The sequence below is a fragment of the Streptomyces sp. GL_140 genome (assembly GCF_057834465.1).
In genome coordinates this window covers 392,079-448,025 of record NZ_CM174404.1, presented here as the reverse complement: position 1 = coordinate 448,025, position 55,947 = coordinate 392,079, and the positions used below count along the sequence as shown (strand labels likewise).

Here is a 55,947-nt window from a genome sequence, read left to right as displayed (position 1 = left end):
AGATGGCACCCGCCGAGGCGCCGCAGCCGGCCCTGCTCCAGATCGGCACTCGCCCGCAGACCCCGGTCCGGGTGCCGTGAGCGGCGCCCCGGAGTGGTCCCCGCCCGCCGTCCGTACGGACGGCGGGCCGGGCCCCGGCCGCCTCGGCCGCGCGGGCCTGTCCCACCGGGCGGACCTCCCGGGTGGGCCGCGCGGCCTGCGCCGGTTCACCGGAGCCCGCCCGCCCCGCCCGGAGACCTGCGAGCTGTGCGGGGTGGCGGTCGCCGAAGGCGCGCACCGGCACGTCGTGGAGACCGAGAAGCGGTCACTGGTCTGCGCCTGCACCGCGTGCGCCCTCCTGTTCGACCGGCCCGGCGTGGCCACGGGCCGGTTCCGCGCCGTCCCCGACCGGTACCTCGCCGACCCCGCCCACCCGCTCGACGCAGGCGCCTGGGAGCTGCTCCAGATCCCGGTGGGCGTCGCCTTCTTCTTCCGCAACGCCGCCCTCGACCGCCTCGTCGCGCTCTACCCGAGCCCGGCCGGCGCCACCGAGAGCGAACTCGACCCCGAGACCTGGCAGGCCGTACTGGGCGCCGGACGCCTCGCCGCGCTCCTCGAACCCGACGTGGAGGCCCTGCTGCTGCGCCGGGAGCGGGACCGGACCGACTGCTACCTGGTACCGATCGACATCTGCTACGAACTCGTCGGCCGGATGCGCATGCTGTGGACCGGCTTCGACGGCGGCGCCGAGGCGAGAGCCGCGCTCGACGCCTTCTTCGCCGAAGTAGGGCGCCGCGCCAGGATCCCGGCGGAGGCACCCGCGTGACCGACTTCGAGTTCACCTGCACAGGGGTCCGCGCCGACCCGTACGCCGCCGGACCCACCCTGGTGTTCCGGCTGCGCGTCACGGCAGGCGGGACCCCGGCACCCACCCGGGTCCACGCCATGGCCCTGCGCTGCCAGCTGCGCATCGAACCGGCCCGGCGCGGCTACGGACCGGCCGAGGCGGCCGGCCTGGCCGACCTGTTCGGCGAACGCTCCCGCTGGGGCACCACCCTGCAACCCGTGCAGTTCGCACAAGTCGCCCTGATGGTGCCCAGTTTCACCGGGGAGACCGAAGTCGACGTGGTCGTGCCGTGCACCTACGACATGGACATCGCGGCGAGCCGCTACTTCAGCGCCCTGGAGGACGGGGAGGCGCCGCTGCTGATGCTGTTCTCCGGCACGGCCTTCACCGGGGCCGGCGGCTTCCGCGTCGAACCCGTTCCCTGGGACCGCGAGGCCCCGTACCGGATGCCAGTGGCGGTCTGGCGCGAGATGGTCGAGCAGCACTTCCCGGGCTGCGGCTGGCTGCGGCTGCCCCGCGATCTCATGGACGAGCTGCTCGCCTTCCGGTCGCGGCACGCCCTCGCCTCCTGGGAGACGACCGTACGGACCCTCCTGGACGCGGCGGCCGAACCCCGGCCGGAAGCCGCGCCCTCCTTCCGGCTGGACGCCGTCCTGCCGCGTGTCACGGAGAGGACGGCGCCGTGACCACGGCCACCGCACAGGAATCCCGGTTCGCCCACGCCCGGCAGGTGGCCGACGCGGTCCTCTTCGAGGGGTACGTGCTGTACCCCTATCGGGCCTCGGCGGCCAAGAACCGGCTGCGCTGGCAGTTCGGGGTGCTCGTACCGCCCGCATGGGGCCGAGTGCAGGCCGAGCACGCCTTCCAGCAGACCGAGATCCTGATGGAACCCAAGGGCGACGCCACCCTCTCCGTGGAGCTGCGCTTCCTGCACGCGCGGCGGCGCAGCGTCCAACGAGCCCTTTGTGACGGCTCCTTCGAAGAGGTCGCCGAACTCCATCTCGACGACCGGGTGCTGGTGCCCTGGGACGAAGGGGTCGAGGAGCGGGTCGAACTGACCTCGAGGCTCGCGGAGTTGACCGGAGAGGGGGCGGTGATCCCCTTCGGGCGCCCTGCCCGGGAGGACGTCGAGCCGGTCACCGACGCCGACGGTCGGCTGGTCGGCCGGCTCGTGCTGCGCACCGAATCCCTCGAGGGATGCGTACGGCTGCGCGCCGTCGAACTCGACGGACCCTACCGGGTCTTGAAGCTGACCGCCGTGGTGGAGAACACGAACCCGTGGACCCCCGGGGACGGCGTCGGTGACCGGGAGGCGGCGCTGCCGCGCTCGCTCGTCGCCGCCCATCTCCTGCTGGGTCTGAGCGGTGGCTCCTTCCTGTCGATGACCGACCCGCCCGAGTGGGCCAAGGGCGCCGTGGCTTCCTGTGTCAACCGGCACACCTGGCCCGTGCTCGCGGGCGGGCCGGGCCGGGCGGACGTCGTGCTGTCCTCGCCGATCATCCTGGAGGACCATCCCGCCATCGCCCCCGAGAGCATCGGCGCGATGTACGACTCCACCGAGATCGACGAGATCCTCGCCCTGCGCACCGCGGCCCTGACCGACCAGGAGAAGCGCGAAGCGCGCGGCACGGACCCGCGGGCCGCCGCCGTGATCGACCTGGCGGAGTCGATGCCCCCCGAGGTGCTGGAACGGCTGCACGGCGCCGTACGCGCCCTGCGCGAGATCACCGGACCGGACGGGACGGACGAGCCCCGGAGCCCGCTGGGCCCGTTCGACGAACAGGCCGAACGGGCCGAACAGGCCGTGTTCAGACCCGAGACCCCCTGGTGGGATCCGGCGCACACGGACACCGCGGATCCCGCGCGTGACCGGGTCCTCGTCGACGGCGTGCCGGTGGGAGTCGGCAGCCGGGTCCTCCTGCGCCCCGGTCTGCGGCGCACCGATGCCCAGGACCTGTTCCTCCAGGGCCGCGCGGCCCTGGTGGAGGCCGTGCTGCACGACGTGGACGGGGGCGTGCACATGGCCGTCACCGTGGACGGCGATCCCGGGGCGGACATCCGTAGGGAACAGGGCCGGTTCCTGTACTTCCAGCCCGACGAACTCAGCCCCCTGGAGGACGCGTGAGCGGCTCCCGCATCCTCGTCGCGGGCATCGGCAACGTCTTCCTCGGCGACGACGGCTTCGGGGTGGAGGCGCTGCGGCAGCTGTCGGCGCACGAACTCCCGGGCCATGTCGAAGCCGTGGACTTCGGCGTCCGAGGGGTGCACCTCGCCTACCAGCTCCTCGACGGGTACGACACCCTCGTCCTGGTGGACGCCACCGCCCGCGGTGGCGCCCCCGGCACGCTCCACCTCATCGAGCCCGCGGGGCCCGGCGGGCCGGACGGCGCCGGCCGCATCGTGCCGGGAGCGCCCGTGCTCGACGGCCACCAGATGTCCCCGGACGCGGTCCTGGCCCTGCTGGGGTCCCTGTGCGAGGGAACGGGCTCCACCCCGCCGCGGCGGATCGTCGTGGTGGGGTGCGAGCCGGCCTCCCTCGACGAGGGCATCGGGCTGAGCGAGCCCGTGGCCGCCGCGGTGCCGCAGGCCGTGGGGATGATCCTGGACCTACTGCGGAACGAGCATGCCGCGCAGGCGGAGCATGCCGAGCATCCCGATGACACCGGCCACGACGTCGTGGCGGCGCCGGTCGCCGAGTTGAGGAGGACCCCGTGAAGAAGGCCGTCATCGGCGGTGCGGCGGCAGCCGCGCTCATCGCCGTACTGAAGCAGATCATCCCCGACGTCAAGCGCTACCTGCGCATGCGCCGCATGTGACGCCCGTGATGCCCATGACGCCCGTCATGTGCTGACGCCCGAACGGCGTACGCGCGGGACCGCGCCTCGGCGTGCCCGACCGCAGCGCCCGATTCCTACCGGTGTAATGGCCCCGGCAGGACGGAGTCCGATGCACGAGATGTCGATCGCCATGGCCGTCGTGGGCCAGGTGGAGGAAGCGGCCGGGGTCGCCGGCGAGAGCGGCGTGAGCCTGGTTCGCCTGCAGGTCGGCGAGTTGGCCGGGGTGGTTCCCGACGCCCTGGCCTTCTGCTTCGAACTGGCCTGCGCCGGCACGGTCCTCGAAGGGGCCGAACTCGCCACCGAGCCCGTCGCGGCCCGCGCGCACTGCGCCTCCTGCACGCAGGAGTGGGCGGTCGGCATGCCGCCCTCACTGTGCTGCCCCGGATGCGGCAGCGCGGCACACGTAGAGCTGCTCTCGGGCCGGGAGTTGCAGATCCTCAGCGTGACCTGGGAGGACGGCGACGGCGAGGCCCAGGCCCCGGCCGAGGCCCGCAACCGGCCCGCGAACCCAACCCCGAGGAGCACCGAACCATGTGCCGAGTGGTCGACCTGAAGCAGGCGGTACTCGCCAAGAACGACGCCGCCGCGCACGCGCTGCGCACCGAACTCACCGCCCGCGGCACGGTGACGGTCAACCTGCTCTCCAGCCCGGGCAGCGGGAAGACGGCCCTGCTGGAGCGCGAGTTGCTCATCGCCCGGGAGCGCGGCCTGTCCGTCGCCGCCCTCACGGCGGACCTGGCCACCGAGAACGACGCGGTGCGGCTGGCGCGTTCGGGCGTACCCGTCAAGCAGGTGCTCACCGACGGCCTCTGCCATCTGGAGGCCGGAATGCTCGGCCGGCACCTGGACGGCTGGCTGCCCGAGTCCACGCGGCTGCTCTTCGTGGAGAACGTGGGCAACCTCGTCTGTCCGGCCTCCTACGACCTGGGGGAGTCCCTGCGGGTCGTCCTGGCCTCGGTGACCGAGGGCGAGGACAAGCCGCTGAAGTATCCGACCGCCTTCGGGCTGGCCCAGCTCGTACTGGTCACCAAGACGGACATCGCCGAGGCCGTCGAATTCGACGAGGACACCTTCCGCGCGCACGTCCAGCGGGTGAACCCCGGTGTGGAGGTGGTCCTGACCTCCGCGCGCACCGGCGAGGGCGTGGGGATCCTGCTCGACCGGGCGAACGCGGTCGCGGACGGCGCGGCCACGCACGTGCCGGTCATGGCCGGGCAGGGGCCGGGCCGGAACGCGCACACACACGACGGCGTGCACACACACGACCACGACCATGCCGAGGGCCACGGCCACCCGCACACCCCTCCGGACCCAGACCCCCAGGCGCAGACGCGCCCCATCGCGGTGCAGACGCGCTGATGGAGGCGGTCCAGCGCCGCCGGGTCACCGTCCGCGGCGTGGTGCAGGGCGTCGGCTTCCGGCCGTACGTGTACACCCGTGCGACCGGGCTCGGACTGGCCGGCCACGTCACCAACACCGCCGAGGGAGTCGTGGCCGAGGTGGAGGGGGATCCGGCGGCGGTCGCGGAGTTCTGCGACCGGCTGGCGGCCGAAGCGCCCCCGCTCGCCGTCGTCGACGCCGTCCACCACCACCAGGTCCCGGCCGCGGGCGGCGCCGGATTCCGCATCATCGCCTCCCGGTCCGGCGGAGCCGTCCGTACGCTGGTCTCCCCGGACACGGCCACCTGCGCCGACTGTCTCGTCGAGCTCGGGGATCCGGCCGACCGGCGCCACCGGCACCCCTTCATCACCTGCACCCACTGCGGGCCGCGCTTCACCATCGTCACCGGGCTGCCCTACGACCGTCCCTGCACCACGATGGCCGGCTTCCCGATGTGCCCCGACTGCGCCCGTGAGTACGCCGATCCGGCTGACCGCCGGTTCCACGCGCAGCCCATCGCCTGCGCGGCCTGCGGACCCCGGCTGCGACTGCTCACCGGCACGCCGCCGCGCGAGACGGACGACCCCGACCCGGTGGCCGGGGCCCGGCGGCTGCTGGGCTCCGGTGCGATCCTCGCCGTCAAGGGGATCGGCGGATACCACCTTGCCTGCGATGCCTCCCATGCGGGCGCCGTCCGGGAACTGCGCCGCCGCAAGGCCCGCGGTGACAAGCCGTTCGCCCTGATGGCCCGGGACGAGGCCGCCGTCGAGGAGCTCGTCCACCTCGGGCCCGAGGAGCGGAGCCTGCTCACGGGGCGGGAGCGACCGATCGTCCTGCTGCGCCGCCGCGCCGGTCGCGCCGGTCGCGCCGGTCCGGCCGAGGGGGTCGCCCCGGGCAGTCCCGACCTCGGGCTGATGCTCCCGTACAGCCCCGTGCACCACCTGCTGCTCGGCCTGCCCGGCGACCCGCCCGGACCCGGGCTGCTGGTCATGACCAGCGGAAACCTCGCGGGGGAGCCCATCGTCACCGACGACTCCCAGGCCCTGGAGCGGCTGGCCGGGCTCGCCGACGCCTGGCTGACGCACGACCGGCCGATCCACGTGCCGTGCGACGACTCGGTGGTGCGGGTCTGCGACGGGATGCCGCTGACCATCCGCCGCTCCCGCGGCTACGCCCCGCTGCCGCTCGCGCTTCCCGTCCCCGTCCCCGCGACCCTCGCGGTCGGAGGGGACCTGAAGAACGCCTTCTGCCTGGGTGAGGGGCGCCGGGCCTGGCTCTCCGCGCACATCGGGGACATGGACGACCTGGCCACACAGGACGCCTTCGAGCGCGCCGAGCGGCAGTTGGAGTCCATCACAGGAGTCACCCCCGGGCTGATCGCCGCCGACCGGCACCCCGGCTACCGCTCGGCGCGGTGGGCCGGGCGGCATGCGGGCGACCGGCCGCTGGTGCACGTACAGCACCATCACGCGCACATCGCGTCCGCGATGGCCGAACACGGTCTGGACGGGGGCCGCCGTGTCATCGGCGTCGCCTTCGACGGCACCGGCTACGGGGACGACGGAGCCGTGTGGGGAGGCGAGTTCCTGCTCGCCGACTACGCCGGATACACCCGCTTCGCGCACCTCGCGTACGTCCCGCTGCCCGGCGGCGACGCGGCCGTACGGCGGCCGTACCGGATGGCCCTGTCGCATCTGCGGGCCGCGGGCCTCGACTGGGCGCCGGACCTGCCGTGCACGGCAGCCTGCCCGCCCGATGAACTACGGGTCCTGCGCACCCAGTTGGACCGTGACCTGAACTGCGCTCCCACTTCGAGCATGGGGAGGCTCTTCGATGCGGTGTCCTCGCTGGCCGGCATCCGCCACCACGCGGGATACGAGGCCGAGGCCGCGATCGAGCTGGAGTCCGCGGCCCGCGCGGCCGCAGCGGCGGACGAGGGCGGCGACGGCCCCGGGTATCGCTTCGCACTGCGGATCCCCGCCCCCGGCAGCGGGGGCCCGGTCCTCGCCGACCCCTCGCCCGTCCTGGCCGCAGTCGTGACCGATGTGCGTACGGGTACCCCGCCGCCGCTGATCGCGGCCCGCTTCCACCACGGTGTCGCCGCTCTCGTCGCAGACCTGTGCCTCCTGGCGCGGGAGCGGTACGGCCTGGAGACCGCCGCGCTGACCGGTGGGGTCTTCGCCAACACCCTGCTGTCCTCGGCCTGCGCCCGGATCCTGCGCGGGCACGGTTTCACCGTACTGCGACACCAGCGCGTGCCCCCGAACGACGGAGGCCTGGCGCTGGGCCAGCTCATGGTCGCGGCAGCCGGTACGACCCGTACGAAGGAACACCCACAGCAAGGAGAAGCCCATGTGCCTGGCAGTACCCGGCAGGGTGATTGACATCGGGGAGCGGGAAGGGACGCGCATGGCCACCGTCGACTTCGGCGGGGTGGTCAAGGAGGTCTGCCTGGAGTACCTGCCCGACCTCCAGGTCGGCGAGTACGCCATCGTCCACGTCGGCTTCGCGCTCCAGCGACTGGACGAGGAATCCGCCAAGCAGACCCTGGAACTCTTCGCGGAACTCGGCATGCTCCAGGAGGAGTTCGGCGACCCCTGGGAGCAGGCGGCGCAGGCCGGCGGAGCGCCCTGGCCGTTCGCCGACGACCCGCAGGAGGCCCCCGCCCCGGCCCCCTTGGCAGAGGCGGTTCCCGGGACCACGGCGCAGGAGGCGGCTCAGCAGTGAAGTACATCGACGAGTTCCAGGACCCCGGCCTCGCGCGCCGACTGCTCGACGACATCCACGCGACGGTGACCCGGCCCTGGGCGCTCATGGAGGTGTGCGGCGGTCAAACCCACACCATCATCCGGCACGGCATCGACCAACTCCTCCCGGACATGGTGGAATTGATCCACGGGCCGGGCTGCCCGGTCTGCGTGACCCCGCTGGAGGTCATCGACAAGGCCTTGGAGATCGCCTCCCGCCCCGAGGTCATCTTCTGCTCCTTCGGGGACATGCTGCGCGTCCCCGGCACCGGCCGGGACCTCTTCCAGGTGCGCAGCGAGGGCGGCGACGTACGGGTGGTCTACTCCCCGCTCGACGCCCTGAAGATCGCGCAGCAGAATCCGCAGCGCCAGGTGGTGTTCTTCGGCATCGGCTTCGAAACCACGGCCCCACCCAACGCCATGACGGTCTATCAGGCGAAGAGGCTGGGCATCCGCAACTTCAGCCTGCTGGTCTCCCACGTCCGCGTTCCTCCGGCCATCGAGGCGATCATGCAGTCGCCGAGCTGCCGGGTCCAGGCCTTCCTGGCCGCCGGGCACGTGTGCAGCGTGATGGGAACGGGGGAGTACCCGGAGCTCGCCGCGCGCCACCGCGTCCCGATCGTGGTGACCGGCTTCGAGCCCCTGGACATCCTGGAGGGCGTACGCAGGGCGGTGAGCCAGCTGGAACGCGGCGAGCACACCGTGGACAACGCCTACGCCCGCGCGGTGCGCCCCGAGGGGAACCCGGCCGCGCTCGCCATGCTGCGCGACGTCTTCGAGGTCACCGACCGAGCCTGGCGCGGCATCGGAGTGATCCCCGACAGCGGCTGGCGGCTGTCGCCGCGCTACCGGGACTACGACGCCGAGCACCGCTTCTCGGTGACCGGCATCAACACCTGCGAACCGGCCGAGTGCCGCAGCGGCGAGGTGCTCCAGGGTCTGCTCAAACCGCACGAGTGCGAGGCTTTCGGGACCACTTGCACCCCGCGCAACCCTCTCGGCGCCACCATGGTCTCCAGCGAGGGCGCTTGCGCCGCCTACTACCTCTACCGGCGGCTGGAGATCACGCCGACCCGTACGGTCGTCCCCGCCGAACGGGCCTCCACCACCCAAGCGCCCTTGGAGGCGAGCCCCGTTGTCTGACACGACCCTGGACATCACCGGCTGGACCTGCCCCGCACCCCTGCGCGACCGGCCGCGGGTGGTGATGGGCCACGGCGGCGGCGGGGCGCTCTCCGCCGAACTCGTCGAGCACCTCTTCGCGCCCGCTTTCGGGGGTGAAGTGCTGTCCCAGCTCGGAGATTCGGCGGCCGTCACCCTGGGCGGGGTCCGGCTCGCCTTCTCCACCGACTCCTACGTGGTGCGCCCGCTGTTCTTCCCGGGCGGCAGCATCGGCGACCTCGCCGTCAACGGCACCGTCAACGACCTGGCCATGAGCGGAGCCCAAGCCGCCTACCTCTCCTGCGGGTTCATCCTTGAGGAGGGCGTGGAGCTGTCGGTGGTGGCCCGGGTGGCGCAGGCCCTGGGCGACGCCGCCCGCACGGCCGGGGTCGAGGTGGCCACCGGCGACACCAAGGTCGTCGAGGCCGGCCACGGGGACGGGATCTACATCAACACCGCGGGCATCGGGATCATCCCGCAGGGCGTGGACCTACGGCCCCAGAGGGTGGTCCCCGGCGACGTCGTAATCGTCAGCGGGGAGATCGGGCTCCACGGGGTGGCGATCATGAGCGTCCGCGAAGGCCTGGAATTCGGCGTGGACATCGAGAGCGACTGCGCACCGCTCGGCGGCCTCGTACGGGCCATGCTCGCGGTCACCCCCGACCTGCACGTCCTGCGCGACCCCACCCGGGGCGGACTGGCTGCCTCGCTCAACGAGATCGCCGCCGCGTCCGGCGTGGGCGTGGTCATCCAGGAGGGCCGGGTCCCGGTTCCCGTGCCCGTCGCCAACGCCTGCGCGATCCTCGGCCTCGATCCGCTCTACGTGGCCAACGAGGGCAAGCTCGTCGCGTTCGTGCCCCGCGAGCACGCCGAGGCCGTACTCGCCGCGATGCGCGCCCACCCCTCGGGCCGGGACGCGGCGGTGATCGGCGAGGCGGTCGAGTCCCACCCGGGGCTGGTCGTGGCGCGCACCGGCCTGGGCGGCACCCGAGTCGTCGACCTGCCGATCGGGGAGCAGTTGCCGAGGATCTGCTGAGAGCTGCCGGGCCGCGGCTCAGGCGTCGGCCGTCCTCGGCGTACGGGTCTGCCCGCGGCCGAGCAGTTCCGCCAGTCCCCGCCGGGTGGCGGCGACGACCACGCGGTCCCCGGCCCGCAGGACGTGGCCGGGGCGCAGGTCCCACACCAGCGCGGGCAGCCGGCCGGTCTCGGCGGTCGGTGCGGTGGCCGGGTCGGGGCGGCGGTTCCCGGGGGACGAGGTGTCCAGGGCGATGACCCGCCAGGCGCCGGGGCGGAAGGACTCGGAGATGGTGCGGGATTCCAGCGACGGCTGCCCCGCCACGTCGACGGTGGCGAAGAGCAGCACCCTGCGTTCCACAGGGATCGCGCCGAGCACCCGGCGCCCCATCATCGCTGCGGCGAAGGCCGGCGCCGCCAGGTGGGAGACACTGCGACTGCGGGTCTGGGCTCCGGGATGGGCCGCGCGCAGGGTCCGGTAGACGGCGGTCGCGAAGCCGTCGTCGTAGAGCCGCATGACGACCCGTACGTCCGGCCGCACGGAACGGGCATACAGTGCGGCCTCCAGGTTGGTGGTGTCGGAACTGGTCAGCGCGAGCAGCGCGTTGGCACGGTGGATGCGGGCCGCTTCCAGCACCCCCTCGTCGGTGACGTCGCCGATGACCACGGGCACGTGGAGGGAACGGGCCAGCGCCAGGCCCCGGGCGGTCGGGTCCGACTCCACGCACACCACGGGGATCTCCAGCTCCCGCAGCCGCGCCAGCACCCGGGCCCCGATCTTGCCCAGGCCCAGCAGCACGACGTGGCCGGACAGGCCGCGCGGTGGCCGCCGCAGCGCCGTGGCGGTGCGGAACGCCCCCAGGGCCTCCAGGGCCGCGGCGACCAGGACGGGCAGCAGGAGAAGGCCGACGAAGCCCGCCAGGATCTGCAGGACCTGCTGCTCGGGGGGCTGGTCGAGGGCCGGGTCGTTGATCGCGAAGACGTCGAGCAGGGTGAGGTACGCGGCGCGCAGCGGGGTCGCGCCGGTGACCAGGGAGGAAGCCACCGAAAGGGCGGCCACGGCCGCGATGATCCCGGCCAGGGACCAGCGGAGCCGGCGCGAGAACAGCGAGGCCAGCGGCAGGGACACCTGGTCGAGCCGGCGCCCGGCCGATGGTGGCGCCGCGTGCGCGACGGCCTCCAGGGCCACGATCCCGCGCCCTACCGCCGCGGCCACCGCCCGGTCGTCGGGGAGCAGTTGAGGGCCCCCGCCGCCGCCGGAATCCAAGCCCTCCGTCCCTGCCCGGTCGCCGTTCGTCGCCGACAGCAGGGCAAGCGTGCACAGCCCCGGGTCGGCCACCTCGCCCGGGCCCGGCGGCGTACGCTCCACCGCGCGCAGCAGCAGACCGTCCGCCTGGACCACCTTGCTGGTGCCCGCGACGGCAGAGGCGGCGAGCGCCGGAGCCGCCGTATCGGCATCGGAGAGCACCGTCGTCGAGGAGTCCAGCTCCCGCAGGTCGATGCCGGGTTCCGCGACGAGCGCCGCCTGGTCGAGCAACTCCTCCAGGTGCTGGCCGAGTTTGCGGTTGTAGAGCCGGATCACCAGCCGGAGACGGGGATTGAGCCGACGGGCCACCAAGGCGGCCCGGACGTTGGTCTCGTCGTCCTCGTAGACCAGCGCCAGGGCCGCCGCCCCGGCGACCCCGGCGGCCGACAGCGCCGCCTCGTCGGGGAGCGCGGCGTGCAGCAACCGCAGTCCCCGCAGGGCCGGTTCGCCGCCGGCGGCGGTCCGGCCCCGGCTGGCGGGCAACCGGCCCAGCAGGCCGCGTACCGCACCGGGTTGCGGCTGGACCGCCCCGGGCACCACGAGCGTCACCCGCTCCTCGTACACCTCCCGGAGCTCGGCGGCCAGCCGGTGGGCGAGGCCGTCGTCGCCGCAGACGACCATCCGGCCCGCTTCGACGTCGTGTTGGGGGTTCTGGAGTATCGAGGACACCGTCACAGGATGCCGTGCGCCGGCCCGATCTGATCGCTGGGTATAGGTTCCGGGCATGGCTGACGACTGGCGGACGGACCGGATCAGGAGTGCTCTGCGCGGTGAAAACCCGGCAGTGCTGAGGAGATTGGACGCGTCCTTCGCGGTGATCGGCGATGTGCAGTTCCTGCCCGGCTACTCGGTCCTCCTGGTGGACGACCCCGCGGTGGAGAGACTGTCGGACCTGCCCAGGGCCAAGCGGCTGGCCTTCCTGTCCGAGATGGACCAGCTCGGAGAAGCCGTCGAACGGGCATCGCGCCGCACCGACACGGCATTTCGGCGGGTGAACCTGGAGATCCTGGGCAACACCGACGGGTTCCTGCACGCGCACGTATGGCCACGCTTCGAGTGGGAGCCGGCCGATCTGGTGCACATGCCGGTGTGGCTCTACCCCCGCGAGCGCTGGTCCGACGAGCGGTTCGCGCTCGGCCCTCGGCACGACCCGCTGCGGGCGGCGATCGGGGAGGAGCTGGACCATGTGCGGTTGGTCACTCCCGGTTTGCCTCCGGTCGGACATCCGTGATCATGGCCGGAATGAACCCACGTTTCCTCGGCATCGCCGATCTGGCCGAAACCCCGTCCGTGGCGGTGGTGGTCGACGTCATGCGTGCCTTCACGGTGGCAGCCTGGGCCTTCGCCCAGGGGGCCGAGAGAATCGTTCTTGCCGAGACGCTGGACGAGGCCCTGGCACTGAAGGCCCGTCACCCGGACTGGGTGGCGCTCAAGGACGGTCCGCCCGCGCCCGGGTTCGACCTGGTCAACTCCCCGGGCCTGCTCCGCTCCGCCGATCTCGGCGGACGGACGGTCGTGCAGAAGACCACGGCGGGCACGGTCGGCGCCCTCGCGGTCAAGGATGCTCCGCTGGTGCTGTGCGCCGGCTTCGTGGTGGCGGAGGCGACGGCCCGGCTCCTGCGCACACGCGGGAGCGACAGCGTCACGTTCGTGGTCACCGGCGAGGACGGGCAGGCCGAGGAAGACCTGGCGTGCGCCCAGTACATCGCCCGAAGGGCCGCCGGGGCCGGGGCCGATGCCACCGAGTTCCTCCGCCGCGCCGCCGCGTCGCGCGCCGCCGCCGAGCTGGCACAGGGAGTACGCCAAGGGGCCCACCCCGATGACGTCGCACTCTGCCTCGAGCTCGACCGGTTCCCCTTCGCCATGGTGGCGACGCTGGAGGACCCGCTCATGGTCCTGCGCCCGTACGCCGCGCGTCCACGGACGGACGATGCCCCGCTCTGATCGAACACGTCGTCCGGACTTGCCGTTCGCTTGCTCCGAGTAGGGGCCCGAGGCCCTTCCGGCTCGCCCTTGTAGGGGTCTTGAGGGGCTGTACGGCCGTGTTCGACTGCACCAGACTCGCGGTCACGCCCCCTTCCCCCTTCCCTTTCCCCGACTCCTCCGAGGTGCCCATGCTTCCGCCGACGCCGCCTTCCGCCTGGAATCCGGAACTCCTCCCGGACGGTTTCGCCGTCCGTGGCGCCGGGGGCATGCGCGAAGAGCTCGACGGGTTCGCCCACACCGCGACACGGCTGCTCCTGGGCAGCGACGGGCTGACGACGCCCCTGCTGGAGGCCTGGGTCGGCTCCGTGGTCTGCGTCCGCCGGATGAGTCACCGCCTGGTCCGTGCCACCGAAGCCCCTGCCCGGGCGGTGGACCTGCTGGGGGCCGAAGCCGACGAGATGCTGCTGGAACGGCGCTCCGTGCTGGCGTCGTCGGACGGGGTGGACCTCTCCCGCAACGTGGTGGTCGCCCGGTCCGGGCTCTCGGAGGCCGTCGAACGGTGCCTCACCGACGGATCGGCGACGATAGGCCGGATGCTCCAGGAGGCCGGGACCGGCCACCGGCGCACGATCGTCGAGGTCGGACTGGGCACTTGGGGAGGAGAACCCGCGGCCTGCAAGACATACCTCCTGTGGCACGGCGAGCAGCCGTTGGCCACCATCACCGAACTGTTCAACCCCGAGGTCGTACCGGCGTCCCTGCGGGCCCCCCTGGCTCTGGTGGGCCGGCCGTGACCGCGCCCCGACGTCACGTACAGGTGGCCATCGTCGGCGCAGGGCCCGCCGGACTCGTCCTGGCCAACGTCCTCCACCGGGCCGGAGTCTCGGTCGAGGTCCGCGAGCGCTCCAGCCGGGCCCGGACGGAGCAGCAGGCCCGCGCGGGCCTGATCGAGCACCGGGTCGTCGAGTACCTGCGCGCCCACGGGCTCGCCGACCGGCTGCTGGCCGAGGGCGGACGGCACGACTGGTGCGAGTTCATGTGCCTCGGGGAGCGGGTCCACCTGCCCTACGGGGAGCTGTCCGGCGGCGTCGGGCACTGGGTGTACCCGCAGCAGTTCCTGGTCCGCGACCTGATCGCCTCGCTTGAAGAGGCGGGTGGCGTCGTACGCTTCGACTGCCCGGTCCTCGACGTCGACACCTCGGGCGCCCGTCCCCTCGTCCGCTGCCAGGACGACGTCCTGGAGGCCGACCACGTCGTGGGCTGTGACGGCCCGCGCAGCACCGTCGCGCGTTCGTTCCCCGCGGACCTCGACGGAGCCGACGAACGGCGCTACCCCTACGACTGGCTGACCGTGCTCGCCGAGGTGGACCGACCGGTGGAAGGCATCCGGTACGCCCTCCACGAGGCGGGCTTCGCCGGGATGATGCCCCGCACCCCCACACTGGCCCGCTTCTACCTCCAGGTGGCACCGGACGCGGATCTCTCCGAGTGGCCCGAGCCGCGGATCCGCGAGCAGCTGGCGCTGCGGCTGGCACTGCGGCCCGAGGCGGGCGACCCCCTGCTGGGCAGCCTCACCGAGGTCGGCATGCTGCGACTGCGGGGCCGGGTCCGCCACCACGTACACGCCGGCCGGCTCCTGCTGGCCGGGGACGCGGCGCACGTGCTGACGCCCGCGGGAGCCAAGGGACTCAACCTGGCGGTGGCCGATGTCGCCGACCTCGCGGACAGCCTGCTGCGCCACCACCGCGACGGGGACGAGGACACCCTGGCCGGCTACGGACCGCGCCGCCAACAGGAAGCCTGGGCGACGCAGGAGTTCTCCGACCGGCTGCTGGAGCTGCTGCACCTTCCGCAGGGGGACGCGGCACAGTCCGCCTTCGGCCTGCGGCTGCGCCGCGAACGGCTCGCGCGGCTGTCAGCACCGGGCCCGGAAGGGGAGACGTTCGCCCGCACCTACGGCGGCGCGGGCCGCCTGCGCCTCTCCGCCGAGCCGGCACGTCATCGACGTAGTGCACTCTGGCTCGCGTAGCCGGCGCTGGAGGACTGCCCCCGCCGGACCGGATCGGCTACGGGAACACGCCGTCCACGAGTTCCGCCAGTGCCGCGGCCAGGGCGGGGAGGCCGGGGCCCGCGGGGCCGCCGGGCTCGGACATGTACGTGTCCCGGCGGATCTCGATCATCAGCGCGCCGACCCGGTCGTCCTGGCCGTAGTACCTCAGCGGTACGTACGTACCGGCGAAGGGGCTGTCGAGCCCCGTGCCGCCGAAGCCCGCGAAGGCCTTCTGTGCGGCGGCGAGCAGGGGCGCCGGTGTGTGGAAGGCGTCCGTGCCCAGGCAGATCGGCGGCCGGCGGCCGTCACCGTGCAGTTCGTAGGGGAGGGGTTCGGTCGGATACGAGTGCACGTCGATGATCACGGCTCGGCCGACGGCCTCCAGGCGGTCCTGCACGGCCCGCGTCATCGCGTCCGCGTACGGGTGGAAGTAGCGCTCGATCAACGGCCGTTGCTCAAATCCCTCCGGGCGCAGGCGCTCCCTGTGGGTGGTGCGCGTGTACACCGCCCCCATGCCCACGGCCAGCATCTCCTCGCGGTCGTCGGGGAAACGCTCGGGGTCGACGACGAGCCGGGACAGCCCGTTGACGAACTGCCACGGCGTGACGGCGGACCCGGCCGCGGCCGCCGCGGCGATGTCGGCCGTGTGGGAGTCGGTGATGTGGTCGAGCTCCTGCCCGAGTCCCTGCTCGTCCAGCAGGATGCCGGCGCGAACCGCCTGCGGTACGACGCGCGAGGAGTGCGGCACGTGCAGGATCACCGGCGACGCGCCCGAGCCGGGGAGCAGCCGGAAGGACTCGGGGGTCTCTTTCCGTGGGTGGGGAGGGCGGAGAGTCGTCGGCATGCAGGGCCTCCGGGGGCGGCGCGGATTGCTCCACGAGGCTAATCGAAGGCGCCGAGCCCGCCGGATCGGCAACTACCGGCAGCGGGGGGCCTCGTCCTGACAAGTCTTCAGTTTTCACGACTCACGCGCTACGGTCCCGCCGTCCACCAGGAAAGGAACCCTCGCGTGAGATCCATCCGCCGCGCAATCAGCGCGTCCGCCGTCGCACTGATCCTCGCCGCCCCGCTGGCTCCCGTCGCGGCACACGCCGCGACCCCGGCTCACATACGGGCCGTCCAAAGCGCCGGCTCCAGCCGTGTCCTCTCCGTCCCTGGCCTCGTCAACGCCCGCGATGTCGGCGGGTACGCGACCTACGACGGCAAGAGCACCCGCTGGGGCGTGCTGTACCGCTCCGAGACCCTCTCCAAGCTCCCCGCCGATGGCGTCACCGCCCTCGGACAGCTCGGACTCGGCAGCGTCATCGACCTCCGCACGGCCCCCGAGATCCAGGCCGACGGCACCGACAGGCTCCCGGCCGGCGTCACCGCCATCGCCCAGCCGGTCGACGACACCAGCCTCTTCGCCTTCATCGGACAGGTAGTCCGCAGCAAGGACCCCGCCTACCAGCAGGCACAGCTCGGAAACGGCGCCGCCGAAGCACGGATGACGGCCCTCTACCGCGGCTTCGTCACCAACCCGGCGAACCGGGCCGCGCTCGGCTCCGCCATCCGCACCGTCGCCAACTCCACCAAGCCCGTCATGTTCCACTGCTCCTCGGGCAAGGACCGCACCGGCGTCCTCGCGGACACGATCCTGCGCGCGGTCGGTGTCCCGGCCTCGACCTCCGAGCAGGACTACCTGCTCTCCAACCAGCTCAGGGCCTCCGCCGACAAGGCCCTGCGCGACCAGGTCAAGGCCGCCGGGTACATGCAGAACCCGGACCTCCTCATCCCGCTCCAGGAGGTGCGCAGCCCCTACCTCGCCGCGTTCCGGGACCAGGCCGTCGCCGACTACGGCAGCTTCGGCAACTTCCTGACCAACGGCCTCGGCCTCGACACCACCACCCTGGCCAAGCTGCGCGCCCGCGCAGTCGCCTGACCCGCAGGACGCAGAATCCCCGCCCGATCCGGACCGCACCTCCGGCGGCGGGGCTTCGTCATGTACAGGGGCTTCCGGCCTTCGGTGGGGGGCTTTGGTCCCGAGGGAGTCGGGTAAAACGGGTGAAACCGGGTGGACTCGGCGGCCCTCTTAGGGTGCGTACCGCAGGCATCGGCCTCGGTTTTCCCTGAAGGGTTCCTCCCGTGCGTAAGACGTTCCTGCTCTCCGCCGTCGCCGTGGCCGCCTCGGCGGTGCTGGTTTCCCCCGCCGCCGCGGCTGTCGCCGATGACGCGGTGCCCGTGTCGGTTTCCTCTTGGGTGGCGCAGGCGCCGACGGTGTCGATCACCTCGGTGCCGAGCGGGCCGTCGGGGTACGTGGCGGGGGCCACAGTCGCTTTCACCGTGACGACGTCGAGCCCGGCCGCCGTCACCGCGGTCTCGGACGCGCTGAAGGACGTACGGCTCGTGGGGCGGGGTGGCTCCTACTCGGGCACGGCGGTGGTGAAGGCGGGCTGGGGTATCGGCAGTGCGCGTCTTCGGGTGGTTGCCGACTACCCGGGCTCGGGCGAGCAGAGCACGTCGAGCACGTTCCCGGTCGACACCCTGACGCGTCCGGATGTCCGGCCCGCGCCCGCGCCCGTGCCCAAGCCCGCTCCGGTCGCGGGGCACTCGGAGCTCGCGCTGAGCCGGTACGGCGGTCCCGTGGGCAAGCAGGTGGCGATCACGCTGACGGGCAGCGGCAGCCCCTCGGCCTCCTACTGGGTGCGGTCGCAAGCCTTCGAAGGCGGCAAGGTGAAGCTGGCGCCGGGCCGCGACGGGAAGTGGCACGGCACGGCCACGGTGGCGAAGACGGCTTCGGGCCCCTACGTGGTCACCGCGGACTGCGGTGCGGACCCGGCCCGGTTCTGGGTCGAGGCCAAGTAGGCCCGATGGGCCCTCGCCGATCCTGTGCGGTGCGTGAGGGGCCGGCGGCCTACCTCTCGGCGTTGCGTGCCTTCTCGGCGATCTCACCGAGAACGGTGGCGGGCCGGCCGCCGGGCTGCACGACCTTCCCGATGTTCTGCTTCATGTCCTGGCTCACTCCTGCCCAGGACTTCTTGCCCACGGGGTAGAGGCGTGAGGAGGGCAGCGCCTTGAGGAAGACCTGGAGCTGGACGGTGGCGGGGTCGGTGGAGTTCATCATCTCCTGGGAGCCGCTGGTCGTCGCGGGGAGCAGGCCGTACTTGCCGGTGAACGCGGCGACGTTCTTCGCCTCGTAGAGGAAGTCGAGGAAGTGGCCGGCCTCCTTCGGGTGGCCGTTCTTGAAGGCCATGGCCCAGTCGGCGACGCCCATCGCGGTGGGCTCGGATCCGTCCTCGGTCGGCATCGGCACGACGCCGATCTTGACGCCCTTGTCCTGGGCCTGCTTGATCAGGGTGGGATGGCCGTTGAGGATGCCCACCTCACCGTGGATGAAGGCGTCGAAGGCGCCCTGACGATCGAGCTTGCCCGGTTCCACCGGGCCCGTGAGGCCCTGGCCGACCATCTTGTCCCGCAGGAATTCGAAGGTCTTGACGTTCTTCGGGGAATCGATGGCGTAGGTCTCGGCGTCGTTGGTGTAACCGCCGCCTCCCGACAGCATCCACATCATGGATTCGGCCTGCGCCTCCTCCGGTCCCAGCGGCAGGGCGAACGGGGTGGGGACACCCGCGGCCTTGAGCTTCTTCGCGGCAGCCACCAGGTCGTTCCAGGTACGGGGTTGCCAGGGGGCGCCGTCCTTGGTGACACCGGCCTCGGTGAGGAGGCTCTGGTTGTAGAACATCAGCCGGGTGCTGGAGACGAAGGGCAGGCCGTACTGCGTGCGGCGGACCTTGCCCGCCTCGGCGAGGGGCGCGAGGAAATCGGCCTCCGTCTTGATGGAGAGGATCTCGTCGGAGGCGTAGAGCTTGCCGGCGTTGGCGTAGTCGGCGTAGGCGCCGATCTGCGCGATGTCGGGCGCATTGCCGTCCTTGACCATCTGGGCGACCTTGGAGTCCACGTCGTTCCAGGAGGCGACCTCGACCTCGACCTTGACACCGGGGTTGGCTCTCTCGAAGTCGGCGGCGAGGCGTTCCCAGTAGGGCTTGGAGCTGTTGGCCGGATTGTCGCCGTACTCGGCGGCCACGATGCGCAGGGTGACGCTGCCCGCGGCGCTGCTGGTGCCGCAGCCGGTCAGGGTGAAGGAGGCCAGGGTGAGGGCGGTGGCAGCCGCCGTGAGGGTCGGGAAGGAGCGCCGCATGGTGTGGTCCGCCTCTCGTCGCATGACTACTGGGCGTATGGTCTACACCACTATCCGGCCATTGCCACACCCCTTGGCAGCGCACACTTCGATCACATTCCTATGGACCCGGCGGCGGAGGGCGCGGGTAAGCCCCGGCCCGCACAGGGGGGTTGGCGGGGCAGGTCCACCTGCCCCGCCTGCCTGCAGGATGCGGCGGGCCCCGGGGAGCCGGCGTTACCCGAGGGCCTCGAAGGAGGCGACGAGGTCGGCGGGGGAGGGGAGCGCGGTGATGTCGGCCCGGGTGGCGGCGGCGGCCTTGCGCAGGTCGTCGTCGGTGAGGAGGCGGCCGAGCAGGGCGGCGTCCACGGTGTCGTCGCTCGCGCGCAGGGCGAATCCCAGGCCGGTCGCGGCATCGACGTTGATGAAGTGGTCGGCGCCCTGGGGGAGGATCAGCTGGGGGACGCCCCGGGCGGCGGCGGTGAGCATGGTGCCGGACCCTCCGTGGTGCACGACCGCGTCCGCGGTGTCCAGGAGTTGGGCGAGCGGCACCCAGGGCAGGGGGCGGACATTGGAGGGGAGGGCGCCGAGCGGGCTCAGGTCGGTGTCCCCCACGGCGAGGAGGAAGTCGGCGTCGACGGAGGCGGCCTCGGCGATCAGCCGGGCGACCGGGTTGACACCCGCGTACGCGGTCACCACCGTCCCGAGGGTGACGGCGATCCGCGGCCGGGAGCCCCGGGCGATGAGGTCGCCCGGCACCGTTCCGCCGCCGTTGTACGGCACGTACCGGACCCGCCACCCGGTGCCGTCGCCGCCGAGGGAGGCGGGTACGACATCGAGGACGGTGTGGGTGGCCGGGCCTTCGACCTCGCGGGCCCGGTACTCGGCCGCCAGCAGGCCGGCGAGCCTGCCGACCATGCCGTAGCCGGACATCACTCCGAAGTTGTGCACGACTGCGGGTATGCCGAGTGCCGCCGAGACCAGGGGTGCGGCGGCCTGGAAGGCGGCGTGGACGATGAGGTCCGGCCGCCAGGCGGTGGCAAGGGCGAACAGGTCGTCGATGGTGACCCGGCTGTGTTCGGCGAAACCGCTCGCGGCCAGCCGCTCCATGGCCTCCGGGTCGCTGCCGTCGTTGACGAACTGCGGATCGGTGCCTTCCGAGGCGCGCCGGAAGGCCTCCATCAGCGTCGATCCGTCGCCGATCTCGGCGGTGGGCAGACCGGTCTGCCGAAGCTGGTCGAGCGGGGCGGAACCGGCGAACAGCACGTGGTGCCCGGCTGCCTGGAGCGCCTGGGCGGTCGGCACCATCGGGAACAGGTGGCCCGCCGAAGCGGGGCCGGTGAACAGGATGCGCACGGACTTACTCCCTGGGGTGGAGCTCGTTGATTCCACTGACAGACCGTGGAACGTGTCCGTCGCCGTGCCGGGTTCCGTCGAGGTGGGCGAATTCAGGACGATCTCGACGGGGACGGCTGGATTCGAAGGGGACGCACCCCACGGCATCCCCGTCACACGGTCCGAGGCGACCAGTGGGATTGGTGATACCTGTCAGGAACAACGGCACCGTGGTGACCCAGTGGATTGCTACGGCGGGGCCACCCAGGTCTGGCACGGGTGACACCGGCCCATAGGCCGGCACCGGTCGACGAACCGGTGCCGGCCGATGCGCGCACCGCCCACTGCGCACCGCGCACCGGCCGCCGGGCGGATCAGCCGAACCCGTGGGCGCCGAGTTCGGCATAGCGGGCGGACAGTTCGGCCATGTCGCGTTCGGCTCCCTCGCGCAGCCAGCGCCCGTACATCCCGGCCGCCTCCGTCGCCCCCAGGGCGCGGCCCGCGACACCCGCGGCCAGCGAACCCGCCGTCCAGCCGGAGAGGAGGGCCCGCAGCACTCCGTGCGAGGAGGCCGGGTCCAGCAGGGCGCCCGCGTCCCCGGCCACGAACCAGCCCGGCCCGGCGGCCCTCGGACACAGCCGCCAGCTGACGTCCGCCGACCGGGCCGGGCCTTCGGGCACCAGGCCCGCGAACTCCTCCGGGAGCCCGCCGGCCGGCCGCCCCTGCCGCGGTACGAACTCCAGCCGCATCCACTGGTACCGCCCCCGGCCGACCCGCGCGGTCCACGTCCAGCCGGTGCCGTCCGCGGCGATCGCCGGAGCCGCGTCCCGCTGCGGGCAGGACCCGGCCGCGTAGCCGTACCGGACCAGCAGCCTCGGCGAGCGCGGCGGGGCGGTCAGGCCCAGGGCGCGGCTCAGCCAGCGAGCGCGGCCCGTCGCGTCGATGACCGTACGGGTGCGCAGCGGCCCGGCCGTCCCGCCGCCCAGCCGGACCCCGGTCACCGCGCCGCCCTCCAGCACCGGTTCACCGACCCGGCAGCCGAGACGGACCTGCGCGCCCACCTCCCGGGCCCGGTCCAGCAGCAGCTCGTCCAGCCGCCGGCGGTCCACCTGGAAGCCGCGCCAGGGCCCGTTCTCGTCGCTCCCGAACGGCTCGAACCGCGGCTCAGCGCCCCACCCGACCGTGATCCCCTCGTGCCGGGCCCTGACGGCGTCCGCGAAACCGTCGGGCAGCAGCCGCGCCAGCAGGGTTTCGGCGCCCGGGTGCAGTGCCTCGCCCGGCCGGGTCACGGGTCCGGCCAGGCGTTCGACGAGGACGGTGCGCAGCCCGGCGCAGGCGCAGACGATCGCCGCCGCGCACCCGGCGGGCCCGGCCCCGGCGATCAGGACGTCGACGTCGGCGTCGGCGTCGATGCCGGGGACCGGGACGTCGGCGTCCGGGGCGGCGTCGGTGTTCACGACGGCGGCGTCGGGATCGAGGTGTCGCGCGTCCACGGCCCGCCGTCCCTGCGCAGCAGCACCGTACGGCCGTCGGTGTAGGCCGTGACGTCCTCCGCGATCTCCACCAGCACCTTCTGGATGTCGCCGGGGTCGCGGCTCTCCGTCCCCGGCCGGTAGATGCGGAACCGGCGCCGCCGGGGTCCGGCCAGGCGGCCTCCGGAGGCCCGTTCGGCCTCCGCGAGTCCCGCGTCGCCGGCTTCCACCGAGGTGAACGACAGTACGGCCCATGCCGACTTGGCCTTCAGGATCTCGATCACCGCCCGGTCCCCGAACCGGGTCACGAACTCCGGGTCGTGGATGCCCAGGCTCCAGTAGACCGCCGACATGGCCAGCACCCGGGACTTCGTCTCGGCGAGGTCCACGCGGGCGGTGAGGTGCGCGGTGAGCCGGTCCTGGGTGGTGATGTAGTCGGCCCGGTCGATGTCCTGGTACGCGGCCACCGTGCGGCCGCCGACGCTGCGGACCTCGGGTCCGTGGATCCCGTCCCACGGCAGCCGGCCCAGTCCGCGCACCTCCTCCATGCCGATCTCGGCATCGGTCAGCGGCACGATCGTCGGCCACGGGTAGGGGAAGCCGGGCGCGTGTTTGAGCGGGGTGAAGGTCCGGGTCGCGTCGGGCGCCACGGAGGGCCAGTAACTGCCCAGTGCCGCGCAGAGCTTGGCGTCCTCCAGGAAGGGGGTGCCGAGGCTGTGCACCTGCAGGTAGCGCTGGAGCGGGGCCCCGGGTTCGTTGTAGACCAGGCCCTGGCTCACCTCCCATCCCGGGTCGGTCAACCCGGCCGCCGCGTCCGGCAGGCCCGTGTACCGGCCGCGCGCGTCGTCGGGCAGGGGGCGGGCCACCGGATCGCCGGGTGCGGGCTGCCCGACCACCGCGGTGACGGTGTCGTCGTAGATGTCGAAGCCCTTGGGGAGGTTGATGTCACCGGCGAAGCGGAACTCCGAGAGCGGACGCGGCGGTACCGCCCACAGGGCGTCCCGGGTCTGCTCGGGTACGGAGGTCCGCCACCACGCGGCCAGGTCGTACTGGTTGACGTGCGGGAAGAAGTCCGGAGGGGCGACGCTGCAGAAGGCGGGCTTGAAGGTGTCGATGTCCGCCGCGAGCTGCGGGCAGTGGACGGAGACGAAGCCGTCCCCGGCGAAGTCGATCCAGTGCTGGGCCCGGTAGCCGCCCTTGCGGATGATCGATTCCATGTCCGGGTTGAGGTTGAGGTCCTCCAGCCGCCCGTCCTCGTGCAGGCGGTGGCGGATGTTGACGTACTCGGGGGAGCGCCGGTCGTTGTCCAGGGCGGCGCCCTGCAAGTACGTCGGCTCGGTCTCGACCGCGCCGGGGATGAGTTGGACGGAGGAGAAGTACAGGATGCCCGGGTCCTGGACCAGGTCGGAGGAGACGTTGAAGGTCAGCCACTCGCCCGCGAACCGGGCCCGGTTGGCGAAGGCGTGCGGCTGCGGGGCGAGGACGCCCGAGCCGTGGGCCTGCTGGGCGGGGAGCAGGGAGGCGATCCTGTCGCCCGGGATCGTGAACGGGAAGGCGTTCAGATCCTTGCCGGTCCACTCGGTCGGATAGCCCTGCTCCCGCAGGAAGAGGTGCATCCGCTTGAGTTTCTCGTTGGCCAGGTGGGAGTCGAGGGTGAGGGACAGGTCCAGGCCCGCGAGGCATTCCCGGCCGGGGAACAGTTTGTGCAGCGGCACCCAGAAGGTCCGCCCGTCGTCGCCGGAGACCACGCTGCGGGGCCCGAAGCGCCGGCTGTCGGCGCCGGTGACCTGCATGGCGAGGTACGGGGCGAAGCGCTGCGGCACCGTGTGGAAGGCGAACGGCTGCTTCGGGTCGAGGGCGGCGAACTGCCGGCCGCGGGCGTCGTAGCGGGGTCCGGTGGTGCCCATGCGGGTGATGCCGGTCCGGGAGAAGCAGAGGTCGGCGTGGCGGCCGTGCACGGAACCGGTGGCGTCGCGGTAGTCGAGGGCGAAGACGACGACGCCGAGCGGGTTGTCCCCGGCGGTCTCCCGGATCCTGTCGAGGGCCGGCGGGCGGACCCCGTAGACGTAGTTCTCGACGGCTTCGATCTCGGCGAGGGTGGGGAACTCGCCCAGCGCGCGGCCGTGGCCGTCGGTGAGTACGGAGGCCGAGGCGAAGGCGTGGTAGAGCAGGCTCCGTGCCGGATTCCCCGGCTCGATGCCGCGGGCCGGCAGGTCCGGTGCGAAGTCCCCGAAGCCGGGTACCGAGCGGTCGAGCGCCGGGATCTCCTTGGCCAGCTCGGCCGCCAGGTCGGGGGCGCCGATGTCCAGGACCCCGCGGGTGACGGTACGCAGGAGCGTGCGCCAGCCCTGGTCGGCGAGGCGGGCGCAGGCCTCCGCGACGGCCTGGGCCAGGGGTCTGGACGGTGGCGAGGCCATGGCCTCGTACTGCACGGCGAGCCCGGGGAAACCGAGCAGGAGTCCGCCCGCGGCGGCCCCCTTCATGAGATCGCGCCGAGAGAGCTCCACGTCGTCCGCCTCCTGGGGTGTGCCGGGTCCCCTCACCGATCGGTGATTCTGACGGCTGGGGCGCGGGCGGCACGCGAGCGACGCGGGATTGCCGCCGAACGGGGTAGTGGGCCGCAGACCGGGCGACCCGCACCCTCACACGAACGGTGGTCCCCGCCATCCGAGATCGGATGGCGGGGACCACCGCACTGCCCGGATCCTGGTGGACCGGCCTACTTGGACTGCGTGGAGAGGCTCACGCCGCTGAAGTCCTGTGCGGCGGCGAGGCTGAAGTAGACCCAGCCGGACGGCGGGTTGTCGATCGTCAGGGTCTCGCCGTTGCCGGCGTTGGTGGACTTCGCCTGGTAGCCCGACGTGGTGGCCCAACTGCCGCCGCCGTAGTACAGGTCGGCGTTGCCGGTGCCGCCGCTGCTGGTGATGGTCAGCTGCTTGACCCCGGCAGGCAGGTACACGAAGTGGTAGCTGTAGTTGCCGGTGACGGCCGCGAGGTTGTCCCGGCGGCAGTTCCCGTCGAACTGGCGGGGGTCGCTGATGGTGCACAGCGGGGTGGACGGGGCCTCCGGGAGGGGGCCGCAGTCGCTGGTCGCGCAAGCGGTCGTCAGCCAGGTGGTGAAGCCGGCGTCGTAGCCGGTGCCGATGGTCTGCTTCAGGAGGGCGCGGGCGCCGTTCCAGTCACCGGCGCGGTACTTGGTGAGCAGGGTCTGCATGTCGGCGGGGTGCGCCTGGAGCATGTAGCGGACCGCGAGCCAGCCCCATCGGTAGACCCGGTTGGAGTTGACGTCGGGGTCGGCGTCCTGGCCGTAGACGGTGTCGAACAGGTCGCTGAGCTTGTAGGTCCCCTTGCCGGCTTCGGCGATCGCGTCGGCGTTGCGCACGCCCCGGTAGCCGTACGAGATGTTCTCCGCGATGCCCTCGACCCACCAGATGGTCGGCGTGGTCAGGCTCGCGTCGAAGTCGCCGGCCATGTTGTAGCGGCCGTCGAGGTAGTGGGTGTACTCGTGGTTGAGGTTCCAGATCTGGAAGTCCGGGCGCAGCCAGTGGGCCTCGTGGGCGATGAAGCGGGCCTGGTTGCCGGCGGCGGCCGGGTTGCCCTCCTCGTACATGCCGCCGTTGTCGACGTCGATGTTGTAGATGGCCCAGGCGTAGAGCGAGTACTGGGTGTAGTCGTCGAAGACGACGACCTCGAGGCTGGTGTTCACGTCACCGGGGATCGCGCCCTTGTCGCCTATGACCCGGTGGAAGTAGGCGTCCTGGTTGACCAGGCTGGTGCAGGTGCCGTCCAGCTGCCCGGGGGACATGTCCTGGGCGCGGATCTTCAGCCCCGGGGTGCAGGTGTGCTGGATCGGCAGGATCGCCGGGAGCACGCGCTCGCCCAGGTCGCAGATGGCGTAGGCCGCGCAGTTGTTCTTGTCGTACTGGCGCGTGTACCAGCCCAGGTTCATGGTGATCGGCGCGGTGGGGCCGACGTTCGGGTAGCGGTTGATCAGGTCCTTCAGCAGCGGCCGGACTCGGTCCTTGAGCTCGGGCACGTCGAGGGCGTAGCCGAGGTAGCGGCCGACGTTGCTGACGACGTCCAGGCGGTTGAGCTGCGCGCTGTTGCGCGTGATGAAGCCGGCCCAGGTGTCGAGGACGGCGGGGTCGGCCTTGAGGGCGGCCCGCCAGCCGCGGTCGTCGTTCTTGGCCTTGAAGCCGTTCTCGACGACCCACTCGACGTGCTGCATGGCGAGGTTCATCTGGCCGGGCCAGGTGCCGTCGTAGCTCGCGAGCATCCACTTGACGACGCCGGCGTACCGGCCGGCCGCGTGGGTGCTGTCGATCAGCGTGACGACCTCGTTGAAGATCTCGCCGTTGGCGTCGGTGACGTCCTTGCTGCGCGGGGAGGCGAAGAAGGCGTCCAGTGCGCCGCGCGCGGCGCCGTCCAGCGACGTGCCGTAGTCGCCGACGACGCTCGCGTTGTTGTCCTGCACGTAGTAGCCGGCGCGCAGGAACAGCACCAGCTGCCCGACGGAGGCGTTGTTGCTGCCCGAGTAGGTGGCGGAGGCGTCGCGCAGGGCATTGGCGACGGTCACCATCTGGGCCTCGCGGAAGGCCTTGCGCGCGTTCTCCCCGGTGAGGTTGAACAGCGGGTACGTACAGCTGATCCGGGGGAGGGCCTTGAGCTGCTGCACCAGCGCGCTGCCCGTGGCGTTGATCACGCCGGAGAGGTCGCCGCACTCGTCCGCGGCGGCGGCCAGGGACTGCTGACCGAGCTTGGAGGGCTTGACGGGCTTCACGGTCGGGGCTGCCACCGGGGCGGGCGCCGGGGCGGACTCCTCGACGCTGTCCTGCGAGGAGATCCGGAAACGGGGGATGCTGCTCAGCGCATCGGGCGACTTGGGGACCGGGATCGACCGCGGCGCCGGGGCCGGGGTTCCCTTCGCGTGCGCGGCGGCCGGGGTGGTGGCTGCTGCGGCGGAGGCCTGGCTCTGTGGAGCGAACAGGCCGAGCGTGATGAAGACGGCTGCGCCGAGCGCGGGAAGTCTGCGCGCGTTCGCCTTCGATATCCGGAAGGGATGCATCTGTGGGGGCCTCCGGGGCCGTTGTGGCCGCGTGTGCTGGCATGAACACGGGCGGCGTTTGATGTGTGACATGTAAAATTTCACATGTCGCATCACGCCGTAAGGTTTTTGGCCAGATTTATCGGCCACCGAAACTGAAACGTTGTCAACTTCCGGCACAGACCCACGCCAACCACCCGCACCGGACTCCGAGGTAAGACGGGCGCCGGTGCTCTGGCCGACTCGGGCCGAAGCGTCATTTATGCTTCAAGGCGGCCGCGGGGCGGTGGCTCGTCGCCGTAGGCGGCAAACTCCGGCACGGTCAGCCGGTCAGCCGGTCAGCCGGTCAGCCGGTCGGACCGGTCGAGGAGGGCGCCGTCCTGCGTCGGGGCCTCGGTCCGGACGGGGACCGCGTGACGCCGATCATGAAGACCTTGGGGAATCGAGTGATCGCCGACACGCGTTTCAGTGCTGTGGCGCGCCCGGTGCACCCGCCCGCGAACACAAGACCCCCAGGGAGAAGCGAGGTATGCCAGTGATCTGCGTCGGAGGCATGATCGGAATCGGCAAGACGAGCGTGGCCGAGCTGCTCGCCAAGGAGCTGGGCAGCGAGGTCTTCTACGAGAGCGTGGACGACAATCCGATCCTTCCGCTCTTCTACACGTCGAGCCCCGAAGAGATCCAGGCGAAGCGCTACCCCTTCCTGCTCCAGCTCTACTTCCTGCAGACACGGTTCGCCGCCATCAAGGAGGCGTACAAGCAGGGGGACAACGTCCTCGACCGCTCCATCTACGAGGACTGGTACTTCGCCAAGGTCAATCACGACCTGGGCCGGATCAGCTCCCTCGAGATGCAGGTGTACGAGGGCCTGCTGAACGAGATGATGCGCGAGATCGACGGCCTGCCCTACCGCAAGGCACCCGATCTCATGGTCTACCTCAAGGCTGACTTCGAGACGGTGCTGCACCGCATCGGGCTGCGGGGCCGCGACTTCGAGCAGGACGAGAGCCTCGTCGAGTACTACCGGACCCTGTGGTCCGGCTACGACGACTGGGTGCACAAGCACTACTCGGCCAGCGAAGTCCTCGTCATAGACATGAACAGGACCGACGTGGTGAACAACCCCGAGGACGCCGTCCGCGTGGCCCAGGAGGTCAAGGACGCCCTGGCGGCGAGCAGGCTCCGGGCCTGAGGCCGGGCCCGCTCCCGGAGCGGGCGCCTGCCGGGCCGGAGGACGGGACCGGGGCCGGTGTCACTGGTCCTGGATCCGCCGGAAGGGCCGCTCGGCCTCCAGCTCGAACGCGATCTCCAGCAGCTTCCGCTCGGCACCGGGGCGGGCGGAGAACATGACGCCGATGGGCAGCCCGTCCACCGTCGCGCTCGTGGTGGGCACCGAGACCGACGGAGTGCCCACGACGTTGTCGACCGGCGTGAACGCCACGTACGCGAGGATCCGCTGGATCAGCTCCGAGTAGGGAACCGTCGGGCTGAGGTGGCCGATCGGCGGCGTGGTGTGGGCGAGCACGGGCGACAGTACGAGGTCGAGGCCGCGGAAGGACGCCGCGTACGCCTCCTTCGTGCGCCTCAAACGCCGCATCACGCCGGGAGTCCGCCGCCAGTTGCGCAGGTACTCCTCGCGAAGACCCCGGCTGAGGCCGTCCATGCGGCGCCGGTCGAAGTCCTCGCCGAGGGTCCGGCCCGTGGCGCCGAGGAGGAAGGACAGCATCCCCCAGTACGTCAGGAAGTCGTCGGTGAAACTCGGGTCCATGCTCAACTCCACCGGTTCCACGGTGTGTCCGATCCTTCCGAGCATCGTCGCGGTCTGCGTGACCGCCGCCCGGGTGGCTGCGTCGGAGCGGACGCCGTTCGGCGAGTCCAGCAGGAACCCGATGCGCAACCGTTGCGCCGAGGGGCCTTCGACCAGGCCCAGCGGCGGCAGCTTGGGGCTGCGCCAGTAGGTCTCCGCGGCGGCGAGGAACGCGGCGGCGTCCCGCACGGAACGGCTCACGATGCCGTCGGATATGAGGTCGAGGGGCATCTGGCGGCCCAGGGCGCTCTGCACGACCCGCCCCCGGGTCGGCTTGAGGCCGACCAGTCCGCAGCAGGCCGCGGGTATCCGGATCGAACCACCGCCGTCGTTGGCGTGCGCGATCGGCACCGCGCCGGCAGCGACCAGCGCCGCGCTGCCGCCCGAAGAACCGCCCGCCGAATGGCCCGTGTGCCACGGGTTGCGCACCGGCTCCGCGCCGTCGTACTCGGTGCTCGGGCTGAACCCGAACTCGGGCAGCCGGGTCTTGCCCAGCACCGTGACGCCGCTGCTCAACAGCTGCCGGGTGAACGGAGCGTGCCGCCGCGCCGGTCTCGGCCGGAAGGAGGTGCTGCCGTGGCCGGTGGGCAGCCCCTGGTAGTCGGTGTTGTCCTTGACGAAGACCGGGACACCGGCGAAGGCGCCCTGCGTCCCGGCGGCGTGCGCCGGGCTTTCGGCGCGGACCTGAACCGCGCCCAGCCGCGCGTCGACGGCCCGCACCCGCTCCCCGGCATCCCGGGCGGCCTCGGCGGGGGAGACCTCGCCCCGCCGGATCGCCGCGGCGAGGCCGACGGCGTCGTGCTCTCCCAGGGAGTCGTCCCGGAAGGCGTGCACGATGGTCCGTTCGTCGAAAGTCGTCACCGCTGCCTCAGCCCCCGCCGTGTGGATGGTCGACCGCCATCATTCCGTACCACCGAGTAACACGCGAGGGGGTTCGTCAACTCATTCGATCTCGCCGAGGCCGGGCTCGACCGGCTAGCCGGCGACCGCCCGGGCCCTGAACGTCTGCCGGTACACCATCGGCGCGACGCCGATCGCATGTGCCATGTGCCGTCGCAGTGAGGCGCCCGTACCCAGGCCCGCCTCCTGCGCGATGCGGTCCACCGGCAGGTCGGTGACCTCCAGCAGCCGCCGGGCGTGCTCGATGCGCTGCCGGGTGAGCCACTGGCCGGGCGTCATCCCGACCTCGTCGCGGAACCGGCGCGAGAAGGTCCGTACGCTCATGCCCGCGTGCCGCGCCAGCTCCGCCAGTGCGATCGGGCGGCCGAGCCGGCTCAGGGCCCACTCGCGGGTGGCAGCGGTGCTCGCCTGCGAGATCTCGGGCACCGGCCGTTCGATGAACTGGGCCTGCCCACCCTCCCGCCACGGCGGCACGACACACAGCCGGGCGACCCGATTGGCCACCGCGCTGCCGTGGTCCCGGCGCAGCAGGTGCAGACAGAGGTCGACCCCGGCCGCGACGCCGGCGGCCGTGAGGACCTGGCCGCCGTCCACGAAGAGGACGTCCGCGTCGACCACGACCTGGGGGAAGGCCCGCTGGAAGTGTTCCGCCTCGTTCCAGTGCGTGGTGGCCCGGCGTCCGTCCAGGAGGCCCGCGGTGGCCAGGACGTACGAGGCCGTGCACATCGAGACGATCCGTGCGCCGGCCGGGAGCCGGGAGAGGGTCCGGGCCAGTTCGGCGGGCAGCCAGTCCACGGATCCGGGGTCCGCGCCGTCGGCTCCGGGCCCGCAGATGAAGGGCGGGATGACGAGGGTGTCGGCGGTGGCGACGGCCTCGCCGCCGTGCTCGACCGTGATGCTGAAGTCGGCGCTGGTGCGGACCGGGCCGCCGTCGAGGCTGCAGGTGAGGATCTCGTAGAGGGGCTCGCCGTCGGGGCCCTCGGCCGTGCCGAAGATACGCACCGGAATGGTCATCTCGAAGGGGTAGACCCCGTCGAGGGCCAGGACGACGACCCGGTGGGTCCGCTCAGAGGGCATGGCCAGATCTTTTCACATCGTGTCACTCCGGCCACTCGTCCGCCCGGATACGGCCCGGCATCCTTGATCACATGGCGACGACGAAGACGACGAACACGACGAACATGACGAAGAAGATGCATACGACGCATCCGACCAAGGCGCGGCACGAGCAGGCCGCCCGGACCATGCGGGCCGTCACCCAGACCGCCCTCGGCGGCCCCGAAGTGCTCCGTCTCACCGAGACCGCGCGCCCCGAACCCGGCCCCGCCGAGGTGCTCGTACGGATCCACGCCACGGCCGTCAACCCCACCGACGTCTGGCACCGCGCCACCGGCGGACTGGCGGGCGCCGACGCATCGCCCGTCCCCCTCGGCTGGGACCTCTCCGGCACCGTCGAGGCCGTGGGCATCGGCGTCACCCTCTTCCGGCCGGGCGACGAGGTGTTCGGCATGCCCCGCCACCCGGCCCCGGCCGGCACCTACGCCGAGTACGCGACCTCACCCGCCCGGCACCTCGCCCACAAGCCCGCCGGACTCGACCACGTACAAGCCGCCGCACTCCCGCTGGCCGCCCTCACGGCCTGGCAGGCCCTGGTGGACACGGCCGACGTGCGGCCGGGGCAGCGGGTACTGGTGCACGCGGCGGCCGGGGGAGTCGGACACCTGGCCGTCCAGATCGCCAAGGCGCGCGGCGCGTACGTGATCGGAACCGCGAGCGCCGCCAAGCACGCCTTCGTCCGCTCGCTGGGCGCCGACGAGGTGATTGACTACCGCACCACCGACTTCGCCGAGGTCGTGTCCGGCGTGGACGTCGTCGTGGACACCATCGGAGGCACGTACGGCCCGCGCTCGCTGCGCACCCTGCGCCCCGGCGGCATCGTGGTCTCCCTCGCTTCACCGGACGAGGCGGCCCTGGCCGAGGAGGCGGCCGAGCTCGGGGTACGGGCGGTGTTCATGGCCGTGGAGGCCGACCACGCGGGGATGCGGGAGATTGCCGCGCTCGCCGAACGGGGCGAACTGCGCCCGCACATCGCCCAGGTGCTCCCGCTGGCGGAGGCGGGCAGGGCGCACGAGCTCTCCCAGTCGGGGCGCACCAGCGGCAAGATCGTACTGACCACCGGGGCCATCGCGGCCACCACGAACGCAGACGCGACACAGGGAGTCCGACCGTGACCACGTACATCCTCGTCCCCGGAGCCTGGCACGGTGCCTGGACCTTCGAACCGCTCGCCCGCGACCTACGGAGCTCCGGCCACCACGCCTATCCGCTGAGCCTGACCGGACTGGGCAGCCGCAAACACCTGTTGACCCCCTCGGTGAACCTGGACACGCACATCGCGGACGTGGTGAACCTGCTGGAGGACGAGGCGGTCACCGACGCCGTGCTGGTCGGCCACAGCTACGGGGGCATGGTCATCACCGGCGCCGCCGACCGGGTCCCGGAGCGGGTGAAGGGACTCGTGTACGTGGACGCGATGGTCCCCGAGGACGGTCAGTCCACCTGGTCGCTGGTGAGCGACAACGAGCGCGAGTGGTACCTCGACGGCACGGGAGTGAACGGATACACCAGCGCCCCGCTGCCCTTCTTCGACCCGCGCGCCACACCGCACCCGCTGGCCTCGCTGCTCCAAGCGGTGCGCCTGGAGGGGAACTTGACCCGCATCGCCGAGAAGTCGTACGTGTACGCCACCCGATGGCCGACCCCGTCGCCGTTCACGGAGCTGTACGAGCGGCTGAGCGGATTGCCGCAGTGGCGTACGCACGCCGTCGAGAGCGGCCACAACGTCATGCGGGAGGCGCCGGACCAGCTGTTGAAGGTGCTCCTGAGCCACGGCTGATCTCACCCGCACCGGCGGCGGGGCCACGGGAGCCCCGCCGCCGGCGGTCGGCCACGGCTCTACGCGGTGGCCAGGGCCTCCAGGGCGGGAACCGTTTCGGCCGGGGTGGGCAGGGCGGCGTTCTCCGCCCGGAGGCGGGCCGCGGCCTCGCGCAGGGCCGGGTCGGTGACGAGGCGGGTCAGGAGCGGGGCGTCGATGCCGTCGGAGGTGGATCGCAGGGCGGCGCCGGTCGCGGTGAGCGCGGCGGCGTTGGTGAAGTGGTCGGCGCCCTGGGGGAGGAGGAGCTGGGGCAGGCCGGCCTGCAGGGCGGTGAGGAGGGTGCCGGAGCCGCCGTGGTGGATCAGTGCGTCGGAGGCGGTCAGCAGCTCGGCGAGCGGGATCCAGGGCAGCGGGTGGACGTTGTCGGGGAGGGTGCCGAGCGGGGTGAGGTCGGCGTCGCCGACGGCGAGCTGGAAATCGGCGTCCACCGAGGCGGCGGCCTCGATCAGGCGGACGATGGCGCGGACTCCGTCCAGCTCGGTGAGCACGGTGCCCAGTGTGATGACGACGCGCGGGCGGCTGCCGCGGCGGAGCAGCTCGGCGGGGACGGTGCCGCCACCGTTGTAGGGGAGATAGCGCATCCGCAGGCCGCCCGGGTCACCGCCGAGCGAGGCGGGCACGATGTTCAGCGCGGTGGGCTGCGCGGGGCCGGCCACCCCGTACGTCTCGTAGGCCTCGGTGAAGTTGCGGGCGAGCCGGCCGACCATGTCGAGACCGGAGGTGACGCCGAAATTCTGGATCACCGAAGGGATCTTGAGCTTGGCCGCGACCAGCGGGGCCGAGGCCTGGAAGGAGTCGTAGACCAGCAGGTCGGGGCCCCAGCTGTCCGCGACCTCCAGCAGGCCGTCGACGGTGGGGCGGGAGAGCATGGCGAAGCCGTGGGCCGCCCTGTCGAGAATCTGGTCCGTAGTCATGTCGGGGGCGACGTACCGCGGTTCCTCGCCGGTGGACTGCTCGAGCACTTCCCTGATGGTCCGGCCGTCGCCGATCTCCACGATCGGGAATCCCGCCTCGCGGAGCCGGTCCAACGGCTGTGAGCCCGCGAACAGCACCTCGTGTCCGGCTGCGCGCAGGGCCTGCGCGGTGGGGATCATCGGGAAGAGGTGGCCGGCCGCGGCCGGTCCGGTGAAGAGTATGCGCACGGTTCTCCTTGCTCAAGGTCTCTCGTTACACGGCGGCTTGTGCGGGTCGCCATGGTTCTCTTCGATGAACTGTCGGGAAGACGACCCGTGTTCCCCGAAAGGGGGTCGAAAACCGGACGTTCTGGTACGGGCCCGAAGCGAAGGCCGAAGACCGTGCGCGCCCGGCGGGGCGAGGCGAAGCGGGGCTAGGGGGAGGAGCCGTCACCGCTGGCCGGGCCCGATGACGGCGAGCCCCGTCTGCTCGGCGAGCCAGTGCGCGTACGGCTCCCGCATCTGGCGGCCGTCGATCACGTTCGCGTTGATCGCCGCCACGAAGGGGTCCTCGATGCTGCCGACCGGCTGGTCGCGCAGTTCGCACTCCACGGGCAGCCGCCCTTCGTACGTGGCCGGATCGGCCGGCAGTCCCGGCCCCTGCACGCCGAGGACCAGCGCGGGCTGGCCCCCCACGGCACCCCGTGGAACTCCCCAGGGTGAAAACGTGGGGCCCGCGACCGCAAGCAGAGCAACCTGCGTTGTGCGGGACCTCTCCCGGGATGAGGTTGGACTCTCGACCAGTCGTGAGACCCGGGAGGCGCTCGGTGCAAGGAGTCGGCCAGGCCAAGTGGACCGCAGGTGCGATGGCGGTTGCCCTCGCGGCGACGGCATGCGGCGGCGGGAGCGGTGCTGGGAGCGGCGGCGGGAGTGGCGGTGGCAGCGCCGACGCGATCGTCAGGTCCTCCTGGGGTGACGCGCAGAGCCCCCTGGAGCCGGGCAACACCAACGAGTCGGAGGGCGGAAAAGTCCTGGGCATGCTCTTCCGGGGCCTCAAGGAGTACGACGCGAGGACCGGCGAGGCCAAGGACGTACTGGCCGAGAAGATCGAGACGCCGGACAGCCGGCATTTCACCATCACCATCAAGGACGGCTGGAGGTTCAGCAATGGCGACCCCGTGACATCGCGGTCGTTCGTCGATGCCTGGAACTACGCGGCCGACGTGCGCAACAAGCAGAAGAACAGCGCGTACTTCTCCGACATCGTCGGTTACGAAGACCTGCACCCGGCCACCGGCGAGCCCAGGGCCAAGTCCATGTCCGGCCTCGTCGTCAAGGACGACAAGACCTTCACGGTCGCCCTCAAGAAGAAGTACGGCGCCTGGACGCAGACCCTCGGGTACCAAACCTTCTTCCCGCTGCCCAAGGCCTTCTTCACCGACCACGAGGGCTGGCTGAAGAAGCCCGTCGGCAACGGCCCGTACACGGTGGACTCGTACCACAAGGGCGCCGGACTGAAACTGCGCAGGTGGGACGGCTACCCGGGCGAGGACAAGGCGCGCAACGGCGGCGTGGACCTGAAGGTCTACACCGACAACAACACCGCCTACACGGATCTGATCGCCGGGAACCTCGACCTGGTTGACGACATCCCTGGGCCCCAGCTGAAGCAGGTCCGGAAGGACCTCGGCGACCGCTGGATCAGCCGGCCCGCCCTCGTCATCCAGACCCTCGCCTTCCCGATGTACGACCCACAGTGGGGCAAGGAGGGCATGAGGAAGGTCCGCAAGGGCATCGCGATGGCGGTCGACCGCGACGAGATCACCCGGCAGATCTTCCACGGCACCCGCACCCCGGCCAAGGACTGGACCTCCCCGGCCCTCGGCGCCAAGAGCGGCTTCTCCGACACCGCGTGCGGGGAGGTCTGCACGTACAACCCCACCGAGGCCAAACGCCTCATCCAGGAGGGTGGCGGCCTGCCCGGAGGCAAGATGACGCTGACCTCGAACGTGGACGCCGGCTCGCACCGGGAGTGGATGGACGCCGTCTGCAACAGCATCAACAACGCACTCGGCGAAGGCCCGGTCTGCACCGTCAACCCGATCGGCACCTTCGCCGACTTCCGCAACCAGATCACCGAGCACAAGGCCCCTGGTCCCTTCCGGTCCAGCTGGCAGGCCGACTACCCGTACATCCAGGAGTTCCTGCAGCCGCTCTACTACACCGGAGCCGCCGCCAACGACGCGGGGTTCAGCGACAAGCGCTTCGACAGCCGTATCGACGCGGCCAACGAGGAGACGGACGTGGCCCGGGCGACCCGGCAGTTCGTGGAGGCCGAGAAGGTCCTCGCCGAGGAAGTGCCGGTCATCCCGCTCTGGTACCAGAACGGAACCGTCGGGTTCTCGAAGCGGCTCTCGAACGTGACGCTCAACCAGTTCGGAGGCCCGGTCTACAACCGGATCACGGTCGGCTGACGTCCGGCGGCCGCGAGTCCCCCACGGCCGGACGCCCGGACGGCCAGGGGGTCAGTCGAAGATCTCGCTGGACCAGTACTGCTTCACGCACCGCTCCGGGTCACCCTGGTCGAAGCCCAAGCTGTAGGCCGTGGTCCGCTCGTACTTGCTCCCGTGCGGGTGCACGACCCCGCCGACCACGTGGTCCCCGACGGAGGTCAAGGCCTCGATGGCGGCGGTCAGATCGGCTCTGTCCACGTACCCCTGCTCCTGGGCATGACGGCTCCACGCACCGCTGAAGCAGTCCGCGATCAGCTCCGATTCCTTGACCGGGAACTGCCGGCCCTGCGCGTCGAGGACGGCCTTGTCGTTCTTCATCAGCACGATGTCCCGCCAGCCCCGCTGCTCCATGTAGGCGTGCTGGACCTCGTGGCCGTACTCATGGGCCAGGACCGTCGCCACGGCGAAATCGCCGCTCTCCTCGCGCAGCTTCATGGCCTCGTTGATCGGGAAGAAGATGCCGCCCGTGTACGTGGTGCCCTGCTTGCTGGTGTAGCGGTCCGCCGGGCAGTAGAAGATGTCGGGCGTGCTCGATGTGACCGGTTCGGGCTGGCAGGCGGTCGGGAAGCTCTCGCCCGCCATCGGGATGGCGTAGTAGGCGGAGGGTGCGGTCAGGCCGAGCTCCTTGAAGTGCGCCGCCCAGTAGTCGGCGATGCTCTCGAAGGAGAAATCCAGGTACTTGGCCATTCCCTCGGGCGTACCAGTGGGTATGTCCTGTGCGTGCTCCGGTGGGCCGGTGGGTGTGGGCGGCGGCACCGTGGTGGCGGCGGCCGTGCCGGGCGCGAGGCCCGTCGTCATGATCAAAGCGGTGAGCAGCCCCGAGCACAAGCCGACAAGCCGTTTGCGGTGTCGCATGGCGATCTCCCGACGAGTGACCCCACCTCCACCGTGCGCCCGGGAGCGGCCTGCGGCAATCCGGGCGTCCCGGGCCGCCCGGCGAGGCCATGGATGACGGATGATGAACGATTCAATTATTTTCCTTCTATTACCGCATTCGGATTACTCGTGATCATCCGCGAGTTCTTCCGTGTTTATGATTCCCGCTCTATGAAGGAAAGTCAGAACCGCCAAACGTTACGCGAATCGGCCGACGTGGTCGTTCTCGGCGCCGGCCCCGCCGGCCTCGTGCTCGCCAACCTCCTGCTCGCCGCCGGGATCGACTGCGTCGTCCTCGAACGCGCCGATCGGTTACAAGTCCAGACCCGGGCCCGGGCCGGCTTCCTCGCGCCGAACACCGTACGGATCCTGGACCGCCACGGCCTGGCCGCCGGGCTGCACCGCCACGGACGCACGCACGGTACGTGCGAGTTCCGCACCGGCGACGGCCGCTTCCGCCTCGAGTACGGCGCACTCGGCCGTGGCGAGCAGCACACCGTCTACCCGCAGCAGAATCTGTTGACCGACCTCCTGGCGCACTACTGCGAGGCCGGTGGCCGGATCCGCTTCCGTACCCAGGCGCTGGCCGTCCACGATGCCGACGGCGCCCGGCCGTACGTCACCACCCACGACCCGGACGGCCGTCCCACCCGGTGGGACGCCCGGTACGTCGCCGGCTGCGACGGCCGGCACGGAGCGGCCCGCCGCTCGCTGCCCCCCGACACGGTGCGCCACCACCACGACCACGGAGTGAGCTGGCTCGGCCTGCTCGCCGAAGCTCCGCCCAGCCTCGATGCCGTCGGCTACGCCGTCCACGACCACGGCTTCGCCGGCCACATGGCCCGCAGCCCGCAGGTCACGCGCTACTACCTCCAGTGCCGGCGCGGTGCCGCCGCCGACGAGTGGTCCGAGGAGCGGATCTGGGACGAGCTCGACCTGCGGATGTGCGCCGCGGAGCACGGCCCGCTGAGCAGGGGGCCGATCATCGAGCGCGGCATCGTCGACCTGGCGTGCGACGTGGTCGAACCGTTGCGCCACGGCTCGCTCCTGCTCGCCGGTGACGCCGCGAGCCTGACCGCCCCCGCCGCCGCGAAGGGCGCGAACCTCGCCGTCCTGGAGGCGGAGATCCTGGCCGGAGCCCTGGTCGAGGCCCTCGCCGGGGGCGACGACTCGGCCTTCGACCGCTACTCGGCGCAGTGCCTGGCACACATCTGGCGTGCCCAGGAGTTCACCCAGTGGATGACCGGGCTGCTGCATACGATCCCCGGTCAGGACAAATCAGGCGGATCGTTCTTTCATGCCTCCCTGAGACGTGCCCGCCTCCACTCCCTGCGCACCTCGCGTGCCCACCAGGACTGGTTCGCCGAGAACTACGTCGGCGTATGACCACGGTCCCTCCCGATCCACCCCTGCCCCACCCGGCCCAACCCGACCCGGTCCAGCCCACCACGCCCCGCTCCGCCCCAGAAACCGCCCGAGGAAACCTCCCCGATGACGACGACCTTCTCCGACGAAGCGACCCTCCCCGACGAAGCGACCCTCCCTGACGAGGCGACGCGCCCCGCCGGATCGCCACTTTCGGGCGAAACGATGCTCCCCGACGACACGGCCCGCCTGCGCGCGGCGGCCGCCTTCGTACGGGAACACGACACCACGACCCTGCTGCCCCTCCTGTTGCCCGGCCTGCGCGACCCGGAACTGAAGTCGCTGGCCGCGCACTGCCGGTTCGCCCATGTGGGCCTGCTGCTCTTCCCGACCGACCCGCAGGATCTGCGCAGCCGACTCGCCGACTGCGGGCTCGCCCCCGACACCCCGTCCCAACCCAGCGTCGTCGTACGGGACCGGCTCGCCCGGCGCCACCGCCGCGGCGCGGGCGAACTCGACGTCCGGATCCTGCGCCCGCGGGTCCACGGCCCGGCCGGGGAGCGCCGCGCGGTGGAGGTCTTCGCCCTCACCGTGCCCGCCGGCTCGGACCTGGAAGCGCTGGCCGCGAACGAGCGCGCCCGGAGCCACGAGGCCCACCTGGCCTTCGAACTGCAGCACCCGGACCCGCTGGTGCTGCGCGGCCTGTGCGCGGTGCTCACCCGGTACGGCGCCCGGCCCGACGGCGGCGGGTACAACCCGCACGAGGACGGCACCGTCCTCTACTTCACCACCTCCGCGGGCGAGGCCTGCGGCTACCGGCGCATCGAGCTCTACATGCCCGGCGACCACCGGGACGCCCTCGCCGCCCACCTCGCCGCCGACCTCGACGAGCGCCCGAGCGCGGGTCGGCCCGCCGAAACGCTCCTCCACCTCCTCACCGGAGCGTGGACCACACAGGCCCTCGCCGCGTTCGCGCGCCTGCGGCTGCCCGAAGCCATGGACACCGACGCCGCCACCAGCACCCGGGACCTGGCCCGTCGCACCGCCACCCACCCCGACAGCCTCGCCACGCTCCTGCGCTACCTCGCGATGCTCGACGTCGTGGCCGAGGACACCGAGGGACAGGACGGCTTCCGCCTCACCCCGCTCGGCGCCCTGCTCCGTGAGGACTCCCCGGACACCATGCGCCCACTGGCCCTGATGTATGCGGGCCCCTTCTACCGGTCCTTCGCCGCCCTCGACCACACCGTACGGACCGGAGAGCCGGCCTTCGACCACCTCTTCGGCGAGAACCACTTCGACCACTTCGTCCGCGACCCCGAACTCGCCGACCTCTTCGACCGCTCCATGGCGGCGAGTTCACGCATGTTCCGGCCGCTCCCCGACCACCCCGTGATCACCGCCGCGGCCCAATCACCCACCCCCCGGACCGTCGTGGACGTCGCAGGCGGCAACGGCGAACTCCTCGGCCGCATCCTCACCGCACACCCGAACCTGCGCGGCACGCTCCTGGAGCGCCCCCACGCCATCGAAGCCGCCCGCCGCTCGCTCGACGCCGCGGGCTGCGGCGCCCGCTGCGACTACCGCAGCGGCGACTTCGCGGACGTGCCGCACGGCGGCGACGTCTACGTCCTCTCCCGCATCCTGCACGACTGGGACGACGACCGGTGCCGGGAGATCCTGCGCCACTGTGCCCAAGCGATGCCCGCCCACGCCGACCTGCTGATCATCGAGCGGCTCCTGCCCGCCGACGGTTCCTCCTCGCTCGCCACGGCATGGGACCTCCACATGATGTGCAACGTCGGCGGCCGCGAGCGCAGCGGCGAGCACTACGCCCGACTGCTCGCCGACGCCGGACTGGAACTGCGGGACCGCACCCCCCTGCCCCTGGAGGCGTACGTCCTGCACGTCCGCAAGGCCCCCGTCGCCACCGGGACCACGGCGGAGCCGCGGCGCACGGAGCCGGCCGCGGTCGGATAGCGCAGGTCGGCGAGCAGGCCGTGGCGCTGCGGCGGCGCCTCGGCCACCCCGCCTACCGGCGCCATGGGCGCAGGAGTTCGGTGGCGCCCACATGAGGGTGATCCACGGCGCCGACCAACCCCGAGTCCCCGTCGACGCCGTTGTACGCCTGCCGGCCCCACCGCCCTCAGGAGCGCCCCCGTGACCGAACTGGCCTCACCCGAGATCCCTTTCCCCCGCGCCGACCCCGGGCCCGGGCCCGCTGCGACAGACCCTCGGCGAATGGCGCATCGGGACCGGGGACGGCCTAGGTCCGATCGCTCCGCGATGCCGGGTCGTGGGGCGCCGTGAGCAGGGCGAGTACCTTGCCGAGTTCTTCGCGCACCCCTTCGTCGGTGATGATCCCGTCCGCGCCGACCATCCGGCGATCCACCGGCATCGTCACGCAGGCCGACTCGACGATGTCGGCGCCCGTGTAGCCGAGTACGGTCCGCAGTGTGGCCTGGGCCCCCGTGCCTCGGCCGGGGGCGGCCGAGTTGACCCAGGCCACGGGCTTGTCGCAGATTTCGGTTCCGCCGACCGTCCAGTCCAGCAGGTTCTTGAACGACCCGGGAAGCGTGCCCGCGTACTCCGGGGTGCAGATCAGGACGGCGGTCGCCTCGTCGATCGCCCTGCGCAACGCGGCCACGGGAGCGGGCAGCGGCTCCGTGTCCTCGTCGGGGTTGAAGTGGGGCAGCCCCGCCAACCCCTCGTAGAAGACGGTGCGCGACGACGAGGGGGCCACGGACTGTGCGGTGCGCAGCACGGACTCGTTGGAGGAGTCGGCCCGCAGGCTTCCGGACAGCAGGAGGATCACGGGTGCCGTAGTCATCCGCTCAACCTACCGCGCGCTGCCGGGGTCGGTCAGTCGGTGTCGCTCGCCAGCTCGAGTGCGAGTGCCTGGAGGAGCTCCTCGGTCGAGGTTTCCGAGTCCGTGGCGTCGTAGGAGTCCGCCACGACCTCGAAAGCCAGCACGAACCCGTTGACCAGGGCGCTCAGCGGACGGGAGAGCTGGTCCAGCACGGCGCGTCCGATCTCCTCCGGATCGCCGGTGGCGGGTACGAGGAACTCGGTGGGTGTCACCTCCCCGAGCAGCTGCGACACGTAGTCCGTCCCCACACCGCTGCGCAGGCCGGTGAGTGCCGCGATGGCCTTGAGCTTGATCTCGTTGTCCCTCATGCGGCGAGCGTAAGTGCACTCCGGCCGTACGGGAGTGGCCTCGGCACGGCGTCCGTCGGCGGACGGGCCGATGCCCCGGCGCGGGTGGTGCGTCGCGTCAGGGCATTTCGTCCGGATCGCAGCTCGCCCGGCGCAGGCCGATCGTGCGAAGGGCACGCACCCCTTGAAAGACGCCGAGCCCGTCCGCGTCCTGGCCGAGGCCGCCGGCGCCCAGGGTGAGCACGGTGATGTCGGGGAGCAGTACGCGGGCGTGCACCAAGCGGTCCGGTCGATCGGCTCGGAGCGGTGATCCGTATTCGGGACAGGCTTCAGGCGGCTCGAATCTCGACCGATATCGCAATTGGCGATGAGTTCGGCCGGTTCGGAGAGTCTCATCACCATGAGAGCCATCACGGGAGGAAGCACATGGGTCAGCTACTGAGGGTCCAGAATTTCTGCGTTTCGAGCGACGGGATCGGTGCCGGTGAGGACCAGACCCTTGAGAGGCCGTTCGGTCATGTATCGCCCGAGAGGCTGTTCTCGTGGGCCGGTGCCACGGCGAGCTGGCCGATGCGCACCGATCCCGGGGGGAGCCGGGGCCTGGACGACTACTTTACGCGGGACTACGCGCGCGACATCGGCGCGGAGATCATGGGCCGCAACAAGTTCGGGCCCCAGCGGGGGCCCTGGCAGGACCACGACTGGCAGGGCTGGTGGGGTGACGAGCCCCCGTTCCGTACTCCGGTGTTCGTCATGACCCACCATGAGCGGCCCTCGTTCACGCTCTCCGACACGACGTTCCACTTCGTCGCGGGCGACCCTGCCGCGGTCCTCGGGCAGGCCCGTGAAGCGGCGCGGGGCAAGGACGTCCGGCTCGGCGGCGGAGTGAGCACCATCCGGCAGTTCCTGGACGCCGACCTCGTCGACACCATGCACGTGGTGGTTTCGCCGGTGAAGCTCGGGTCCGGACTGCGGCTCTGGGAATCCCCCGACGAGCTGCTCGACCGGTTCCACTTGGAGGTCGTGCCCAGCCCGAGCGGTGTGACGCACCACCTGTTCTGGAGGAAGTGAACCGGCCCCCTCCTGTTCCCGGCTCCACCGGAACGCTGCCACCCGTCGCACGTGGGCAGGGGCTGCTATCCCGGCCGCCCCGCGTCCGGTGCGGCCGGGATGCGGAGGGTGAAGGTGGTGCCGGGGCCCGGGTGGGAGGGCCGGGCGGTGAGGGTGCCGCGGTGGCGGTGGGCGATGTCCCGGGCGATGGCGAGGCCGAGCCCGCTGCCGCCGGTGTCGCGGGTACGGGCCTCGTCGAGGCGGGTGAAGCGTTCGAAGACCCACTCGCACTCGTCGGCGGTGAGGGCGGTGCCGTCGTTGTGGACGGTGACCGTGCACGTGCGGCCGTCGTCGGTGACGTCGAGGACGACCTCGGCGTGCGCGTGTCGTACGGCGTTGTCGAGGACGTTGCGCAGCAGCCGGTGCAACTGGAGGCCGTCGCCGCGCACCGGCGCCTGGTCGGGTGCGCTGTTCAGGGTCACGGGACGGTTCAGGTGCTGGTACTCGTGGACGAGTTCGCGGCTGAGTCCCGCGAGGTCGATCAGCGAATGAGTGGTGGGGTGCTCGGGGAGGGCGAGCAGCAGGAGGTCCTCGGTGAGGCCGTGGATGCGCCGGGTGGCGGCGAGGGCGTCTTCGAGGGTTTCGGTCGAGTCGATGCGGTCGGGGTGGTCGAGGGCGGTTTCGAGCTGGTAGCGCAGGGCTGCGAGGGGGGAGCGCAGCTCGTGGGCGGCGTCGGCGACGAAGCGGTGCTGCCGGTCGACGGCGTCCTCCAGCTGATCGAGGGTGGCATTCGTCGTCTGGGCGAGGGAGCGGATGGGGTCACGGCCCTCGGGGACCGGCACCCGGCGGTCGAGGCTGACATCGGTGATCTCGGAGACCTCGCGGCGGATCGCTTCGACCGGCCGCAGTGAGCGCCGCGCGGCGGCCCAGGCCGTCGCGGCGACCAGGAGCGCGGCGGCCGGGACGCCGGCTGTCAGCGGGGTGGTCAGCGCGGCGACGGCCTGGTCGGCGTTGTAGGGCGGGACGAAGACGTAGAGGACGGACCGGCACGATCCGTCGGGTTCGGTGGGGTGGTCGCACTTGCCCGCCGGGGTCGTGACGGCTGTGGCGTAGACGGTCATGGTGCTGTGGGCGAGCTCGTGGGCCTGCCAGTGGGCGAGCTGGTACTTGCCCTCCCCGGACAGGTTGAAGGGGCCCGGTCGCCGACCGCCGTCAGGGCTGTGGAAGCGGGCGCGCTCCTGCTCGTCGATGCCCCCGGTATGAACGGTGCCGGCCGCGGGCCAGCCGGTCTGCCGACCGGGAGCCGGGTCCGCGGGCGGCGGCGGGAGCAGCCCCTGCACACCCGCGAGGTCCAGGGCTCCTCCCGAATCGGTGACGACGCGGCCCGTCCGGTCGATCTGGATGAGGGGCCAGCCGAACAGCTCGTCGGAGATGTCCCGCTTGCCCGCGGCCGCCTGCCCGGCCAGCTGCACGGACAGCTCGATCCCGCGTTCCTCGGACGTGCGGTAGACCTCGTCGTGGACGTGCTGGTGGAGCCATGCGGCGCCGCCGCCGAACAGGACGAGAGCGGCGAGACCGGCCACGAGCGCGGTGCGGACCTGGGCGGGCAGCCTCCGGACCAGGGTGGGCGTCCGTAGGGCACGCCGCGTGGGCCTCGTGGTCGTGGGCCTCGTAGGTCCCGGACGCCGCGGGTCAGACGTCACGGCGTTCCTGGCGGGAGTCCAGGCGGTAGCCGTGACCGCGAACGGTTTCGATGCTGTGCGTAGCGAACGGGGTGTCGACCTTCTTGCGCAACGCGGAGATGTAGACCTCCACGATGGCGGTGCCGCCGGCGTACGCCGGATCCCACACCTCGTCGAGGATCGCCTCCTTCGACACCGCCTGGTCCGGTGTGTGCATCAGGCAGGTGAGGATCGCGAACTCCGTCGGGGTCAGGGCGAGCTCGCGGCTGCCGCGGCCCGCGCGGCGGGCGGCGAGGTCCACCCACAGGTCACCGGCGCGCAGGACGGACCCCCTGTCGGTGCTCGTACGGCCCCGGCGCAGCAGGGCGCGCAGCCGGGCGAGGAGGACGACGGAGGCGAACGGCTTGACGAGGTAGTCGTCGGCCCCGGTGTCCAGGCCCTCCGCCTCGTCGTAGTCGCCGTCCTTGGCGGTGAGCATCAGCACGGGCGTGTCCACACCCGCCGCGCGCAGGGCGGAGCAGACCCGGTACCCGTTCAGTCCGGGAAGCATGATGTCCAGCACGATCACCGCGTGATCGCCGGCCAGGGCCCGTTCCAGCCCGCGTGTCCCATCGCCGACGAGTTCGACGCGGTAACCCTCGGCAGCCAGGCCGCGCCGCAGGGCGGGGCCGAGCTGGGGATCGTCCTCGACGACCAGGATGTCGTTCATGCGTCCAAGGCTTACATGAGCCCTGCCCTCGTTCCCAAAGAGGATCTTCAGGATCTTTGGGGCATCTTCAGGTCCGCTCTCGCATGCTGACCGCGGCCGGTCGAGAACGCCTCCACCGAACGGCCTTTCTCATTCCCGGAACCGCGTCACCGCCTCCGCCTCCGCCCCGTGCGCGGGGCGCTGCCGCGACAGCGACGCGGTACCGGCCGGGCACGAGTTGGTTCGTGCCCCCACTCCTCCCCGCCCGCGGACTCAGAAAGCGCCCTCCCATGCAATTCCCCTCCCGCAGAATCGTCACTGCGGCGACCGCGCTGCTGATCGCCACCCTCACCGCCTGCAGCAGCCTCACCGGCGTCGTCTCCCCGGCCTCCGCCCGCGACAGCGCGGTCCCCGCCAGCCCCGAGCGCGCTTTCGGCCTGGTGGACTGCAAGGTCGCCAAGTGCGTGGCGCTCACGTTCGACGGAGGCCCGAGCAAGCCCACCCCCGACCTCCTCGATGTCCTCAAGCGCGAGGAGGCGCCGGCGACGTTCTTTCTCCAGGGGAAGGGGCACACCGATCCCGACACCGTGCGCCGGATGGCCGACGAGGGGCACGAAATAGCGAACCACACCTGGTCGCACGAGAACCTCACCGAGCTCACCCCGGACGCGATACGCGCCGAAATCGAGCCGGTGCAACAGCAGGTAGCGAAGGCGACGAGCCGTGCGCCCGTCCTCATGCGCCCTCCGGGCGGCGCCACCAACGACGAGGTCTCCAAGGTGATGAAGGAACTCGGGCTCGCCCAGATCCTGTGGAGCGTCACCGCGAAGGACTACCAGACCACCGACACCGAACTCATCGAAAAGCGCGTCCTCGACCGGACGGAACGCGACGGGATCATTCTGCTCCAGGAGCGCTACGCCGGAACCATCCCCGCGGTCCCCGGCATCATCACCGAACTCCACCACCGCGGGTACACCTTCGTGACGGTCTCCCAACTCCTCGCACCGGCCCACCCCGAGCCCGGCAAGGTCTACCGCCCGTGATCCGCGACCTCCCCGGCGGCCCGGCCGGATCGGGGCCGGCGCCGCGCTGGTCCCGTACGGTGCGGTGGGCACCGTCGCTCGTAGCTCTCGTCCTGGGGCTGTGGGGGATTACGGGCCCCTCCGCGTGGACCGACGAGATCGTCACCATGGACGTGGCGCGGCGGTCCTGGCCGCAGCTGGGGGAGCTGCTGGGTGATGCGGACGCGGTGCACGGCCTGCACTACGTGCTGATGCACCTCGTGGGACAGGTCTTCGGGGTCGGCGAGTTCGCGATGCGACTGCCCTCCGCGGTCGCGGTGGCCGTCGCGGCGGGTGGCCTCGCGCGGCTGGGGCGGATGCTGGGCGGCCCGCGCCTCGGCCTGTACGCGGGATTGGCGCTCGCCGCCGCGCCCACCGCGTCGCGGTACGCGCAGGAAGCCCGGTCCTTCGCCTTCGTCATGGCCCTGGCCGTGCTCGCGACGTGCGCCCTGGTGAAGGCCCTGTCCGGCGACGCCCGCGCCGGCGCCCTGGGCGGCCGCCGGCTGGCCGGCTACGCCGTGCTGATCGCCCTGTCGGGCTGGTTCAACGTGGTGGGGCTGCTGCTGGTGGCCGCCCACGCGGTCACGGTGGTCCTGTGCCGCCCCGGCCGCTGCGCGACCGTACGCCTGCTGTCCGCCCAGGCCGTTGGCGTCGCCGCCGTCGTCCCGCTGCTGGTGCTCGGCTTCACCCAGCGCTCCGCCGTGGGCGAGGCCTCACCGGTCACCGGCGGAACCCCGTTCGGCTTCCTCACCTGGCTGCTCACGCCGGGCCAGGACACCCTCCCCGCCGCGCCGAAGCTCGTGCTCGCCCTCACAGCCCTCGCCGCCGTGGCACTCGTCGTGGCCCGACGGCACCAGGCCCCGCCCCTCCTCCTCGCCGTCGCCCTGCCCTGGCTGACCGTGCCCCCGCTGCTCCTGGGGATCGTCTCCCTCGGCCATCCCTTCTTCTCCTACCGGTACTTGCTGTTCTGCCTGCCGGCGGCGGCCCTGCTCGTCGCGGCCGCCGCCACCGGCCTTCGACCGGCCCGACGGCTGGTGCTCGTACTGCTGCTGGCCGTCCCCATGGCCCTGTCCCACCTGGCCATCCGCCACGAGGACAGCCGCCCGTGGGACACCACCGCCGTGATCAGCATGCTGCGCAGCAGCGCCGCTCCCGGAGACGGCGTCCTGTTCAGCGGCGGCCGGTGCGGGCTCATCGCCTCCGCCCACCCGGAGGTCTTCGCAGGCCTCCCCGATCTGGGAACGGTCCGAACGGCCGCCGAACTGGGCGCCCTGAACAACCTCCCCGCCGACCCCGCGCTCCTGCGGCAGCGCCTGACGGGCATGCCCCGCATCTGGCAGATCTCCTGCCTCCACCTCTCCTCCGGTGCCGGCCGGTTCGCCGCCCTCACCTCCGCGTCCCAACAGCAGGCCCTCACCCGCGCCGGCCTGTCACCGGCCTACCACCACGAGGCCCGCGGTCTGGAGATCACCCTCTACCGGCGCTGACCCCCCACGGGGCGCTCGGGCCGGTAGGTCATCGGGCCCCACGGGAGGGGCCCCGGGCGCTCCTACTGGGCGGTGGGCGCGGGTGCCTGCGGAGCGGTGGCCGGGGATGCGTGCGGCACCGGCGGGTGGCATGCGGCGCGGGTGCCGTCTTCCTCCTCGCGCGGCCAGTAGCGTCCTTCGAGGGCCTCGGCGCTGCGGTTGAGCCGGACCAGGACGTCCTCCAGCTCCCGGACCGCCTCGGGGGACCAGTCGGCCACCACCCGGGCCAGGCAGGACTGGTTGACCTCACGGTCTCCGCTGAGCCGGCGCCCTCCTTCGGCGGTGATGCGCAGCTTGCGGGCCATGCCGCCGTCCGGGTCCGCGACGCGCTCGGCCAGTCCACAGCGCAGCAGTACGGCCGTCTGGCGGTTCACGGTCGAGGTGTCGAGCCCAAAGGCCTCTGCCAACTGCCCGATGGACATGGGGCCTTGGGTGTCGATCCGGCTGAGCAGCAGGTAGGCCGACCGCTCCAGGCGTTCGGGGTCGCGCTCGCGCCGGGCAAGCACCTGGTGCCGCGAGAGGAGCATCAGCTCCCGCTCCAGTTTCTCCAGCACTGCGCCTCCCACTCTTCCGGCGCTCCATTGTCGCCGACCCATGCACCGGTGGACCTCTGCCGGTGCGGCCTCGCGGACCGCTCCGCGCGAGAGCCGATCCCGCTGCAATATGCATGATACATAGCCTGTGTACTATGCACTTCCTGTAGTCACCCCGACGAGCCACAGCCTCAACCGGAGGACCCGCATGACCGTCACCACGTCCACCGCCTCCCGCGCGGCCGAGATCCTGTCCCGGCCCATCACGCTGAACGGCCTGACCGTCCCCAACCGCATCGCGATGGCTCCGATGACGCGGATGTTCTCCCCGGGCGGTGTGCCCGGCGAGGACGTGCGGGCGTACTACGCCAGCCGGGCCGCCGCGGGCGTGGGCCTGATCGTCACCGAGGGAACCTACGTCGGTCACGACTCCGCCGGGCAGAGCGACCAGGTCCCGCGGTTCCACGGCGAGGACCAGCTGGCGGGGTGGGCGAAGGTCGCCGCGGCCGTGCACGAGGCGGGCGGCACGATCGTGCCCCAGCTGTGGCACATAGGCATGGTGCGCAAGCAGGGCGAAGCGCCGTACGCCGACGCACCCGCCGTCGGCCCCTCCGGGATCCGCGTGGACGGCACCGAGGGGACCGGCCGGGCGATGACCCGCGCCGACCTCGACGACGTCATCGGCGCGTTCGCCGATGCCGCCGCGGAAGCCGAGCGGATCGGGTTCGACGGCGTCGAACTGCACGGCGCCCACGGCTACCTCCTCGACCAGTTCCTGTGGGAGCGAACCAACCGCCGCACCGACGCCTACGGCGGCGACGCGGTGGCCCGTACGAAGTTCGCCGCGGAGGTAGTGGCCGCGGTCCGCGAGCGCGTCGCGGCCGACTTCCCGGTGATCTTCCGCTACTCGCAGTGGAAGCAGGAGGCCTACGACGCCCGGCTGGCGCAGACTCCGCAGGAGCTGGAGGCGGTCCTGGCCCCGCTGGCGGAGGCGGGCGTCGACGCGTTCCACGCCTCCACCCGGCGCTACTGGCTCCCCGAGTTCGAGGGCTCCGACCTGAACCTGGCGGGCTGGACCAAGAAGCTCACCGGTCGGCCGACCATCACCGTCGGCTCGGTCGGCCTCGACGGCGACTTCCTCCGCGCGTTCGCCGGTGAGGGCGCGGCACTCGGTGACATCGACAACCTCCTGGACCGCATGGAACGCGACGAGTTCGACATGGTCGCCGTCGGCCGGGCACTCCTCCAGGACCCGCAGTGGGCGGCGAAGGTCCTCGGCAACCGCTTCGACGAACTGAAGCCGTACGACGCGGCTGCGCTCAGGTCGCTCAGCCGGTAGCCGGTAGCCGCCGGCGGCCGGCCCAGGCGCCGGTGAGGGGCGACTGGTGCGGCGGCCTCACGCCGGGTGGATGAGGCGGCTCTCGTAGGCGAAGATCACGGCCTGTATCCGGTCGCGGAGTTCGAGCTTGTGCAGGATCCGCCCCAGATGGGACTTCACGGTCGCCTCCGCGAGGTGCAGGGCGGCCGCGATCTCGGTGTTGGACAGGCCGCAGCCCACCTGGACGAGCACCTCGCGCTCACGGGCACTGAGCCGGCTCAGCCGCTCGTCGCGGCCGGCGCCGCCGGCGTCGGGGATGTGCGGACGCAGGCTCTCCAGCAGCCGCCGGGTGATCCGCGGGGAGACCACCGCGTCGCCCGCGGCCACCCTGCGTATCGCGGCGAGCAACTCCTCGGGCCTGGTGTTCTTCAGCAGGAAGCCCGAGGCTCCGGCGCCCAGTCCGGCGAAGGCGTACTCGTCCAGGTCGAAGGTGGTCAGGATCAGTACTCTGCTCCGCGGGGAGACCCGGACGACCTGTCGGGTCGCCTCGATCCCGTCGGTCCCGGGCATCCGGACGTCCATCAGGACGACATCGGGGCGCAGCTCCCGGGCGAGGCGTACGGCCTCGGCGCCGTCCGCGGCTTCGCCGACCGGTGCCATGTCGGGCTGGACCTCCAGGACCGTGCTGAAGGCCATGCGGAGCAGCGCTTCGTCGTCTGCGATCAGGATGCGGATCGTCATGCGGACGCCGCTCCGCTGCTGCCGAGGAGGAGGCGGGTGTGGACTCCCCAGCCGCCGCCCGGAAGCGGTCCGGCCCGCAACTTCCCTCCGTAGGCGGCCGAGCGCTCGCGCATGCCGGGGATGCCGTGGCCGGACGGTGTGGCGCCGGGAAGTGGCGGGCAGGGGCCGCTGTCGGTGACGTCCACCGTGACGGTGTCGTTCGAGCACCGTATCCGGACCTTCGCGTGCGTGCCGGTGGGCGTGTGCTTGAGGGTGTTGGTCAAGGCTTCCTGTACCAGGCGGTAGACGGTCAGCTGTGCGGTGGCGGGTACGTGGGTGTGGCCGCCCCGGACCTCGACGCGGGTCGGCAGCCCGGCGGCGCACATCTGGCCGGCGAGGGCCTCCAGCTGTGCGATGCCGGGCAACGGGTGGCGCTCCGCGCCCGGTTCGCCGTTCAGCTCGCCCTCCAGCTCGCCGTTCGGTTCGCCGTCCCGTTCGTCGCTCCGCAGGATGCCCAACGAGCGCCGCATGTCGGTCAGGGCCTGCCGGCCCGTCTCGGAGATCTGGAGCATCGCGGTGGTGGCCTTGTCCGGCGACCGGTGCTGCGCGTACACGGCGGCGTCGGTGAGCGCGACCATGACGGACAGGTTGTGGGTGACGATGTCGTGCATCTCCCGGGTGATACGTGCCCTTTCCTCGGCGGCGGCCATTCGCGCCTGCTGCTCCTGTTGCTGCTCCAGGCGTGCGGCCCGTTCCTCCAGGGCTGCGAGGTAGGCGCGTTTGGTCCGCACGTTCACCCCCAGGACGGCGGCGGCGAGGACCAACGCGGTCACCGCGACGAAGGGGGTCAGGAACGCACCTTCCGTCGCCCAGCGCAGGCAGGCCAGCAGGGCCCCGACCTCCACGACGGCACCGGCGATGAAGGTGCCACGCCGGCCCGAGTTCGCCGCCGCCGTGTGGAGAGCCACCAGCAGGGCGACGTCCGCAGGCAGTTGGACGTCCATCAGCCACTGGACGAAGGCCGCGGCCGCCACGGCGCCGAACACCGTGAGCGGGGCCCGGCGCCGCCACATCAGCGGCAGCGCAAGAGCGGCGGTGAGGCCCACGGCCACCGGGAGCTCCTGCGGCGCGCGGGTGGTCATGACGTTGAGCAGGAGCAGCGCCGACAACAGCGAGTCCCACACCATGGGCGGCAGCCGAAGGCCCCAGCGCCGGGCGGCTGTCTTCGTCGGCCACACCCGCCGCACCCTCCACACCTGCTCCCGGGAGCAGACCGGGCGGGCATTGCCGGGTTCCGCGGCCGCCTCGGTCATCACACGTCCCGTCGATTCAGCGTCACGGCGGCCCCGGCCGGGCCGCCACCCCCGCGCGGCCCGGCACGTACCGCACGTGCCGCGGACCTGTCACGGTAGGCCGCCGGCCCGCGAAGCACATGGGCCCACCGTCTGATGGCGCAGTGCCGAGCTACGACCACAGGAGGAGTCCCGCTACCTCCCCTGGTAGCAGGGCGGCCGCCGATGCGGCGCACTCGATTGCCACTCCGGTCGCACGGGACCTCTCTCGGTTTGCCACCCCGGACGCACACGATGGCGATCCGGGAGCGATGTGGCAGCGCACGCCCAGCGCCGAGCATGGCCGGGTGACCGAGATCATCACGGGGCTGTACATGTCCCCCCTGGAAATACTCGCCCTGCTGGGTGCCGTCGCGCTGGTCCTGGCGCGCTGGCTTCCCGCCGTCGCGCGCCCACGCGTCACGATCGCGGCGGCGGCGCTCCTGGTGCCGTCCGCGATCGCGCTGAGCGTGACGGGGATCCGCTGGCAGATGCTGCCGGTACTGGCAGGCGCCGCCGTAGCGCTGCCCTTCGCCCTTACTCCTCTACTGCTACGACTACTACTACGACGCCGTACGGGCCGACCGGCGTGGCGGGCCCGATGGTGGCTGGCGTTGCCGGGGTCGATGGCCTGCGTCGGCCTGATCGCCGCGGGTCCGGTGGCCGCCTGGGCCTTTCCGGTACCCGTTTTCCCCGAGCCGTCCGGCCAATTCGCGGTCGGCACCCGCGTGGTGCAGTGGACCGACCCCCTCCGCCCCGAGAGTTTCACCGCTGATCCGCACGACCGGCGCACGGTCGTGATCCAGCTCTGGTACCCCGCGCGGAAGGCCCCGGCAGGCACGCAGCGGGCCCAGTACCTCGGACGCACGGAGCGCGAGGCGCGCACCGTTTCCGACGCCTTCGCCCGCGAGGCCGGCCTGCCCGGCTTCCTGGTCGACGGCGTCCCGCGTGCCCGTACCCGATCGGTCTTCGACGCCCCGGTGGCCGGTGGGGGCGAACGCTTCCCGGTCGTGCTGTTCTCTCCCGGGTCGGGCGGGGCGCGTACCCAGAACACCGCCTGGGCGGAGGAACTGGCCGGCCACGGTTACGTGGTCGCCGCCCTCGACCACCCGTACGACTCCGCCGCCGTCGTCCTCGACGACGGCCGAACGATCCGCGCCGAGATCGCCTCCACCGGAGACCGGGACAAGGACGAGGTGCTGGCGGTCGACTGGACTGCTGTCCGGGCCGCCGACCTCGGCTTCGTCCTCACCCGGCTGGAGGGTCTCGACAGAGGTGAAACGACCGATCCGCTGACCGGACGACTCGACACCGGCCGGGTGGCGGTCACCGGGCACTCCATGGGCGGCGCCGCTGCTCTGCAGGCGGCCCGGCAGGACCCCCGGTTCGACGCCGTCATCGATCTGGACGGCTACCCCCACGGCCCTGCCTCCCCCTCCCTCCACCAGCCGACGCTCGCGCTCACCCAGGCCATCACCCCCGGAACCGACCCGCGTTACCTACCCCGACTCACCGAGGCCCTCGACCTCAACACCGAGACGAGCTACCGGCTCACCATCCCCGGCGCCGCACACCTCACGTTCATGGACGGCCCCTTGTACCTGCCGCCGGTGCCCTCGCTCGTCGGCTCCCTGGGCCGCTCCGAAAGCCCCCGCGTCGTCGCCGCGACCACTCTTGCCTTCCTGGACTCCACCCTGCGGCACGAACCAGGCGACCTGGCCGACGTTCTGTCGACCTACGGCGACCTCAGCGTCCACCACTCGGACACCGGCCGCTGATGGGGGGCATGGCCACCGCTCCCGCCTCGTGCGACGACGAGCGGACGTCTTCGGCGACGGCCGTCCTCAACCACATTCGAGGGAAACCACCCTCAGGCTCCCCGCGCCCGAGCCGACGCGATGCCCGCCCTTACCGCTTCCAGCAGGGCTTCGAGGCCCTCTGCCCGCTGCCATTCCTCGGCTGAGATGTGCCATGTGTGCTGCGTCGCGGGTGCTTCGGGCGGACCGGCGACGATCTCGACGGTCCGCCTCCCCTTCCGGTCGGGGCCCGTGACCCGCAGGTCCATGTTCCGGATGTGGAACCGCTTCGGATGGCTGCCGAAGACCTCCAGGATCCGGCCGTCGAACGTGTAGAAGTCGCGGTCTGCCCTGGCCGTGGTCTCGTCGGTCATGGAGCGACGCTACATGCGAGACCTGTGGCTGTCAGGCCCCCGACTGCCGGCGGGGACGTTCTCGATGCGGATGACGGGTCCCCGACACCGTCATCCGCACCGGCGCCGGTCGATCAGTCCGTGTCGGTGACCTTCACAACGACCGGGGTCCCGGCTTCCACCGTGCGGCTGACCGTACAGAGCTTGTCGTGGGAGGTCTTCACCGCGCGCGGCAGGATCGCGCGGGCCCGGTCGCCGGCCTCGCCTTCGGGGAAGCGGACGGTGAAGGCGGCCTCCAGGTCCGTCATGCGGTTGCCGCCGGCGTCCTCGGCCTTGTGCCCGTTGACGGCGACGGAGAACTCGGTGGGTTCGGAGTGCCGGGTGGTGGCGACGTCCACATCGGCCGCGGAGCAACCGCCGATCGCGGCGAGGAAGAGTTCGACGGGGGTGAAGCCCCCGCCGGATCCGGTGCCGAAGGTGATCGTGTCACCGCGGGAGTTGGTCGCGGTGAACATGCCAGGACCAGTCCGCTCGACGGTTACGGAGCGCAGGGAATCAGCAGTCATGACACAGACGGTAACCCCGCTGCCCACGTACAGGCCGCACCCCACCGGCCGCACCACACATCCGGTACGCAATGCCCGCGGCGCGCAGCCGTACGTGCTCCACGGGTGCCGTCCTACCGGGCGGTCCTCATCGGGCGCATTCGGTCAGACGCACCCGGCTCTCGTCGAGGGCTTGGGCCACGGTCCCGCGCTCGTCCCCGTCCGTCGGATCGAGCAGTTCGTCTGCGGCCACCATCGTGGTCCAGAACTCCGCCGGTCTCCCGGGGCCATGGCGGGGACCGATGCGCGCGGGAGCCAACCGTGCCCGTAGAGCCCACCTTCGATGCCGTGTCGCCCACCGGCGCGCAGCCGCCGTACGTCGTGGCCAAGGAGGCTCTGGCGCACGCCATCGCGGCCGGCATCCTTGCCCCGCAGCAGCGGCTGCCCTCGGAGCGGCATCTGTGCGAGCAGCTCGGCATCAGCCGCACCACCCTGCGGGCGCCCAGCACGCGGGCGGTGACCGAGCGGCCCAGGCTCCGGTTGAGCTGTTCGAGCTGCGCAGGGTCCGCTTCCTGGACGGCCTGCCGGTGTGCGTGAGCTACGACCTCGTACCCCTCGCCGTCGCGCCGGCCGCCGTCGGTGCCGACTTCACCACCGCCTCCCTCTTCGGCGTCCTGGCCGCCGCCGGCCACGTACCCGTCGGCGCCCGGTACACGGCCCGTGCCGCCCTCGCCGACGACGAACAGAAGCGGCTGCTGGGCCTGGACGCGGGCGACGCGGCCCCCGTCCTGAACGCGAGCTGCCTGTCGCTCGACGCCGACGGCATCCCGTGCGCCGACACGCCGCGTCGCCGGTGTCCGCCACCAGCAGCAGGGGAGTGTCACGGGACGTCAGCCGCCTGGCCCGGTGAGGTGAACCTGTACCTCGGTTGGCGGTCGGGCGAGCGGCAGCGGTGGCAGTCCGCCGAGGCCTCGCCCGAGACTCGTGGCCGGAGACCAGCACGAGCGAAAGGCAGCAGCCGATGCCGCAAGCCGGGGAGCACGGCGTCACCGCGCCCACGATCGCCACGGCGAGTCGGCACCGGAGCAGAGCCGGGCATCTACGGACCGCGATCAGGCGGACGAACCTGCTGCCGGCATTCCTCGTGCTCACCGTCATGATGGTGGCCCTGTGGCTCATGGGAATGCCGTTTCTCCAGGCCCTGACGATTTCCACGGCAGTGAAGATCGCACTGGTCCTGCTCGAACTCCGTCGACTGCCCACCCCTCCCGACAGCTGACACGCGCCCCACAGCAGCGCGCCCGCCGCCCGCCCACTCGGCACGCAGCACAGCCGCCGGCCCGTGAACCTGCCCGACGCGGCTCAGCCGTCCGGACCGCAGCCGCCGCCGTCGGGCTGCCGACAGGAGTACCGGACGATGCCTCCCCGTCCATTGCACCTACTGAGTCGTGTGTCCGCTCCGACCGCCGGTACGGAGCGCCGACGCCGTTCTTACCGCTCGGCGCCGCCGTCCTCACCGTCGATCCCGTAGATCCGCTCCTGAAGCCGTTCACCGGCCCAGTCCAGCCCGACGCCCAGGTCGAACCAGTGCCGGTCCTTGCGGGTTTGGGGCGGTGCGAGGTTCACCGCTGCCCAGGAGAAG

The 55,947-nt window shown here is 71.9% G+C and carries 54 protein-coding genes and 1 pseudogene (2 of these 55 running past the window's edge); 32 read left to right on the top strand and 23 right to left on the bottom strand.

Annotation, left to right across the window (positions count from 1 at the left end; translation table 11 throughout):
• The 12 genes from AC3IYJ_RS02280 to hypE all read left to right on the top strand — a co-directional run.
• Nucleotides 1-80, top strand: the 3' portion of a protein-coding gene (locus AC3IYJ_RS02280) for a hypothetical protein (RefSeq protein ID WP_489399648.1). Its footprint begins 454 nt before the window's first position; only the last 80 of its 534 coding nucleotides appear in the window; its start codon lies beyond the left edge, outside the window; the stop codon is at nt 78-80.
• A 116-nt stretch (nt 81-196) separates the two neighbouring features.
• Nucleotides 197-805: a DUF5947 family protein gene (locus tag AC3IYJ_RS02275; protein WP_489402661.1), complete on the top strand. Its 609-nt coding sequence runs from the start codon at nt 197-199 to the stop codon at nt 803-805.
• Complete coding sequence (locus AC3IYJ_RS02270; RefSeq protein WP_489399647.1) at nt 802-1,512, top strand: DUF6084 family protein; 711 nt, start codon at nt 802-804, stop codon at nt 1,510-1,512. Before AC3IYJ_RS02275 ends, AC3IYJ_RS02270 begins: the two co-directional genes overlap by 4 nt.
• Nucleotides 1,509-2,951 carry a hypothetical protein gene (locus tag AC3IYJ_RS02265; RefSeq protein WP_489399646.1) on the top strand — a complete coding sequence of 481 codons (1,443 nt, stop codon included), beginning with the start codon at nt 1,509-1,511 and terminating at the stop codon, nt 2,949-2,951. Before AC3IYJ_RS02270 ends, AC3IYJ_RS02265 begins: the two co-directional genes overlap by 4 nt.
• Nucleotides 2,948-3,541, top strand: coding sequence for a hydrogenase maturation protease (locus AC3IYJ_RS02260; protein WP_489399645.1), 594 nt, complete (start codon nt 2,948-2,950; stop codon nt 3,539-3,541). Before AC3IYJ_RS02265 ends, AC3IYJ_RS02260 begins: the two co-directional genes overlap by 4 nt.
• Nucleotides 3,538-3,642 (top strand): DUF6893 family small protein, encoded by a 105-nt coding sequence (locus AC3IYJ_RS02255; RefSeq protein WP_443065732.1) that lies wholly within the window; start codon nt 3,538-3,540, stop codon nt 3,640-3,642. Before AC3IYJ_RS02260 ends, AC3IYJ_RS02255 begins: the two co-directional genes overlap by 4 nt.
• Before the next feature lie 130 nt (nt 3,643-3,772).
• Nucleotides 3,773-4,216 (top strand): hydrogenase maturation nickel metallochaperone HypA/HybF, encoded by a 444-nt coding sequence (locus AC3IYJ_RS02250; protein ID WP_489399644.1) that lies wholly within the window; start codon nt 3,773-3,775, stop codon nt 4,214-4,216.
• Entirely contained in the window at nt 4,195-5,022 is an 828-nt protein-coding gene (hypB, locus tag AC3IYJ_RS02245) for a hydrogenase nickel incorporation protein HypB (protein WP_489399643.1), read from the top strand. The genes AC3IYJ_RS02250 and hypB overlap by 22 nt, the downstream gene beginning before the upstream one ends.
• On the top strand, nt 5,022-7,427 hold the full coding sequence (hypF, locus tag AC3IYJ_RS02240) for a carbamoyltransferase HypF (RefSeq protein ID WP_489399642.1): 2,406 nt from the start codon (nt 5,022-5,024) through the stop codon (nt 7,425-7,427). Before hypB ends, hypF begins: the two co-directional genes overlap by 1 nt.
• Entirely contained in the window at nt 7,396-7,770 is a 375-nt protein-coding gene (locus AC3IYJ_RS02235) for a HypC/HybG/HupF family hydrogenase formation chaperone (protein WP_489399641.1), read from the top strand. Before hypF ends, AC3IYJ_RS02235 begins: the two co-directional genes overlap by 32 nt.
• Nucleotides 7,767-8,933: a hydrogenase formation protein HypD gene (hypD, locus tag AC3IYJ_RS02230; protein WP_489399640.1), complete on the top strand. Its 1,167-nt coding sequence runs from the start codon at nt 7,767-7,769 to the stop codon at nt 8,931-8,933. Before AC3IYJ_RS02235 ends, hypD begins: the two co-directional genes overlap by 4 nt.
• Nucleotides 8,926-9,987, top strand: coding sequence for a hydrogenase expression/formation protein HypE (hypE, locus tag AC3IYJ_RS02225; RefSeq protein WP_489399639.1), 1,062 nt, complete (start codon nt 8,926-8,928; stop codon nt 9,985-9,987). The genes hypD and hypE overlap by 8 nt, the downstream gene beginning before the upstream one ends.
• Before the next feature lie 18 nt (nt 9,988-10,005).
• Here the strand turns inward: hypE and AC3IYJ_RS02220 are convergent, their stop codons facing one another.
• Nucleotides 10,006-11,892 carry a potassium channel family protein gene (locus AC3IYJ_RS02220; RefSeq protein WP_489402660.1) on the bottom strand — a complete coding sequence of 629 codons (1,887 nt, stop codon included), beginning with the start codon at nt 11,890-11,892 and terminating at the stop codon, nt 10,006-10,008.
• A 103-nt stretch (nt 11,893-11,995) separates the two neighbouring features.
• Between AC3IYJ_RS02220 and AC3IYJ_RS02215 the strand changes: the two genes are divergently transcribed.
• The 4 genes from AC3IYJ_RS02215 (at nt 11,996) to AC3IYJ_RS02200 (ending at nt 15,226) form a co-directional block, all read left to right on the top strand.
• Entirely contained in the window at nt 11,996-12,502 is a 507-nt protein-coding gene (locus AC3IYJ_RS02215; RefSeq protein ID WP_489399638.1) for an HIT family protein, read from the top strand.
• Between the two features lie 11 nt (nt 12,503-12,513).
• Nucleotides 12,514-13,215 (top strand): 2-phosphosulfolactate phosphatase, encoded by a 702-nt coding sequence (locus AC3IYJ_RS02210; RefSeq protein WP_489399637.1) that lies wholly within the window; start codon nt 12,514-12,516, stop codon nt 13,213-13,215.
• A 170-nt stretch (nt 13,216-13,385) separates the two neighbouring features.
• A complete protein-coding gene (locus tag AC3IYJ_RS02205; protein WP_489399636.1) occupies nt 13,386-13,991 on the top strand; it encodes a chorismate pyruvate-lyase family protein in 606 nt (201 codons plus the stop codon).
• On the top strand, nt 13,988-15,226 hold the full coding sequence (locus AC3IYJ_RS02200) for an FAD-dependent monooxygenase (protein WP_489399635.1): 1,239 nt from the start codon (nt 13,988-13,990) through the stop codon (nt 15,224-15,226). Before AC3IYJ_RS02205 ends, AC3IYJ_RS02200 begins: the two co-directional genes overlap by 4 nt.
• 37 nt (nt 15,227-15,263) lie before the next feature.
• Here AC3IYJ_RS02200 and AC3IYJ_RS02195 read toward each other — a convergent pair whose 3' ends face one another.
• Complete coding sequence (locus AC3IYJ_RS02195; RefSeq protein ID WP_489399634.1) at nt 15,264-16,091, bottom strand: N-formylglutamate amidohydrolase; 828 nt, start codon at nt 16,089-16,091, stop codon at nt 15,264-15,266.
• Between the two features lie 165 nt (nt 16,092-16,256).
• Here AC3IYJ_RS02195 and AC3IYJ_RS02190 point away from each other — a divergent pair, with 165 nt between their 5' ends.
• The gene (locus AC3IYJ_RS02190) at nt 16,257-17,168 is read left to right on the top strand and encodes a tyrosine-protein phosphatase (RefSeq protein ID WP_489399633.1); all 912 of its coding nucleotides are present in this window, start codon (nt 16,257-16,259) and stop codon (nt 17,166-17,168) included.
• A 203-nt stretch (nt 17,169-17,371) separates the two neighbouring features.
• Nucleotides 17,372-18,091: a hypothetical protein gene (locus tag AC3IYJ_RS02185; RefSeq protein ID WP_489399632.1), complete on the top strand. Its 720-nt coding sequence runs from the start codon at nt 17,372-17,374 to the stop codon at nt 18,089-18,091.
• Between the two features lie 49 nt (nt 18,092-18,140).
• Here AC3IYJ_RS02185 and AC3IYJ_RS02180 read toward each other — a convergent pair whose 3' ends face one another.
• The 5 genes from AC3IYJ_RS02180 to AC3IYJ_RS02160 all read right to left on the bottom strand — a co-directional run bounded on the left by AC3IYJ_RS02180 (nt 18,141) and on the right by AC3IYJ_RS02160 (nt 27,275).
• Nucleotides 18,141-19,448, bottom strand: a complete 1,308-nt coding sequence (locus AC3IYJ_RS02180) for an extracellular solute-binding protein (protein ID WP_489399631.1) — start codon at nt 19,446-19,448, stop codon at nt 18,141-18,143.
• A gap of 192 nt (nt 19,449-19,640) precedes the next feature.
• The gene (locus tag AC3IYJ_RS02175) at nt 19,641-20,759 is read right to left on the bottom strand and encodes a glycosyltransferase (RefSeq protein ID WP_489399630.1); all 1,119 of its coding nucleotides are present in this window, start codon (nt 20,757-20,759) and stop codon (nt 19,641-19,643) included.
• Between the two features lie 353 nt (nt 20,760-21,112).
• A complete protein-coding gene (locus AC3IYJ_RS02170; protein WP_489399629.1) occupies nt 21,113-22,231 on the bottom strand; it encodes an NAD(P)/FAD-dependent oxidoreductase in 1,119 nt (372 codons plus the stop codon).
• Complete coding sequence (locus AC3IYJ_RS02165) at nt 22,192-24,717, bottom strand: twin-arginine translocation signal domain-containing protein (RefSeq protein ID WP_489399628.1); 2,526 nt, start codon at nt 24,715-24,717, stop codon at nt 22,192-22,194. Before AC3IYJ_RS02165 ends, AC3IYJ_RS02170 begins: the two co-directional genes overlap by 40 nt.
• A 212-nt stretch (nt 24,718-24,929) precedes the next feature.
• Nucleotides 24,930-27,275 (bottom strand): M9 family metallopeptidase, encoded by a 2,346-nt coding sequence (locus AC3IYJ_RS02160; protein WP_489399627.1) that lies wholly within the window; start codon nt 27,273-27,275, stop codon nt 24,930-24,932.
• Nucleotides 27,276-27,783: 508 nt separating this feature from the next.
• Here AC3IYJ_RS02160 and AC3IYJ_RS02155 point away from each other — a divergent pair.
• Entirely contained in the window at nt 27,784-28,446 is a 663-nt protein-coding gene (locus AC3IYJ_RS02155) for a deoxynucleoside kinase (protein ID WP_489399626.1), read from the top strand.
• A 60-nt stretch (nt 28,447-28,506) separates the two neighbouring features.
• Here the strand turns inward: AC3IYJ_RS02155 and AC3IYJ_RS02150 are convergent, their stop codons facing one another.
• Both AC3IYJ_RS02150 and AC3IYJ_RS02145 read right to left on the bottom strand, forming a co-directional pair.
• Entirely contained in the window at nt 28,507-29,922 is a 1,416-nt protein-coding gene (locus AC3IYJ_RS02150) for an amidase (protein WP_489399625.1), read from the bottom strand.
• Nucleotides 29,923-30,036: 114 nt separating this feature from the next.
• Nucleotides 30,037-31,038: a GlxA family transcriptional regulator gene (locus AC3IYJ_RS02145; RefSeq protein ID WP_489399624.1), complete on the bottom strand. Its 1,002-nt coding sequence runs from the start codon at nt 31,036-31,038 to the stop codon at nt 30,037-30,039.
• A 116-nt stretch (nt 31,039-31,154) separates the two neighbouring features.
• Between AC3IYJ_RS02145 and AC3IYJ_RS02140 the strand changes: the two genes are divergently transcribed.
• A complete protein-coding gene (locus AC3IYJ_RS02140; RefSeq protein ID WP_489402659.1) occupies nt 31,155-32,192 on the top strand; it encodes an NADP-dependent oxidoreductase in 1,038 nt (345 codons plus the stop codon).
• On the top strand, nt 32,189-32,857 hold the full coding sequence (locus tag AC3IYJ_RS02135; RefSeq protein WP_489399623.1) for an alpha/beta fold hydrolase: 669 nt from the start codon (nt 32,189-32,191) through the stop codon (nt 32,855-32,857). The genes AC3IYJ_RS02140 and AC3IYJ_RS02135 overlap by 4 nt, the downstream gene beginning before the upstream one ends.
• A gap of 59 nt (nt 32,858-32,916) precedes the next feature.
• Here the strand turns inward: AC3IYJ_RS02135 and AC3IYJ_RS02130 are convergent, their stop codons facing one another.
• On the bottom strand, nt 32,917-34,038 hold the full coding sequence (locus AC3IYJ_RS02130) for a nucleotide disphospho-sugar-binding domain-containing protein (protein WP_489399622.1): 1,122 nt from the start codon (nt 34,036-34,038) through the stop codon (nt 32,917-32,919).
• Nucleotides 34,039-34,239: 201 nt separating this feature from the next.
• Nucleotides 34,240-34,485: a hypothetical protein gene (locus tag AC3IYJ_RS02125; protein ID WP_489399621.1), complete on the bottom strand. Its 246-nt coding sequence runs from the start codon at nt 34,483-34,485 to the stop codon at nt 34,240-34,242.
• Nucleotides 34,486-34,616: 131 nt separating this feature from the next.
• On the opposite strand from AC3IYJ_RS02125, the gene AC3IYJ_RS02120 reads away from it, so the two are divergent.
• Nucleotides 34,617-36,263 carry a peptide ABC transporter substrate-binding protein gene (locus AC3IYJ_RS02120; protein WP_489399620.1) on the top strand — a complete coding sequence of 549 codons (1,647 nt, stop codon included), beginning with the start codon at nt 34,617-34,619 and terminating at the stop codon, nt 36,261-36,263.
• 51 nt (nt 36,264-36,314) lie between these two features.
• Here AC3IYJ_RS02120 and AC3IYJ_RS02115 read toward each other — a convergent pair whose 3' ends face one another.
• The gene (locus AC3IYJ_RS02115) at nt 36,315-37,217 is read right to left on the bottom strand and encodes a neutral zinc metallopeptidase (protein ID WP_489402658.1); all 903 of its coding nucleotides are present in this window, start codon (nt 37,215-37,217) and stop codon (nt 36,315-36,317) included.
• 132 nt (nt 37,218-37,349) lie between these two features.
• On the opposite strand from AC3IYJ_RS02115, the gene AC3IYJ_RS02110 reads away from it, so the two are divergent.
• A complete protein-coding gene (locus AC3IYJ_RS02110; RefSeq protein WP_489399619.1) occupies nt 37,350-38,564 on the top strand; it encodes a 4-hydroxybenzoate 3-monooxygenase in 1,215 nt (404 codons plus the stop codon).
• Nucleotides 38,565-38,768: 204 nt separating this feature from the next.
• Nucleotides 38,769-40,523: a methyltransferase gene (locus AC3IYJ_RS02105; protein WP_489402657.1), complete on the top strand. Its 1,755-nt coding sequence runs from the start codon at nt 38,769-38,771 to the stop codon at nt 40,521-40,523.
• Between the two features lie 286 nt (nt 40,524-40,809).
• Here the strand turns inward: AC3IYJ_RS02105 and AC3IYJ_RS02100 are convergent, their stop codons facing one another.
• The 3 genes from AC3IYJ_RS02100 to AC3IYJ_RS02090 all read right to left on the bottom strand — a co-directional run bounded on the left by AC3IYJ_RS02100 (nt 40,810) and on the right by AC3IYJ_RS02090 (nt 41,976).
• Entirely contained in the window at nt 40,810-41,373 is a 564-nt protein-coding gene (locus AC3IYJ_RS02100) for an NADPH-dependent FMN reductase (RefSeq protein ID WP_489399618.1), read from the bottom strand.
• Nucleotides 41,374-41,405: 32 nt separating this feature from the next.
• Complete coding sequence (locus tag AC3IYJ_RS02095) at nt 41,406-41,720, bottom strand: hypothetical protein (RefSeq protein WP_489399617.1); 315 nt, start codon at nt 41,718-41,720, stop codon at nt 41,406-41,408.
• Between the two features lie 97 nt (nt 41,721-41,817).
• Entirely contained in the window at nt 41,818-41,976 is a 159-nt protein-coding gene (locus AC3IYJ_RS02090) for a hypothetical protein (RefSeq protein ID WP_489399616.1), read from the bottom strand.
• 149 nt (nt 41,977-42,125) lie between these two features.
• On the opposite strand from AC3IYJ_RS02090, the gene AC3IYJ_RS02085 reads away from it, so the two are divergent.
• On the top strand, nt 42,126-42,770 hold the full coding sequence (locus tag AC3IYJ_RS02085; RefSeq protein WP_489399615.1) for a dihydrofolate reductase family protein: 645 nt from the start codon (nt 42,126-42,128) through the stop codon (nt 42,768-42,770).
• Nucleotides 42,771-42,835: 65 nt separating this feature from the next.
• On the opposite strand, the gene AC3IYJ_RS02080 is transcribed toward AC3IYJ_RS02085, so the two are convergent.
• Both AC3IYJ_RS02080 and AC3IYJ_RS02075 read right to left on the bottom strand, forming a co-directional pair.
• Nucleotides 42,836-44,452, bottom strand: coding sequence for a sensor histidine kinase (locus tag AC3IYJ_RS02080; protein WP_489399614.1), 1,617 nt, complete (start codon nt 44,450-44,452; stop codon nt 42,836-42,838).
• Nucleotides 44,442-45,140: a response regulator transcription factor gene (locus AC3IYJ_RS02075; protein WP_489399613.1), complete on the bottom strand. Its 699-nt coding sequence runs from the start codon at nt 45,138-45,140 to the stop codon at nt 44,442-44,444. Before AC3IYJ_RS02075 ends, AC3IYJ_RS02080 begins: the two co-directional genes overlap by 11 nt.
• 269 nt (nt 45,141-45,409) lie before the next feature.
• Here AC3IYJ_RS02075 and AC3IYJ_RS02070 point away from each other — a divergent pair, with 269 nt between their 5' ends.
• Both AC3IYJ_RS02070 and AC3IYJ_RS02065 read left to right on the top strand, forming a co-directional pair.
• Nucleotides 45,410-46,165, top strand: coding sequence for a polysaccharide deacetylase family protein (locus AC3IYJ_RS02070; protein WP_489399612.1), 756 nt, complete (start codon nt 45,410-45,412; stop codon nt 46,163-46,165).
• Entirely contained in the window at nt 46,162-47,670 is a 1,509-nt protein-coding gene (locus AC3IYJ_RS02065) for a glycosyltransferase family 39 protein (protein WP_489399611.1), read from the top strand. The genes AC3IYJ_RS02070 and AC3IYJ_RS02065 overlap by 4 nt, the downstream gene beginning before the upstream one ends.
• Nucleotides 47,671-47,732: 62 nt before the next feature.
• Here the strand turns inward: AC3IYJ_RS02065 and AC3IYJ_RS02060 are convergent, their stop codons facing one another.
• On the bottom strand, nt 47,733-48,305 hold the full coding sequence (locus tag AC3IYJ_RS02060; protein ID WP_489399610.1) for a MarR family winged helix-turn-helix transcriptional regulator: 573 nt from the start codon (nt 48,303-48,305) through the stop codon (nt 47,733-47,735).
• 145 nt (nt 48,306-48,450) lie between these two features.
• On the opposite strand from AC3IYJ_RS02060, the gene AC3IYJ_RS02055 reads away from it, so the two are divergent.
• A complete protein-coding gene (locus AC3IYJ_RS02055) occupies nt 48,451-49,581 on the top strand; it encodes an NADH:flavin oxidoreductase (protein WP_489399609.1) in 1,131 nt (376 codons plus the stop codon).
• A gap of 57 nt (nt 49,582-49,638) precedes the next feature.
• On the opposite strand, the gene AC3IYJ_RS02050 is transcribed toward AC3IYJ_RS02055, so the two are convergent.
• Together AC3IYJ_RS02050 and AC3IYJ_RS02045 are read right to left on the bottom strand one after the other, a co-directional pair.
• Complete coding sequence (locus tag AC3IYJ_RS02050; RefSeq protein ID WP_489399608.1) at nt 49,639-50,301, bottom strand: response regulator; 663 nt, start codon at nt 50,299-50,301, stop codon at nt 49,639-49,641.
• On the bottom strand, nt 50,298-51,593 hold the full coding sequence (locus tag AC3IYJ_RS02045) for a sensor histidine kinase (RefSeq protein ID WP_489399607.1): 1,296 nt from the start codon (nt 51,591-51,593) through the stop codon (nt 50,298-50,300). Before AC3IYJ_RS02045 ends, AC3IYJ_RS02050 begins: the two co-directional genes overlap by 4 nt.
• A gap of 290 nt (nt 51,594-51,883) precedes the next feature.
• Here AC3IYJ_RS02045 and AC3IYJ_RS02040 point away from each other — a divergent pair, with 290 nt between their 5' ends.
• The gene (locus AC3IYJ_RS02040) at nt 51,884-53,389 is read left to right on the top strand and encodes an alpha/beta hydrolase family protein (protein WP_489399606.1); all 1,506 of its coding nucleotides are present in this window, start codon (nt 51,884-51,886) and stop codon (nt 53,387-53,389) included.
• 92 nt (nt 53,390-53,481) lie between these two features.
• Here AC3IYJ_RS02040 and AC3IYJ_RS02035 read toward each other — a convergent pair whose 3' ends face one another.
• Together AC3IYJ_RS02035 and AC3IYJ_RS02030 are read right to left on the bottom strand one after the other, a co-directional pair.
• On the bottom strand, nt 53,482-53,781 hold the full coding sequence (locus AC3IYJ_RS02035) for a hypothetical protein (RefSeq protein WP_489399605.1): 300 nt from the start codon (nt 53,779-53,781) through the stop codon (nt 53,482-53,484).
• 113 nt (nt 53,782-53,894) lie between these two features.
• The gene (locus AC3IYJ_RS02030) at nt 53,895-54,326 is read right to left on the bottom strand and encodes an OsmC family protein (protein WP_489399604.1); all 432 of its coding nucleotides are present in this window, start codon (nt 54,324-54,326) and stop codon (nt 53,895-53,897) included.
• A gap of 300 nt (nt 54,327-54,626) precedes the next feature.
• Here AC3IYJ_RS02030 and AC3IYJ_RS02025 point away from each other — a divergent pair, with 300 nt between their 5' ends.
• From AC3IYJ_RS02025 to AC3IYJ_RS02015, 3 genes and pseudogenes are all read left to right on the top strand, one after another.
• Nucleotides 54,627-54,902, top strand: coding sequence for a GntR family transcriptional regulator (locus tag AC3IYJ_RS02025; protein WP_489399603.1), 276 nt, complete (start codon nt 54,627-54,629; stop codon nt 54,900-54,902).
• Nucleotides 54,893-55,039: pseudogene (locus tag AC3IYJ_RS02020) on the top strand (hypothetical protein); the annotation flags it as partial. The gene AC3IYJ_RS02025 and the pseudogene AC3IYJ_RS02020, both read left to right, overlap by 10 nt.
• A 287-nt stretch (nt 55,040-55,326) precedes the next feature.
• Entirely contained in the window at nt 55,327-55,584 is a 258-nt protein-coding gene (locus tag AC3IYJ_RS02015) for a hypothetical protein (RefSeq protein ID WP_489403079.1), read from the top strand.
• A gap of 212 nt (nt 55,585-55,796) precedes the next feature.
• Here the strand turns inward: AC3IYJ_RS02015 and AC3IYJ_RS02010 are convergent, their stop codons facing one another.
• On the bottom strand, nt 55,797-55,947 hold the 3' end of the coding sequence (locus tag AC3IYJ_RS02010; RefSeq protein ID WP_489399602.1) for a hypothetical protein. 512 nt of this gene lie beyond the right edge of the window; 151 of the gene's 663 nt are visible here — the last part of the coding sequence; the start codon falls outside the window, past its right edge — the gene reads right to left on this strand; its stop codon occupies nt 55,797-55,799.

What these genes read in the sequence shown, in the direction of transcription:
- AC3IYJ_RS02250 (WP_489399644.1), top strand. Translation starts at nt 3,773, where the DNA reads ATGCACGAGATGTCGATCGCCATGGCCGTCGTGGGCCAGGTGGAGGAA.
- hypB (WP_489399643.1), top strand. Translation starts at nt 4,195, where the DNA reads ATGTGCCGAGTGGTCGACCTGAAGCAGGCGGTACTCGCCAAGAACGAC.
- hypF (WP_489399642.1), top strand. Translation starts at nt 5,022, where the DNA reads ATGGAGGCGGTCCAGCGCCGCCGGGTCACCGTCCGCGGCGTGGTGCAG.
- AC3IYJ_RS02235 (WP_489399641.1), top strand. Translation starts at nt 7,396, where the DNA reads ATGTGCCTGGCAGTACCCGGCAGGGTGATTGACATCGGGGAGCGGGAA.
- AC3IYJ_RS02220 (WP_489402660.1), bottom strand. Translation starts at nt 11,892, where the DNA reads ATGGTCGTCTGCGGCGACGACGGCCTCGCCCACCGGCTGGCCGCCGAG.
- AC3IYJ_RS02215 (WP_489399638.1), top strand. Translation starts at nt 11,996, where the DNA reads ATGGCTGACGACTGGCGGACGGACCGGATCAGGAGTGCTCTGCGCGGT.
- AC3IYJ_RS02210 (WP_489399637.1), top strand. Translation starts at nt 12,514, where the DNA reads ATGAACCCACGTTTCCTCGGCATCGCCGATCTGGCCGAAACCCCGTCC.
- AC3IYJ_RS02205 (WP_489399636.1), top strand. Translation starts at nt 13,386, where the DNA reads ATGCTTCCGCCGACGCCGCCTTCCGCCTGGAATCCGGAACTCCTCCCG.
- AC3IYJ_RS02195 (WP_489399634.1), bottom strand. Translation starts at nt 16,091, where the DNA reads ATGCCGACGACTCTCCGCCCTCCCCACCCACGGAAAGAGACCCCCGAG.
- AC3IYJ_RS02180 (WP_489399631.1), bottom strand. Translation starts at nt 19,448, where the DNA reads ATGCGACGAGAGGCGGACCACACCATGCGGCGCTCCTTCCCGACCCTC.
- AC3IYJ_RS02160 (WP_489399627.1), bottom strand. Translation starts at nt 27,275, where the DNA reads ATGCATCCCTTCCGGATATCGAAGGCGAACGCGCGCAGACTTCCCGCG.
- AC3IYJ_RS02155 (WP_489399626.1), top strand. Translation starts at nt 27,784, where the DNA reads ATGCCAGTGATCTGCGTCGGAGGCATGATCGGAATCGGCAAGACGAGC.
- AC3IYJ_RS02145 (WP_489399624.1), bottom strand. Translation starts at nt 31,038, where the DNA reads ATGCCCTCTGAGCGGACCCACCGGGTCGTCGTCCTGGCCCTCGACGGG.
- AC3IYJ_RS02140 (WP_489402659.1), top strand. Translation starts at nt 31,155, where the DNA reads ATGCATACGACGCATCCGACCAAGGCGCGGCACGAGCAGGCCGCCCGG.
- AC3IYJ_RS02110 (WP_489399619.1), top strand. Translation starts at nt 37,350, where the DNA reads ATGAAGGAAAGTCAGAACCGCCAAACGTTACGCGAATCGGCCGACGTG.
- AC3IYJ_RS02105 (WP_489402657.1), top strand. Translation starts at nt 38,769, where the DNA reads ATGCTCCCCGACGACACGGCCCGCCTGCGCGCGGCGGCCGCCTTCGTA.
- AC3IYJ_RS02100 (WP_489399618.1), bottom strand. Translation starts at nt 41,373, where the DNA reads ATGACTACGGCACCCGTGATCCTCCTGCTGTCCGGAAGCCTGCGGGCC.
- AC3IYJ_RS02095 (WP_489399617.1), bottom strand. Translation starts at nt 41,720, where the DNA reads ATGAGGGACAACGAGATCAAGCTCAAGGCCATCGCGGCACTCACCGGC.
- AC3IYJ_RS02085 (WP_489399615.1), top strand. Translation starts at nt 42,126, where the DNA reads ATGGGTCAGCTACTGAGGGTCCAGAATTTCTGCGTTTCGAGCGACGGG.
- AC3IYJ_RS02075 (WP_489399613.1), bottom strand. Translation starts at nt 45,140, where the DNA reads ATGAACGACATCCTGGTCGTCGAGGACGATCCCCAGCTCGGCCCCGCC.
- AC3IYJ_RS02070 (WP_489399612.1), top strand. Translation starts at nt 45,410, where the DNA reads ATGCAATTCCCCTCCCGCAGAATCGTCACTGCGGCGACCGCGCTGCTG.
- AC3IYJ_RS02060 (WP_489399610.1), bottom strand. Translation starts at nt 48,305, where the DNA reads ATGGGTCGGCGACAATGGAGCGCCGGAAGAGTGGGAGGCGCAGTGCTG.
- AC3IYJ_RS02055 (WP_489399609.1), top strand. Translation starts at nt 48,451, where the DNA reads ATGACCGTCACCACGTCCACCGCCTCCCGCGCGGCCGAGATCCTGTCC.
- AC3IYJ_RS02050 (WP_489399608.1), bottom strand. Translation starts at nt 50,301, where the DNA reads ATGACGATCCGCATCCTGATCGCAGACGACGAAGCGCTGCTCCGCATG.
- AC3IYJ_RS02045 (WP_489399607.1), bottom strand. Translation starts at nt 51,593, where the DNA reads ATGACCGAGGCGGCCGCGGAACCCGGCAATGCCCGCCCGGTCTGCTCC.
- AC3IYJ_RS02040 (WP_489399606.1), top strand. Translation starts at nt 51,884, where the DNA reads ATGTGGCAGCGCACGCCCAGCGCCGAGCATGGCCGGGTGACCGAGATC.
- AC3IYJ_RS02035 (WP_489399605.1), bottom strand. Translation starts at nt 53,781, where the DNA reads ATGACCGACGAGACCACGGCCAGGGCAGACCGCGACTTCTACACGTTC.
- AC3IYJ_RS02030 (WP_489399604.1), bottom strand. Translation starts at nt 54,326, where the DNA reads ATGACTGCTGATTCCCTGCGCTCCGTAACCGTCGAGCGGACTGGTCCT.
- AC3IYJ_RS02015 (WP_489403079.1), top strand. Translation starts at nt 55,327, where the DNA reads ATGCCGCAAGCCGGGGAGCACGGCGTCACCGCGCCCACGATCGCCACG.